The sequence below is a fragment of the Brucella anthropi genome (assembly GCF_046630315.1).
In the GTDB taxonomy this organism is placed as follows: Bacteria; Pseudomonadota; Alphaproteobacteria; order Rhizobiales; family Rhizobiaceae; genus Brucella; species Brucella anthropi_A.
This window is the reverse complement of sequence record NZ_LQBD01000009.1, coordinates 1-56,533: the sequence shown is the minus strand read 5'-3', so window position 1 is coordinate 56,533 and position 56,533 is coordinate 1. Positions and strand designations below refer to the sequence as shown.

Here is a 56,533-nt window from a genome sequence, read left to right as displayed (position 1 = left end):
CGCGCCGCCGTCACGGGTGCGCTGGATGATCTTGTCGAGCTTGTCCTGGCTGGTCCAGCCCATCTTGACGAGGTCAGGCAGCGGAATGCCTGCAACGGTCGAGTAGCGCGCCAGCGGAACCATGCTGTCGCCGTGGCCGCCCAGCACGAATGCCGTGACGTCCTCTACCGAGACGTTGAATTCTTCCGAGAGGAAATAACGGAAGCGGGCGCTGTCGAGAACGCCGGCCATGCCGACAACCTTGTGAGCGGGAAGGCCGGAGAACTTCTGCAACGCCCAGACCATGGCGTCGAGCGGGTTGGTGATGCAGATGACGAAGGCTTCCGGAGCGTATTTCTTGATGCCCGCGCCCACCTGTTCCATCACCTTGAGGTTGATGCCCAGGAGATCGTCGCGGCTCATGCCCGGCTTGCGCGGCACGCCTGCGGTCACGATGACAACGTCTGCGCCTTCGATTGCGGCGTAGTCGTTGGCGCCGGTGTATTTCGCATCAAAACCGTCAACCGGAGAAGATTCGGCAATATCCAGTCCCTTGCCCTGCGGGGTGCCTTCCGCAATGTCGAAAAGGACAACGTCGCCGAGTTCCTTCAGACCAGCCAGATGGGCGAGCGTGCCGCCGATCATGCCGGAGCCGATGAGGGCAATCTTGTTGCGTGCCATGATTGTTTCTTTCCTCACTTTTGATCCAGAAACGCATCAAGCCGATCCGGAATCCTCCCCGGAAACGCTCAAGCGTTGGAACTGCGAGATAGGACTCTTTGACGATAAACTCAACTCATTATTTTGCGACTAATGTTTTCAATCGGTTAGAATTATCTGTTCTTACGTAAACGTAAGATAATTTGTCAATATCAAGGCAAAAACGCCCTCTCCTGCCGCCGCCACCCGCCCCCGACGAAACGGTGAGGATAGCGATTGGCAAGTCGTCAATTCCATCAACCTCGCGCGCCATTCCAAACCGGCCCGATGGAAAACCGATACGGTACGGGAAGTCCGGCACGAACGCGCCACGCCTTGCGCATGAATTGCGTGAGCAACATAGCCCACCGGGCTTATAAGTCCAGTCTGTGGCGGTCCGATGAAGGTGCTGGCGGTGACGGCTGCTTATCCGGCCTTGCCGGGCGGCTCGGCCAGATAGTCCGCGCTCTGCATCTCGAAGAGACGGGAAGCGGTGCGGTCGAACTCGAAGGCTTCCGTGCCCTTGCTGGCGAGATAGAGCTTTTCCGGCTGGGCTTCGGCGGAAACAAACAGCCGCGCATGGTGATCATAGAGCACGTCGACCAGCAGAATGAAGCGCTTTGCCTCGTTGCGGCGCGCATAGTCCAGCACCGGCACATCGTCGATGAACAGCGTCGGATAGCGGTTCACGATGGCAATGAAGTCCGAAGCGCCAAGCGGCTTGGAACAGAGCGCATCGAAAGTGAAGCGCGCAGCGCCCGGAATGGCGCGCGGCACGTCGATATCACGGCCCTTGATGCGGATCACGTCCGGCTTTTCATGCGCGCCGTCCTTATGCGCCGCCCAGGCCGCATCCATGCGCCTGGTGGTCTCAGGCCCGAGCGGAGACAGATAGACCGGCTGGCGATCGAGCTTTTCCAGACGGTAATCCGTGCGCGAATCGAGATTGACGACATCGACATGGCTTTTGAGAATATCGATGAAAGGCAGGAAAAGCTGCCGGTTCAGGCCATCGCGATAGAGATTGTCCGGCGCGACATTGGAGGTCGCCACCAGCACCACCCCGCGCGAAAACAGCGCGCTGAACAGGCGCGACAGGATCATCGCATCGGCAATGTCGGTGACGGTGAACTCGTCGAAACACAGAACCCATGCCTGCTGGCTCAAGGCATCGGCGACGGGCGGGATCGGATCGTCCTGCTTGGTTTCGCCGCGTTTCAGCGCCTGACGATGCGCATAGATGCGCTCATGCACATCGGCCATGAAATCGTTGAAATGCGCGCGGCGCTTGCGCTCCACCGGGAGCAGCGAAAAGAACATGTCCATCAGCATGGTCTTGCCGCGCCCGACCTCGCCATGCACATAAAGCCCCTTGATGACATTCGCCGCTTCCTTGCGCTTGCCGAACAGCCAGCCGAGCGCGCTCGACTTGCGGGACAGGCGCCTGGTGCAGATTTCCTCGATCAGCCGGTCGTAACGAACGGTGAGCGTGCGTTGAGCAGGGTCGGCTTCCACATCGCCTGCCGCGACCATGGCTTCATAATGTTCGCGAACCGAGGGGAAGGCTTTCAGATTGCCGTCGAAAGACATGATAGGTTCCGGTGAAACCTTTTATCCAATATCGAGGGGAACCGCCCAAAGACGCTCCGCCTCATAGAATGCTGCCGCTAAATGTCTGGATCAAAAAGCAGCAGGCCGCGGCGAAAATGGTGATTTCGAGAACCGGAGCCCAGCGTACTTGAGGGTACGTGAGCACCGGAAGCGCAGAAATTGCCATTTGCAGCCCGGCATGGCGACTTTTGGATCAGACATTAATGGATCAGCGCGAAAGCGACACGGCCTGTCCGCCCGAAGTCTGTCCGTCGAAGCGGCTCTGTCCGGAAGAATAGAGCGAGGCGACCGTGCCGCCATTCGCATCGTAAAGGACGAGCTGCTTGCCGTTGACGGCCCAGGAGGCGAGATTTGCCAGTTCGCCCGGACAGCGCAGCGGGCCCGCGCGGTAGCCCTGGCCGTACTTGGTCTGCGGCGTTGCGATCTTGCAGCTCTGGCCGCCAAGCGACGCATTCCACACACCGGCGACGGAGCCCGGCGTCAGATCGGGCGCGGATGCCGGCGGCAGGCTTGCAACCTGTGTGCCGGGCTGTGCGTTCGGGTCCGTGCCCGGCGCAGTCGGGAACTGCGAAGGATTGGGAGAAGACAGATTGCCCTTCTGCACCGTGCCTGCCGGAGCGGCATTGACCGGCGGCGGTGGCGGCGGCGGCGAAACCGTGTCGAGATTGCCGAACCGGGAGCTCTGGCACCCGGCCAGGACAATGCCAGCCGCCGCGAGGCTGAGCAGACTTGCTTTTGAAATTCCCATCTGGTTCTCCATTTCCGCATTTCTCATCAGGGGTGGGGGCGCCCCGGGCTACCTGCCGAAGCCGTGCATTATGACAATATTGGACCGATAAAATGGCTATATGGTTAAAAAAGCAACACCGGCACTTGTCATTTTTGCCCCCAAGGCACTTCAAGATTGCTTGAAACCACCTGATAATCTTGAAACTGGGACTGGAAGGCCACAGTTTGCCCGATATCGGCGTTTGTTCTGGAACAGGTTGCGCTGCAACTTTTCGCAATCGCGCGCGGGTACTGGCAATTTGCGGGCTTTTCCGCCATATAGACCCTAATTGTCAGGCTTGATAACCAGAGCCGCAGGAAAACGGAACCACGATAGTTATGGCCACCAGGGCAGCCTTCGCCAAGATGAACGGGCTCGGCAATCAGATCATCGTTGCCGACATGCGCGGCCGCGCCGACCGGATTGCGCCAGAAGCCGCGATCCGGCTTGCAGGCGACAGCGAAACCGCCTTCGATCAGATCATGGCGATCCACGATCCGCGAACGGCGGGAACCGACAATTATATCGCCATCATCAATTGCGACGGCACGGAGGCGCAGGCTTGCGGCAACGGCACGCGCTGCGTCGTGCAGGCGCTGGCCGCCGAGACGGGCCGTCGCGCCTTCACCTTCGAAACCCGCGCCGGAATCCTGACCGCGACCGAACACGAGGACGGGCTGATTTCGGTCGATATGGGCAAGCCGCGCTTCGACTGGCAGGACATTCCGCTTGCCGAGGAGTTTCGCGATACCCGCATGATCGAATTGCAGGTCGGCCCCATCGATGCGCCGGTGCTGCATTCGCCATCGGTTGCATCCATGGGCAACCCGCATGCGATCTTCTGGGTCGACCGCGATGTCTGGTCCTACGAGCTGGAAAAATTCGGGCCGCTTCTGGAAAACCATCCGATCTTTCCCGAACGCGCCAATATCTCGATTGCCCATGTCACCGCGCCGGAGACGATGGACCTGCGCACATGGGAGCGCGGCGCGGGCCTCACCCGTGCCTGCGGTTCCGCCGCCTGCGCCGCCGCCGTCTCGGCAGCGCGCACGCGCCGCACCGGGCGCACCGTCACCGTCAATGTTCCGGGCGGCCCGCTCCGGATCGAATGGCGCAACGACGATCACGTCATCATGACCGGCCCCGCCGAATGGGAGTTTTCCGGCACGTTCGATCCTGCGACCGGCGAATGGAGCCGCGACGCCCGGACGGACAAGCCAACTGACAAGCCAACCGACAGGGGTGCGGCCTGATGTCGGTGGAAGTCGTAACATTCGGATGCCGCCTCAACACCTATGAATCCGAGGTGATGAAGCGCGAGGCCGACGCCGCCGGCCTCAGCGAATTGAAGGATGGCGCGATCATCTTCAACACCTGCGCCGTAACGGCGGAAGCCGTGCGCCAGGCGCGTCAGGCCATCCGCAAGGCCCGGCGCGAAAACCCGGAAGCGCGCATCATCGTCACCGGCTGCGCCGCGCAGACGGAAGCCGGCAATTTTGCCGCCATGGACGAAGTGGACCTCATTCTCGGCAATGAGGAAAAGCTCAAATCCAATTCCTACCGGATGCTGCCGGATTTCGGCGTCAACCAGTTCGAGAAGGTGCGCGTCAACGACATTATGGAAGTGCGCGAAACCGCAAGCCATATGGTCGATGCCATCGAAGGCCGCGCGCGCGCTTTCGTGCAGGTGCAAAATGGCTGCGATCATCGCTGCACCTTCTGCATCATTCCCTATGGCCGCGGCAATTCGCGTTCCGTGCCGATGGGCGCGGTGGTGGATCAGGTCAAGCGCCTTGTCGGCAACGGTTACGCCGAAGTGGTGCTGACCGGCGTGGACATGACCTCCTACGGTCCCGATCTGCCCGGCAATCTCCGCCTCGGCAAGCTGGTGAAGACCGTGCTGGCGCAAGTGCCGGATTTGCAGCGCCTGCGTCTGTCCTCCATCGATTCCATCGAGGCCGATGACGATCTGATGGATGCGATTGCCAATGAAAAGCGCCTGATGCCGCATCTGCACCTGTCGCTGCAGGCGGGCGACGACATGATCCTCAAGCGCATGAAGCGCCGCCATCTGCGCGATGATTCGATCCGCTTCTGCGAAACGGTGCGCGGGCTTCGTCCCGATATCGTCTTCGGCGCGGATATCATTGCCGGTTTCCCGACCGAAACCGAGGAAATGTTCCAGAACTCGCTGAAGATCGTCGAGGAATGCGGCCTGTCGCACCTGCACGTCTTCCCCTACAGCGCGCGCGAAGGCACGCCCGCCGCCCGTATGCCGCAGGTGCGACGCGAGATCGTCAAGGAACGCGCGGCCCGCCTGCGCGCCGAAGGCGACCGCGCCTACGAAAAGCACCTCGCGTCTCTCAATGGCACAGCCCAGCATCTGCTGGTCGAAAAAGACGGCATTGCGCGCACGGAAGGTTTTACGCTTGCCTCGGTGGAGGGCGGCGCACCGGGCGAAATCATCGAACGTATCGTGACGGGGCATGACGGTGAAAAACTGCTGACCCGCCCCACCGCGCCACAATAAGAGAATCAGAAGCGACACAATGGCAATCGGTTTCATCAAGAAAATGTTCTCCTTCGGCAAGAAGGAGGTCGAGGAAAAGCCGGTCGAACAGGCGGCGCCCGATGCGATTGAAACGCCGGTCGCGGAAGAACCGGCTGTTGTCAGCGAGCCTGAACCCGCCCGGGAACCGGTCGTGGAAGTGGAAAAGGCCGCGCCGGAACATCCGGTTGCCGAGGTCGAAATCCCGATTGAACAGCCGCCGGTGATGGAACCGATCGCGGTTGAAGCGCCTGCGCCAAAGCCTGTTATTGGGCCTGTTGTTGAGCCGGAGCCGGAACCCGTTGCCGAACCCGAACAGCCCGAAACACCGGCTGTAGAGGAAGCGGTCGAACCCGCGCCCGAGCCGGTGAAGCCGAAAAAGGTGAAGGTCGCCAAGGCGGTCGAGGAAGCGGCAGAGGAAGCGCCCGCCGAGGCCGCACCGGAGCCAAAATTGTCCTGGTTCGAGCGCCTGCGTCGCGGGCTTGCCCGCTCATCCACTTCGCTCAGCGAATCGATCGGCGGCATTTTCACCAAGCGCAAGCTCGATGACGACACGTTGCAGGATCTGGAAGACGTGCTGATCCAGGCCGATCTCGGGCTTGAAACCGCGATGCGCGTCACCGATGCGCTCGCCTCTGGCCGCTACGGCAAGGATGTAACCGGCGAAGAAGTCCGCGCCATCATGAGCGCGGAAATCGAAAAAGTGCTTTCCCCGGTCGCAAAGCCGCTGGAACTCGACCTGTCGCACAAGCCGCATGTGATCCTCGTCGTCGGCGTCAATGGCACCGGCAAGACAACGACCATCGGCAAGCTTGCCGCGAAACTCACCGCGGGCGGCCTCAAGGTCATGCTGGCGGCAGGCGACACATTCCGTGCCGCAGCCATCGAGCAGTTGCATATCTGGGGCGAGCGCACCGGCTCGCCGGTCGTCTCGTCCAAGCTCGGCGCCGATGCGGCGGGCCTTGCCTATGACGCATGGGAAAAAGCCAAGGAAGCAGGCAGCGACGTTCTCATCATCGACACGGCAGGCCGGTTGCAGAACAAGACCGAACTGATGGACGAGCTGGCGAAGATCGTGCGCGTGCTGGGCAAGCACGACCCGGACGCCCCGCACACGGTGCTCCAGACGCTCGACGCCACCACCGGCCAGAACGCGCTCAATCAGGTCGAGATTTTCAAGAATGTCGCGGGCGTCAACGGTCTCGTCATGACCAAGCTTGACGGAACCGCGCGCGGCGGCATTCTGGTGGCTATTTCTGCCAAGCATAAACTGCCGATCTATTTCATCGGCGTCGGCGAAGGCGTCGACGATCTGGAACCCTTTGCGGCCAAGGATTTTGCCCGCGCCATCGCAGGAGTTGCCTGATGGAGCATCCCGTTTTCGAACGCGACCCGTCGCAGAAAAGCGAAGCCGAACGCCGGGAAGTGCCGCCGCTGCTCAAGCTGGCGCTGGAACTGGGACCGCTTCTGGTCTTCTTCTTTGCCAATGCGCGCGGGGAAAGCCTGATCGAGCACTTTCCGGTGCTGGCCTCCATCGGCGCCCCGATCTTTCTGGCGACCGCGCTGTTCATGGCGGCAACGGTGATTGCGCTTGCCATTTCCTGGTCGATGACGCGCACGCTACCCATCATGCCGCTCGTCTCCGGCATTGTCGTTCTGGTGTTCGGCGCGCTGACGCTCTGGCTGCACAACGACACTTTCATCAAGATGAAGCCCACCATCGTCAACACGCTTTTCGGCGTGATCCTGCTCGGCGGACTTTTCTTCGGCAAATCCCTGCTCGGCTATGTGTTCGATTCGGCCTTCCGTCTCGATGCCGAGGGCTGGCGGAAACTGACGCTGCGCTGGGGCCTGTTCTTCATCTTCCTCGCCGTGGTCAATGAAGTGGTCTGGCGGAATTTCTCGACCGATGCCTGGGTATCGTTCAAGGTGTGGGGCATTATGCCCATCACCATTGTCTTCACGCTTTTACAAATGCCGCTTATCCAGAAGCATTCACTGACGGAAGATAACCAATCCGCATCATAACGGAAGGATAGACGCCATGAACGGGATCGCGCCACGGCTTGAAATCGAACAGTTCATCTGCCGCAGCGACAATTATGGCGTCCTGATCCACGACCCGCAAAGCGCACTGACCGCCTCCATCGACGCGCCCGATGCGGCGGCGATCGAAGCGGCGCTGAAACGGCGCGGCTGGACGCTCGATTTCATCTTCACCACGCATCACCATCTCGACCATGTCGAGGGCAATGAAGCGCTGAAGGCGAAGTTCGGGGTCAGCATCATCGGCCCGGAAGCCGAAAAGGCAAAAATTCCCGGCATCGACCGCACGGTGAAGGACGGCGATGAATTCACCTTCGGCCTTTTCCGGGTCAAGACCATCGCAACGCCGGGCCATACGGCGGGCGAAGTGTCCTATTATCTCCCCGATGCGAAAGCCGTCTTCACCGGCGATACACTGTTCGCGCTCGGCTGCGGACGGCTTTTCGAGGGAACGCCGCTCACCATGTTCCAGTCATTGCAGAAGCTGGTTGCGCTTCCCGGCGACACGGCGGTCTATTGCGGCCATGAATATACCGAAAGCAATGCCCGCTTTGCGCTGACCATCGATCCGGCCAATTCCGCGCTCAAGGAACGCGCGACCGGGATTGCGCGGCTTCGCGCCGCCGACCGCATGACATTGCCGTCAAGCATCGCGCTTGAAATGGCGACAAATCCATTCCTGCGCTGGCATGATGCCGGCATTCGCAACCGCCTCGGCTTGCAGGACGCGCCCGATGAAGCCGTGTTTGCCGAAATCCGCAAGCGCAAGGATATGTTCTGACATACGATTTGCAAAAAACGAATCGTTCCACAGTTCGAGGATGGAAGAATGACGGTGTTTTCCCGTTTCAAGATTGCAGGCTGCGCCGTTTTCCTCGGCCTTTCGCTTGTCGCCTTGCCCGTTTCAACCGGCGTCGCGTTTGCCGACGACCTGCTTGATGTTGCGCCGAAGCAGACGCCAGCCGAAATCAACAATTTCAAGCTGAGCGAAGATTTCCTGTCGCGCATGGAAAAGGTGCAGGAAGAGCTGGGCGCGATGGAACTTTCAGCGACCGAAGAGGAAGGGCAGGATGCCACCCCATCCATCGACAAGATGGTGAAAAGCATCGAGTCGCGCCCGCAGGTCGTGGAAGTGCTGAAAGCCCAGAACATCACGCCGCATGATTACATTCTCGGCTATTTTGCGCTGATGAGCAGCCTTGCCGCCGCTGACGCCGAGGGCGAGCCGCAACTGGTGGACGAATTGAAGGACATCAATCCCGAGCACCTTGCCTTCGGCAAGCAATATAGCGAGCGCATTCGCGTCCTGATCGGCGAGTAACACCTTGCGAAGGAAAAGGGGGAAGAACCGGCGATTTCGCCGGTTCTTTTGTTTTAGCGCGCCGGTTGCCGCAAAAGCCGCAGGGCGTTGAGCGTCACGAGAACGGTTGCGCCCGTATCGGCCAGAATGGCGGGCCAGAGGCCGGTAATGCCCAGAACAGTGGTCACCAGAAAGACAGCCTTCAATCCGAGCGCTATGGCAATGTTCTGATGGATATTGCGCATGGTTCGCTTGGAAAGATCGACCATTGCCGCCACATCGCCAACACGTCCGTGCAGGACGGCGGCATCCGCCGTTTCCAGCGCCACATCCGTACCGCCGCCCATGGCGATGCCGACATCGGCGCTAGCCAGCGCCGGCGCGTCGTTGATACCGTCACCGACCTTGGCAACAACCAGCCCCTGTTCACGCAATTCACCGACGATGCGCTGCTTGTCCTCCGGCAGAAGCTCTGCCCGCACGTCGATCCCCAGATCGCGCCCGATGGCTTCCGCCGTGCGGCGATTGTCGCCGGTCAGCATGACGGTGCGAATATTGGCGGCTTTCAGTTCCTGCAAACCGGCAATCGCATCGGCGCGCGGCTCATCGCGCATGGCGATGGCTCCGGCAATCCTGCCATTGGCAACGAGCACGGAAACCGTCTTGCCTTCATCGTTGCAGGCGGCAATACGGCTCGCCAGCGCATCGGGGATGGCCGCAATATCATTGGCGGCGCGGCGCGAGCCCAGAAACAGGTCCATTTCGCCCGCCCTGCCAGACACCCCCTTGCCGCCATGGGCCTTGCCCTCCCCGATTGCCGACAGTTTCAGGCCGCGTTCCTCGGCGGCGCCGACAATCGCCAATGCCAGCGGGTGGCTGGAACCGGCATCAAGGGAGGCGGCAAGACGCAAGACCTCATCTTCCGGCAGGTCGCCTGCCAGCACATCCGTCACCTTCGGCTTGCCTTCGGTGAGCGTGCCCGTCTTGTCGAAACAGGCGGCGGTGATCTTGCCGATGGTTTCCAGCACCGCGCCGCCCTTCATGAGAAGGCCGCGCCGCGCACCCGACGAAAGCGCTGCCGCAATGGCGGCGGGCGTGGAGATGACCAGCGCACAGGGACAACCGATCAAAAGGATCGCAAGACCCTTGTAGATCCATTCATTCCAGTCGGCACCCGCGACAAGCGGCGGCAGGATGGCGACGAGTGCGGCCACGACCACGACGCCCGGCGTGTAATAGGTGGAAAAACGGTTGATGAAACGCTCGGTCGGGGCCTTGGCTTCCTGCGCTTCTTCCACCAGCCGCACGACGCGGGCAATGGTGTTGTCCTGCGCGGCGGCGGTGACGCGGACGCGCAAGACACCATCGCCATTGATCGTGCCGGCAAAGACCGTGTCGCCTTCGGCCTTGCCGACCGGCGTGCTTTCGCCGGTCACAGGCGCTTCATCGATGGCGCTTTCGCCGGTCAGAATTTCACCATCGGCAGGCATACGGTCGCCGGGACGGACCGAAATCACATCGCCGACCGAAAGGCTGTCGGCGGCAACTTCCGTGGTTGCCCCGTTTTTCTCAAGAAATGCCGTCTTCGGCACCAGCGTGGTGAGCGACTGAATGCTGGCGCGCGCTTTTCCGGCGGCCACACCTTCCAGAAGCTCACCGACCAGAAACAGGAACACGACCGCTGCCGCTTCCTCCGTCGCGCCGATGAACATCGCGCCCACGGCGGCAATCGTCATCAGCATCTCGATGGAAAACGGCGTGCCGTTGATTGCCGCCATCCAGGCCCGCCGGGCAATCGGCACGAGGCCGATCAGCATCGCCGCCGTGAAGGCCCAGAGCGCAACGGGCGGATAAAGATGGCCGACAATATAGGCCGCAGCCAGCCCGCCGCCACAGGCCAGCATCATCCGGCCCTTGGTCGAACGCCACCAGGGCAGCGGCTTTGTCGGCGCGCTCGCCTTTGGTGCAGGGCCGACACCGGGACGGGCCGCAGCGGCAAGCGTGGTCCTGTAGCCCAGCGCCGTCACCTTGCCGGCAATTTCATCGCTCTTGGCCGAGCCATCATGATTGACGGTCATCGCGCCATTGGTCACGGAAACGGAAACGTCCGTCACGCCGGGCAAGCGCCGCACGGCCGTGTCGATCTTGGCGGCACAGGACGCGCAATCCATGCCATCGACCTGAAAGCGGAAACTGTTGTCCGTTATGGCAATCACCTTGTCATGAACTTCATGGCCGTGGTGATCGTGATGCCCGCCGCACGCGCTATGATCATGGTCGTGGTCGTGGTCGTGGTCGTGGTCGTGGTCGTGGTCGTGGTCGTGGTCGTGGTCGTGGTGAGAATGATCGTGCGAATGCGCGTGCTTCGCCAGTATTTTTTCCGGGGCCGTTTTTTCCGAACCAAGCGGCTCGACGCCATAACCGAGGCTGCGCACCTTGCCTGCGATCTTGTCGAGATCGCTCGTCCCATCATGGCTCACCGTCATCGTGCCCGCCGTAACCGACACGGACACATCCTCAATGCCGCGCACACGCCGCACGGCCGTATCGATCTTGGCCGCACAGGATGCGCAATCCATACCGTCGATGCGAAAGCGAATCTGGTTCAATGTTTCACGCATGATCTGCTCTTTTCAGGACCGCTCTTGAATTGTTTCAAGCAAGGTCTACATCCTCTAGTGACTAGAGGAGCAAGCGAAAAAATGAACGCAGATATATCGATCGGCGAAGCGTCGAAGGCGAGCGGCGTCAAGGTGCCGACGATCCGCTATTACGAGCAGATCGGCCTCTTGCCCTGCCCGCCGCGCAGCGACGGCAATCGCCGTCTCTATGACCGGAACGATGTCCAGAGACTGCTTTTCATTCGTCATGCGCGCGATCTGGGGTTTGAGGTGGATGCGATCCGCACCCTTCTCGATCTCCAGGACAATCCCGATCAGTCCTGTGCGGCAGCCGATGCCATTGCCCGCGCCCGGTTGAGCGACGTGGAACACCGCATCGCAAGATTGCTGTCGCTCAAGACGGAATTGCAGCGCATGCTGGAATGCACCGCCCATGGCCGCATCGACCAGTGCCGCGTGATCGAAATCCTCGGCAATCATGAGGAATGCGTGCATCCGAAACATTAATCCGGATGGACCGATCGGTTCACCTTGTCAGTTCACCTTGGAAAAACGGGTGGCTTGGATCTTGAGCGTCCCGATCTGCGTGCCGATCCGCGCCACGACGGGCGCATAGATGCCGGAATTGCCCAGCGATGCGAAGGAAATCGTCATCCGGCTGCGATTGCTCAGATAGTCGATAGCCTTCTTGCCCTTCTGATATCCCGAAATCGGAATGAACTTTGCCGAGCAGATGACCGATTCGCCGGTAAAGCCATCGGTCGTGAACGATTCGGTGCCATTGAAGGAAAGCTTGATCTCCGCCCGCGTCTGCCCGTCGAATACGCTCAATGTCCGGTCGCAGACGGCGCGGCCGTTCTTTGCCGGTATCATCAGCGCGCTCAGCGGATCGCTGACATTGAGGAGGTCCTGGGCTGCCGTCTCCACCCAGGGATCGCGCTTCTTCACCGGAGGCTGGTTTTCCGCCGAGACCACATTGCCATTGGCAAAACGGATCGCCGTGCTCTTGTTCTTGCGCCCGTGCTTATAGGCCAGATCGAAACTCTTCGGCACGACCTTGCCGCTGGCCGCACTGCCGGTGACATGCACGGTGCCATCCGTATCGTCGAACACCCGCGCCAGGCCGGAGGTCAGAAAACGGCCGTTGAGATTGTAATCGGTGCCGTTGACCGTGGTTTCGATGGCGGACTTCGCAATCGAAAGCCCGAAAATGGAAATGTCATATTCGGTCCGGTAAAGATCGCCGGCCTCGGCCCTCCCGCTCGCAATCACCAGCCCGACAAAAGCCAGTCCGGACAGGGCCAGTCCGGCAACGGTCGACATAGCGCAATGCCCCAGCCGCGGCCAGACGGGCTTCAACATATGCGACGGTTCGATCATGCTCGGCATTCCTTCCGCTAAAACATGCCTCGGAAAAGGGAGAAACGGTTTTTCCGATCACGACATGCGTGAAGACAAAAATTCAAGGCGATCCGCTTCATCCCATCTGCAACCCGTTTGCGCCCGGACGCCTTCGCGATGTTTTCAACCACATTGCAGCGCCGGAAAGTTGCGCGGGATTCTTCGATACAGTATCTGTGCAACAGGCAAAACCGGCGAAGTTATGATCGCAAGCTTTCGTGAAGACCATGCGAGAGCCGGAAAACCGCGTCTTTGGGCGACAGATACGGAATCTCACTTGACTGCAACGGCTGCTGTCACTATAGAAACGCGACTTTCCCAATAGGCCGCCTGTCCGAGATTGCGCGCCAGCAGCATAAAACTGCGTTGATTGCTTGAATTCGGACATTCGGGTCGGGGCCTGAAAAGAACGTAATTGAAGGTGAGACCAAAATGTCCCGCGCTTGTGAATTGACCGGCAAGTCGGTCCAGTACGGCAACAATGTCAGCCACGCGAACAACAAGACGCGTCGCCGCTTCCTGCCGAACCTCTGCAATGTTACGCTGATGTCCGAAACGCTCGGCCAGAGCTATCGCCTGCGCGTTTCCGCCAACGCCCTGCGTTCGGTTGAACATCGCGGCGGTCTCGATGCTTTCCTCGTCAAGTCCGACGACAAGGAACTGTCGCAGCGCGCGCGCCTGCTGAAGCGCCAGATCGCCAAGAAGCAGGCTGAAGCTGTCGCTGCCTAAGCTTCCGGCCAAAAATTTCGACAAGAAAGGCCGGCATTCGTCGGCCTTTTTTGCTGGTTCCATCACCCAGGATAAAAAAATGTCAATCGAGACACCGTCCTATTCCAGGCTCATGCCTGCAATACTGGCCATGTGCGTGGCCGTTGCCGCATCGAACATACTCGTCCAGTATCCGTTCCAGCATTTCGGCCTTGGCGAAGTGCTGACCTATGGCGCCTTTACCTATCCCGTTGCCTTTCTCGTCAATGACCTGACGAATCGGCGCTTCGGTCCTGCCGCGGCGCGTAAAGTGGTCTATGCCGGTTTTGTGCTCGGGGTCGCCATGTCGATCTGGCTTGCCACACCGCGCATCGCCATCGCCTCCGGCTCCGCCTTTCTTTTCGCACAGCTGATGGACATCACCGTCTTCGACCGCCTGCGCCGCCAGACCTGGTGGAAGGCCCCCTTTGCCGCCGCCATGTTCGGCTCGGTGCTCGATACGATCCTGTTCTTCTCGATTGCTTTCGCCGCCGGTTTTGGCTGGATCGACAGGCTGACCGGAATGCCCGACTCGTCACTTGCCGAACCGGCCTCCTTCCTCGGCCTCGGCGTACCGCTCTGGGCCTCGCTTGCCTTCGGCGACTTCTTCGTGAAGGTCGTCATGGGAACGCTGATGCTGATCCCTTATGGCGCGATCCTCGCCGTCTTCGCGCCGGCGCTCTACGCGCCGAACCGGGCAGCAGCGGAAAAATCCAGCTGCTGAAGCCACGGCATTCCCGTCTCCCGCATTCGGGAGACGGGTTTTGTGTCACTCGGCAGGAGCGGCGCTGGCCCAGCAAAAGCCAAACGCGCAGCCCGAAATCGAAACCTTCTGGGAGATGGCAAACGGGTTCTTCCCGTCAATGGCTATCCTCAGAAGACGCGGACGGTCGCGAGGGCGGAACGTATTCTGGAATTCCACCGGCAGGCTGGTCGCAACCGTCAAAATGGCATCGATATGCCCCTTGACCGACTGTCCGCCGCCCGAAATATTGACTGGCATGCCTTCCGAAAGATCGAAGAGATATTCATCCGGCAAATAGGCGAGGACATGCCATTTTCCGCCGTTGATCTCGGCCAGTTCGTCACCGGCTTTCACCACCTGTCCGGGAACCGGAACCTTGGCGCCCACGACGCCGCCCATGGAAGCGCGCAGATATCCGTCGTCATAGATGCCTTCAAGCTTGTCCATTCCATCCTGCGTCACCTTTCGCGACTGGTTGACGAGGTCTAGCTCCTTGGCCAGCGCCACCTTGTCGCTTTTCAGCTGTGCAAGCCGTTCTGCTGCGGCGAGGCTGTTTCTCAAGGCGTCGTCCTTGGCCAGGGATGAAACGATGCCGCGATCGGAAACAGCCGTATAGTCCTTTGCCGTTTTGGCGGTTTCGCGCGCCGTTTGCTCGGCCAGCCCATAGACCGCCTCGATGGAATCGAGCTTTCCTTCCAGCTGCCCGGCGCGAATAGCCAGTTCGCTGTCGCGATAGGCGATATCCGAGAGTTCACGCACGATGTCGAAGGACTCGATGCGGACCAGCGGCGCCCCCGCCTCCACCTTGTCGCCCTCCTTCACATAGACTTCGGTGATTTTGCCCGGATAGCTGACGCTGACAGAATAACGGTCCATCAGCACTATTCCGTCGGCCGACAGGAAAAAGCGGCTGCCAAACAGCACATACATCAGCGAGAAGACGAAGACGCCAAGCAGGCACAGATATATGATCCGCCCGATATAGCCTCGCTTCTGGACGGTTCTGACATCGACCGGCGTATCGTTTTGTTTTTTGCGTAGGGATTTCATTTTGTGCCTTGCTTACCACGGACGCTGCAAGCGAACTTTTTCAGGTACGTAATTGTCGCGATGGGAACCTGAGAACACCCACTCATCGATATAGGCCACCAGGCGAATGGGGCGCATGACGAAGGTCATGAAAAAAGCATAGCCCGGCAGATAGAGCAGATTTTTCCAGAACACGGATCGTTTGGTGCTGAAACTGGAGATTGCGAGGATGACAACATCCATGGCAAGCAGACCGATCTGCATGCTGACAAGTATCACAAGACTGAACGCGCCATATTGCAGGTAGAGAAGAGTGAGATAGATCGGGAAAACGATGGTCCCGAATATATTGAAGAAGAAGTAATCCCATTGATGCAGGGTTTCGGTAGCATGGAAGTCCCGAGAAAACGGATTCATCAGGCGTCCATGCTTGCGATATCTGATCCAGATGGCATCACGCTCCCAGCGCAGGCGTTGACGGATGAACTGCGAAACCGTGCTCGGCACATCCGTATAGCACAGCGCTTCCGCCGCGAAGGCGACGCGCCAGCCCTTGAGGCGAAGGCGTATCGTTATGTCGAGATCTTCGCCGCCCCCGACATCGAAGCCGCCAATCTCTTCCAGTGCCGTTCGCCGGAACGCGGAAAAAGCCCCGGAGGCACAGACCACCTGATTGAAGACATTCGCAACGCGCTTTCCGATCGCGATCGATTGCAGATATTCTATCTCCTGAAACTGGGCGACCAGACCGACGCCGGCGTTTCGCGGGGCGATGTCGCCGCAAACAGCGCCCACAGCCGGGTCTGAAAACGGCTCCAGAAGATATTCGAGTGCATAGCGATCGAACGAGCAGTCGCAATCGACGTTCACCACGATATCCCCGCGAACGAAATTGAGCGCGAGATTGATCCCGCTCGATTTGCCGCCGCGCAGATCGGTGGACAGCGCCCTTTCGGCCAGCCCCTGGCTGACGAGCCGCTTTGCGACCGAGAGCATCCGGTCGCTGGAGCCATCGCTTACAATGATGATCTCGAACCGGTCGAACGACTGCTCGCGCAGCGATTTCACACAGGCTTCGAGCGCTGTCTCTTCATTATGGCCGATCAGGACGATGCTGACCGTGAAATGGGACGGCAGAAGATCGTTTCGTGATTCCGGCGGCTTCTGCTGCGCGCGCAGAGCCAGGCCGAAAGCCATGAAAGGCAGGATATAGCGCGGAACGTCAAACAGGATGGTGAACCAGAAGACCGATAGCAGGCTATACCATGTGTGACTGACGAGAAACGGCAGGCTGACTGTCAAAATGTCCATAATGCAACCTTCTCCGCCTGCAACATGCGATATTCATTCATTCCCGTTTCCCACGATTGCGGCCACGGGCACCGACATGAAACCGCAACAGGAACCTCTCTAACTATTTGTTTTGTCTCATTATCCTACGCATCGAAGCGGGATCGGAAATCAGTCCGGTGGACTGATTTCCCCGCATAGGCGTTTCACACTTTTGGCTCGAAAATGCTCTAGCCAACATTGCCCGGAACCGCCTTGCCGGTCAGCGCAAGCTGCGCCATGTCGGTGAGCGAATAGTGATGGATATCCACCCGTTCGGCGGCCTCGCCATTCATCCTGCCGTTGCAGTCAAGGCAGATAAAGCCGACTTCCAGCTCGGATGAGACGCTGTCGCAGGCATTGCAGATAAAGGCCTGACCGGCGCGGTCATAATCCTTGCCGTAATTGCGCAGGAGTTGCTTGCACTTGGGGCAAACCAGATCCATGCCCTGCCGGAACCGTTCCTCAGGCAAGACGCTCGCGCAGCTGAAATGATGGATCAGCGATGTCTCGCGAATATCCGCGGAACGGCAATCCGGGCATTCTTCCCGGACACTCAGGCGGCGGGACTGGCAGTTCTTGCACTCGTAAAGCCGGTCGAAAAAGGTCTTCTTCAGAAAGCCTTTCGAAACAAGCCGCTCGGCGATGGGAATGACACGGTTCGCCGAAAAGAATCCGGGATAGCAGACAGCCTCCGGCGCAAGCGGATAGCGCATGCCGCGCAGCTGGCGTCCCGACACGAAAATATGGGCGAGCAACTCATTCTCCGGGTCGATCGACTGGCGATAGAGCGGAGCGAGCGCCTCGCGCCCCCGGCTGTATTTCACGATACAGCGTGCCGTCTCACGCCATGTCTGCGGTTCCATGAGATCGAAGTGACAATCCGCAAAATCACCGGCCCGACCGCGCAGATCCACCATCGGGATTTTCATCCCGCCCACAAAATCGCGAATATTGTGCAGCGGAGACGAGCGCCGCTCATCGGAGAACAGCACCGCGTCCGTATCCACGTCATCACCGGCGCCCGGTTCAAACAGGATGCTGAAAACAGCATTCAACGGTTCCGGTTGACGCGGAAACCACCGGATTTTCGGCTTCCATGTCAATCCCACTTCGTTCCAGACGAAGCGAACCTGTTGCGCAAGCGTCTCGGGAGAGGCGATGGAAGCCTCTCCGGAAGACAGGGGTACAGGCGATAAAGCCATACGTCACCTCAAAAGTATTTTATTGATAGCTAATAATCCTGAAAGCGCGCGCCGTCCTTGATTTGACGCAATGGACAAAAAATGCGGATCGTTGCCGATCGGGCGGGAATCGACAATCAGTCCGGTGAACTGATTTCCATGGGCGGGCGTTTCACACTTTCGGCTCGAAAACACTTCAAGGGGTGTCGGCGCCATAAATCGTGTCGCGGGCCTGAATCCCTGTCTGGATAATCAGCCGATCCAGGTTTTCTTTCGTCACAACCTCACCATTAACCAGATAGGCATCCAGCCCTGTGCCGTTGCTTCCCTTTATCCAGGAATTCGCCGCAGGCTTCTTGCCCTGCATAATGGCATGGGCGGTATCCGCGGTTGCGATTGCCATCGCCTTGAGATCGAGCAGCATCGTCGCCGCCTGTTCTCCCCGGACCAGCCTTCTCAAAGCGGCAATCTCGGAGTCCATGCCGACAATCACCACCGGATGATCGACACCGAGCGCGCGAACTGCCGCCGCGGCACCGCCCGCCAGAAGATCGTTGAACGCCAGCACGCCATCCACCCTGCCGCCATTGTTCTTCATCACTTCCATTGTCAGCTTTTTCGCCGTTTCGGACGACCAGTCAGGAACATATTCATCAGCGACGATCTCAATGCTTCCGTCATCGATATAGGGTTTGAGCACGCGCATCACACCCCGGTGAAGGGCTGGCGAATTGATGTCGCCCGGATCGCCCTTCAATATGGCAATGCGGCCATGCGGCACGCGGGCGATGAATTCCTGCGCCAGGCTCTGGCCAATCTTGTAGGTGTCGTATCCAACATAGAAATCAGCGCCGGCATCGTGGACCGGACGCGCATAAAGGATGACCTTCACCCCTTTTTTGTGGGCTTTGCGGGCAATTCTCCGGTAACTTTCCGGATCGCGCGGCACGACGATCAGCACTGTAGCGCCCGCGTCGATCAGCTCATCGCAATCGTTTTCCTGGCTCTTTCCGGTATTGCCCTTGTTCAGCCTGGTATCGACAGCCATACCAAGGGAGCGGGCATGTTCTACCATGACCGACATTTCGAAAGGCCAGCGCGCCGCCTCCCCGACGCCAAACGAAATGCCCAGCCTGTCTTTTTGGCCCTCCTCCATGCATCCCGCCAGCATCGCCGCCACTGCAATGAAGACAATAGTCCTGATGATCCTGATTGCGGAAAAACGCTTTTCCCAAGCGTTGTTCAAATGTTTCATGTCAGTTTAACAGCCCGGTAGCTTGCGTTTTTTCAATGATGAAATGGCCGTTTCTGCTCAGTTGCAGAAAATCGGACTCGGTGAGCGGTTTCGAGAAATAGAAGCCCTGCGCAATCCGGCAGCCATGGTCCTTCATCAGATCCACATCCGTCTGTATTTCCGCGCCTTCGACGATGACCGTCAGCCCCAGTTTTTGCGCGATTTCCACCACCCCCGCAAAGATGGCGTTGCGCTTTTCGATCCCGGACGACTGGTCGAGAAACCCCCTGTCGATTTTCAGGGTATTGATCGGAATCCGCTTCAGCATGTTCAACGAGGAATAGCCGGAGCCGAAATCATCCATCGCTATCGCAAAACCATAGCTCTGCAATTGCGTGAACACCCCCTCGACCGCTTCGAGATCTTCAAAGAAGACGCCTTCCGTCACTTCGATTTCCAGCATTGAAGGGGGAACACCGTAGGATTTGACCTTTTCCAGAAGCTGCTTTGGAAAATTCTCGTCATGGAAATGCATCCGGGAAAAATTCACCGATATGGGGACACAGGGCTGTCCGTGCTGCATCCGGTACTGGATGAATTCCAGCGATTTTTCGAGGATGACCAGATCGAGTTGAATGATCAGGCCCGTCTGTTCGCAAACGGGAATGAAGTCGGCGGGTGAAATGAACTTGTCGTCGGCGACCTTCCAGCGCGCCAGCGCCTCGCAGCCCACCACAATATTCGTGTTTATATCAACCTGCGGCTGGAAGAACGGAACGAACTGCCCTTCCTCAAGTGCCCTGCCGATCTGCTGCTTGATCTGTTCGGTATGCGTCATGACCAGACCGAGATTCGGCGTGTAATAGGCAAAGGACTTGTAGGCCAGCCCCTTGATGCCTTCCGAGGCTATACGCGCCTTGTCGATCATGATCCGCGGGTCTTCCTGCCGGTCTTCCACCATATAGACGCCGGCCGAGAACTGCACCGCCACCTCGCCGCAAAGCAAAGGCCTGAACAGCGTGTCCAGCCGCTCATTCGACACCGATTTCAGGAAAAGCACATAATGGTCGTCGGCTATTCGGGCGACATATTCTCCCGGATGGGTAATCGTCTTGAAGTGCTCGTATATGGAGCGCAACGTGGCATCGCCGACATTGAACCCGAAGGTCGTGTTGATATATTTGAACCTGTCGACGTCGACCTTTATGATGGCGGGCTTGCTGTCGCCGGGGTTTACCGCCAGGGCCTTTCGCACATCGAGCAGGAATTTCGCATAGGTCGCCCCACCCGTCGCGGGATCGACGAAGGCGATTTCCTCCATATGTTTTTCCTGGATGCTCTTGTAGCGAAAGAAATAGGCAACGCAGGCCAGCGAGACCAATACCACGAATGTCAGGATCAGATAGAAGAGCTTGATAACGACAGTACTGTTCTGGAATACTTTCGATGCGGGGACGGACACGATGAGAAACCAGTCATTTGTCCTGTCCAGCGGCATATAGGCGGTAAACATCTCTTCCCCGCCGATAACCACTTCCAGGACACCGCGGCGTTGTTCCTTGGCATCGCGCTCGATTTTCTGCGCCGCATCGCGATTGCCAGCCGCAAAAACGCCCCTGAAAAAATTCCCCCTCGGCGTAAACATGTCCTGTGCCTGTCCGTTGCTGACGATCACATATCCGTCGCTATCCGTGACGTGGACGGCGCCAGCATCGGTAAAGAGGCTTGGCAGCAATATCTTCTGTATCTCTTCGTAGGAAAGCGTTTCCTGAAAGGTCGCCACCGGCTTTCCATTCACCAAAACCGGCACCGAGATGATGAAGATTTTCTCCCCATTGGTAACGGAGACCAGCGGTTCGGAAATATTCGAGACGCCGGTGCGGGCCACGCGAAAATAATTGCGCCCCGAGATGTCGACCGTGCGCCCATCCGCAAAGGCGACGATACCCTGGTCATCCGCGACGAACTCATCGACCCGATTAACCATCGTCCCATAATTGCGAATGAGATCCCGCATGGATTTTCCATCATCGTTTGCAATTTGAACCTGAAGGTTCTCGCTTATTTTCTTTCCGCTTTCCTCGATGGACCTTATGCGTGATCCGAGCCGGCTTGAGATGGCGTCGCGGTTCTGGCTGACGATCTCGATCAGGCTCACCCGGAGATCGCTCTCCAGCAGATGCTTCACCCGATCCATCAGGAGAATGACGGCGAGAATGGAAGCCGCCGCAACGATCATGAGCGTCATGATATGGATACGCCGTCTCTCGACATGCGCATATGCCTCACCGCACCCGGTCACGGATTTTCCCTTTTCAAGCTGGTTTCCAGTCATCACGCTCGAACCCTCCGCCTGCCCTTGATAGCCTGCTCTTGTGCAGCTTCGTCGGTGATATCCTTCCAGAACACCCAGCGGTTCTTCCCGCTCGCCTTGGCGGCATACATGGCCTCGTCGGCCCGATGCAGCAGCTCGTTCGAGGTGCCCGCGTCAGTCGGGAAAATGGAGATGCCGATGCTGCAATTGACCGTTACCGTTGCCCCGTCGCCAACCGTGATCGGCTTCGAAACGGCATAGGTCAGACGTTTGCAAAGGCGGCATAGATCGCTTTCCCACGTGTCGGATCGGATATCATTGAGAACAATCGCGAATTCATCGCCGCCGGTGCGCGAAACCACGTCAAGCGGCCGGAACATCCGCAACAGCCGTTCGGCAACCTCCTTCAGCACGATGTCACCCGCCGCATGACCATAGGTGTCGTTGACGGGCTTGAAATCATCGAGATCGAGAACCAGGACCGCACGCATGTTTTCGGTCGCCTCGGGGAAGGCGTCCACATTGCGCGCCAGCCAGTCGAACAAATACCGGCGATTGGGCAAGGTCGTCAGTTCGTCATTCAAAGCCTGTCGCGCCAGGAGTTCCTGCGTTTCGGCGAGATCGATCGCAAGCAGCGCAAGCTCGACGCCCATTTCCGCGATCCTGATTTCCTCCTGCGTGGGGTCGCCCGGCGCCAACTTATAGATGGCGAAGGCCGCCAGAACGCGCCCGTCCTTGCGAATGACCGGCAGTGACCAGCAGGCACGCAATCCGCAAGGCAGGGCAAGCCCCCGGAAAGGCGCCCAATTGGGATGGGTTTCAATATCGTTGACGAAAACCGGGCTTGCCGTGGCCATCGCCGCGCCGCAGGAGCCGACCGTTGGTCCGATTTGCAGGCCGATCAGCGCTTCACTGTAAAAATCCGGAAGATTGGGGGCGATCGACTTGCAGACGGCGCGGCCCCGACGATCGAGGATCAGTACCGAACAACGGCTGTTTGTGGTCTGGTGCTCGATGAAGCGGCACAGCGAAGCAAGTGTCTCATCCAGCGAAGCCCGCTTGGCAACCTTGCGCAGAATATCCACCTGCCCGACAAGCCTGTCCTCGTCGCGGCAGATCTGCTGCTGGTAGTCCAGCAAGGAGGTGCGCAAATGCATCAACTTGCGTTCCAACCCCTGTATCTCGTCCACGTCCTTATGATCGCCAGCCCTATCCTCATCGTCCCCCAACGGAAAAATCCCATCGACGATGCCCACGATCTTCTCCACGCGGCCGAGCACATAGCGGGTTATGAGCATCCCCAGCCCCACGGCCAGCAAGGCACCAAACAACAGGCAGGCTATTGCGACATAGGCCAGGAACCGGATTCTGGAATCGGCAATCGATCCGAATTCCGGGAAATAGGCCCGCAACACCATCGCGTCCGTGGATGACGAGTTTTTCGCATCTTCAGAAATCCTCGGGCCATCCTCGGTCGAGTGGATCGTGAAGCCGGTCCAGCCGGACGGAATTTTTCCCGTTTTCGCTGCCTTTTCGCCGCTCTGGCCGAGAAAACCCAGCACGCGATTGCTGCCGTCGAGCAGAACCCAGCTATCCACGCTGGCATTGAGATGCGCGATCGTCGTTTTTCGCGCACGCACCGCGTCCATGATGACAAAGGCGGTCCATTCATCGCCGGCATCGCTGCTCTTTGCAGACTTCATGGCAGCGATGGCCTGTCCGCCGGCGGCCGTGGACACATCCAGAACCTGCATCTCGTCGCCTTGCGGAACGGTTGTTATCGCATCAACGATAGGCTGCGCGACCGGGGCCCCCGCTATAAGGCACAGCTTTTTCCCTTTGACATATCCGACAGACAGATAGCGCGGATTGGATACCGGCACCTTCCGATCCACATTGCCGCAAATTTCGTCCAGGACAGATGAGGCGTGAACAGCATTCAGGACAGAGATGACGCCGCCCAGCAATTCAGTCTCGTCTTCGGCGATCCGTGCCTGCAACTGTGTAAACCGATGCGCATATATGGCGTCCCTTATCTCGTCCTGCTGGGACCAGATAAGGAAGGACAGGACCGCGCTTGGCACGATCAACGCCACGAAAATGATGATCAGAAGCTTGTATTTGAGCGTCAGGCGCGCATAGTTCTTGGACAAAGGCAGATACCGAATAAAGGAGGAATAGGCTCTCGGCTTCACGCTGAACGTGAAGGGTCTTGCGATCAGGACACCAACGGGCGTTGAGGGACGGAAAGCTCCATCAAGCGCTCATTATTCCACGAATGGTGCGCCACTCCGTGGAATCATTGGCCCACTTTCTTTCAGGGTAAGGCGCGACGGACGGAAGCCCTGCAAATGCGTTGAGGCCGGCTTTCCCGCGCATTGCATAGCGTGGGGAAAAGACCCGTCAGAAGGGCATGGTGCTTGCCATAAAGAAAATTTTCGAGATCGGCAGCCCTTTTCTGGGCCAAAACAGTCTCTCGAATACGAATAGTCCGGTCGAGCATCGCTTCACCATTACGGAAAGAAAGATGCGGGGCCAGACATATCATCGAATGTCTGAATATATATTGAGGAGCATGAATCTCTGCTTGTGATATATTTATACATCACGGATAATGAAAGCGGTAAGCATTCACTATACAGTCAATCTATGGCACCTCAATGCCCCTTACTTTCTCATAAAGTTGTAAGAAGCCCTACTCGCGGCGACCCTACAAAAATGAGTGACCCATTGTCAATGCAAGGAAGCCTGTAAAAATGAACATTAAAATAAGGTAACATCCGCTAATACGGGTCTATTATTCTTTATAAGTAAATATATATTGTAAATACACTTCCGTTGAATCTGTCATATAATTTACTATTTAAGTCTTCTTGAAGATATATTTAAACTCTTCTTTGTTATTCATGAGTACATCATTTTGATCCTACTGTCAGAACGACGCAGGGTTTCCCCCATTCTTGTTCATTGTGCTGCAAGTCCAATCCCCCGTCATTGACGACGGAGGGACATTTACTTTCAGTTATTTCAGAAAAACCTGAAATATATAAATCCTTCCATGCAATTCAGGATTTATCTACGCCTCGCAAGGCAGCAAAAATTACAAAAATATAATGTAATCGAACAATTATTCGCCCGATATAGTTCAGGGCAATATAAGCAATCCGGCGGTCTGGATCCAACATTGCCATTCCCCGGCCATGAGCCGCGGAACCAATGCCGCAATCCATAAGATCACTCATAATACTTTGAAACTATTGTGATTTTAAAAGCTGGTCACTTTCACGATCCAGAGCATTTTCGAGCCAAAATGCGAAGCAGCTATGCGGGGAAATCAATCCACAGGACCGATTTCCTCCGCTACGGCAGGATAACGACACGTTGCAAGAACAGATGGATCTGGCACTTGCAACGACCGTACTGACCGGCACCGCTTCAACTCTGCAAGCGGCGGCAAATCTCATCGAGCTGCTCAAGAGAACTATATCTTATCTTAACCTCGCCGCCGCGATCGCGATGATTGATCTCCACTTTCATGCCGGTGACATCAGAAAGCAGCTTTTCCAACGCTTTGGTGTCGGCATCTTTCTCGACCGGGCCGGCCTTTCCGGGTTTGGCTTCCGAGCCGCCGCGGGCTTCCGCCTGCGCAAGCGCCTCGACCTGACGAACCGACAGACCATCCTTGACGATCCGTTCCGCCATTGCGGTCGGATTTTCCATTGTGATGAGGCTGCGCGCATGGCCGGCCGAAAGCGCACCATCAACGATGAAATCCTGCACGGGCTGCGGCAGTTTCAACAGGCGCAACGTATTGGCGACATGACTGCGGCTTTTGCCGATGACCTGCGCCAGATCATTCTGCGTATAGTCATGATTATCGATAAGCTGTTGATATCCCAGCGCTTCTTCGACCGCATTGAGGTCGGCGCGCTGCACGTTCTCGATGATAGCGATTTCAAGCGCGACGCGATCATCCACATCACGAACGATAACCGGGATCGTATCGACGCCAGCCCGCTGCGAGGCGCGCCAGCGTCGTTCACCGGCAATCAGCTCAAACCGATCCGGCTGACCGGGCGCCGGGCGCACAACGATCGGCTGCACAACGCCATGTTCCTTGATCGACTGCGCCAGATCCTCCAGTTCCGCTTCGGAAAACATGCGACGCGGATTGCGCGGATTGCGCGTTACGAACTCAATCGGAACATTCCGCTCAATGGGAACAGGCGCCTTGCGCTCTTCAACAGGGCGGTCGATTTCACCGATCAGTGCGGCCAACCCACGGCCGAGGCGCTTTTTTGAAGGATCGTCATTCATCGTTCGGCTTATTCCTGAATTGTTTCGTCGTCGAATCGATTGGCTTATGCGGCCTGCAACTGCCGCTCGCGCTGGATAACTTCCGATGCCAACTGCAAATAGGCCTGGCTACCGGCGCATTTCAGATCGTAAAGGATGGCCGGCTTGCCATGGGACGGCGCTTCCGACACCCGCACATTGCGCGGAATGACAGTACGATAGACCTTTTCACCCATAAAAGCGCGCACATCATCCACCACTTGCGCAGCGAGATTGTTGCGGCTGTCGAACATGGTCAACACGATGCCCTGGATCGAAAGCTCGGGATTGATCGACGAGCGCACCTGATCGACAGTCTGTAGAAGCTGGCTCAAGCCTTCCAGCGCGAAGAACTCGCATTGCAGCGGAACCAGAACGGAATCGGCCGCGGCCATTGCGTTCAAGGTCAGCAGGTTCAGCGATGGCGGGCAATCGACAAGCACATAGGAAAAACGCTCGGAGACGCCGGAATCAAAACGCAGCGCATCGCGCAGGCGTCGTGTACGATCGGCGGATTGCGCGATTTCCATTTCAATACCGAGAAGATCCAGCGTCGACGGCACGATATGGAGATTGGGAACATCCGTCGGCATGGCAGCATCGGGAACCGACGATTCCTGCGTCAGCACATCGTAGGACGATAGGGGCCGATTGCGGCGATCAATGCCCAATCCTGTGCTGGCATTGCCCTGCGGATCAAGATCGACAATCAATACAGTCTCACCGATTGCGGCCAAGGCTGTTGCCAGATTGATGGCGGTGGTTGTCTTACCCACGCCGCCCTTCTGGTTCGCAATGGTTATGATCCTGGACATTTTGTTCATCACCGTCGCCTTGCTGCTGTCCGCCCCTTCGAAATTTCCAGCCATCAGGCGGATTTACGCCGAAGATTGCTGATTTCGAGTATGACCGAAGCCTGATCGATAGCACTTTGATGTTGTATCAGATCGAAACTCCAACCGACACGGCTTTCATCAATCTCGCGCTGATAATCCCGACCTTTTTGGAAAAGCGCCTTGGCGCCACTGATCAGCCACGGTTCCGCCAACGCAAAAAGGTCATTGAGCGATGCCAGGGCGCGCGCTGTTACCACTTGAGGCGTCTCGATTTTTTGCCACATCGTTTCAATGCGGGCCGAATGAACGCGTGCCGGCACATGCAAATGCCCGGCTGCGGTGCGCAAAAATGCTGCTTTTTTGCCAGCACTTTCAATAAGATCGATCACACCATCCGGCTGTTCCGCGAGGAAACAGGCCGTCACGATACCCGGAAAACCGCCGCCGGAGCCGATATCCAGCCAGTGCCTGGCCTTGCTGGCCAAAGGGAAAAGCTGTGCACTATCCAGGATATGTCGCGTCCATAACGTGTCCAACGTCGAAGGAGATGCGAGATTGATCGCCTTCGACCATTTGCGGAACAGTTCCTCGAACGCTATCAAACGCTCTCCTGTTTCACGTGAAACAGAAGGAACAATGGCTTTCAGGCTTTCAAGACGGTTATCGGCGCTCATGCCGCGCCCTGCCCTTCAACCAGTTCGGCCACCGCCTTATGGCGATAACCGAACTTCTTGATCTGCGCGATCAAAAGCGCAAGGGCTGCCGGGGTCATGCCATCCACACGCTGCGCTTCGGCGATTGTTTCCGGCTTGCGCTGCTTGAGCTTATGCTTCAACTCATTGGAAAGACCGGATATTCCGTCAATATCCAAACCTGCCGGAATGAGCAGTTGCTCCTCCCGCTCCATCACCGCAATATCGCTTTTCTGCCGATCCATATAAACGGCATATTGCGCTTCAATTTCCAGAGCCTCCCGCGTCTTTGGGTTGATAGCGTCAAGTTCCGGCCAGATCACCTTCAAACGGTCCAGATCTATCTCCGGATAAGAAAGCAGATCATAAGCCGACCGGCGTACACCATCCTGATTGAGGCGCAGATCGTAACGATTGGCGAGATTGGGCGTGATCGTCAGCGATTGCGCCAGCGACCGCGCCGCATTCAAATCCGCCTCGCGGGCTTCAAAGCGATCCTTGCGGGCCTGACCCAATATGCCGAGCCTGTCGGCCAGCGGCGTCAAGCGCTGATCGGCATTATCGGCCCGGAGCGACAGGCGAAACTCCGCACGCGAGGTAAACATCCGATAGGGTTCACTAACGCCACGAGATGTCAGATCATCGACCATCACACCAATATAGGCTTCTGTGCGCTGGATAATCACAGGTTCGCCGCCCGATGCCCGACGCGCGGCATTGATGCCCGCCAGCAGACCCTGCGCACCCGCCTCTTCATAGCCTGTCGTGCCGTTTATTTGTCCGGCAAGAAACAAGCCGCTGACTTTGCGGGTTTCCAGACTGCGTTTCAGCTCCCTAGGATCGATAAAATCATACTCAATGGCATATCCTGGCTGCAACATGACGGCTTTTTCCAGACCTGGAATAGTCTTCAATATATCAAGCTGCACATCTTCAGGGAGCGACGTCGAAATGCCGTTTGGATAGACGGTATCGTCATCCAGTCCTTCCGGTTCAAGAAAAATCTGGTGGCCGTCACGATCGCCAAACTTGACGATCTTGTCTTCCACCGATGGGCAATAACGCGGTCCAATCCCCTCAATCGAACCGGAATACATGGCCGAACGATGCAGATTGGCCCGAATGATCGCATGGGTTTCCGGCGTCGTGCGCGTGATGCCACAGTCGATTTGCGGTGTGGTGATCCGGTCCGTCATAAGTGAAAACGGCAACGGCTCCTCATCGGCGGACTGCATGTCGAGGCTCTGCCAATCAATGGTCCGCCCATCCAGGCGCGGCGGTGTGCCCGTCTTGAGACGTCCCAGCGCAAAGCCGAATGACATGAGGCGTTCGGAAAGTCCCAGCGCCGGTTTTTCACCCATGCGACCGGCCGGAATCTTTTGCTCACCAATATGGATCAACCCATTCAGGAACGTGCCGGTCGTGAGGACGACAGCGCCGCATGACAAGCTCCGCCCGTCGGACAGAACAACGCCGGTAACACGCCCATCCTGTTCCAGAAGATCGTGGGCCCCACCTTCCACGACAAACAGATTGTCCTGAGCTGCGATCATCTTCTGCATGGCAAGCCGATAAAGCTTGCGATCCGCCTGCGTGCGCGGACCGCGAACGGCAGGCCCTTTACGGCGGTTCAAAAGACGAAACTGAATGCCAGCTTCGTCGGCGACACGCCCCATCAAACCGTCAAGCGCATCGATCTCGCGCACCAGATGCCCCTTGCCCAATCCACCGATGGCGGGATTGCAGGACATAACGCCAATAGTATCAAAGCGATGCGTGACGAGCGCAGTTCTTGCGCCTGCGCGCGCGGCAGCGGAAGCAGCCTCGCATCCTGCATGGCCACCGCCGATCACAATGACATCAAAGATTGTGGCTTCGGTAGAACGTATTTGGTTCATCCTGACGCAACTCGAATCCGTTTCTGAAAGATGTCTCTTTGCCACGAATGGGCGCGAAACGGAAGGTCTAATCAATCAGCGTCGCGATCAATTATCCGCAACAGGTCGACTCACGAATAGAAAGCAGAGTCAATTCTCCCGGCGAGATTCCACAGATGTTTCACGTGAAACAATCTTCAAGGCAGAGATCATTCCGTGTTTCACGTGAATCATTTCCCAATGCAGAACTGGGAGAAAATGACGTCCAGAATCTCCTCCACATCAACGTCTCCGGTGATCCGACCCAGATATTGCGATGCCAGGCGCATGTTCTCGGCGCGAAGCTCAAGCGGAAGATGCGTACCGCCCAATGCCCTATCGATCTCCGCGACCGTGGACCGCAGAAGGCCGATATGCCTTTGCCGTGTGGGCACCGCATCATCGATCTGGCCAATCTGCGCCTCGGCAAAGTTCTGGAGGTCTGCAAGCAGCTTATCCAGCCCCTCCCCGTTCTTTGTTGAAATACGATAAGACCAGTTATCGGATGAACCATCTTTAAGGTCGGCTTTTGTTCCGATCTTCCATAGTCGTTTCGGCGTCTCGTCCCATGCAACGGCTATCGGATCACTCATGTCTTCCAACAACAGGACCAGATCGGCATCCGCCATACGCGCACGAGCGCGCTCGATCCCGATCTTCTCGACCGAACTATCAGTCTCCCGCAGGCCTGCCGTATCCGTGACATAGACCGGAATGCCGCCAAGATCGAGCTTGACCTCCAGAAGATCGCGGGTCGTTCCCGCCTCTTCCGATATGATCGCCACTTCACGACCGGCCAGAAAGTTCAACAGGCTCGATTTACCGGCATTTGGCGCGCCAACAATAACGACGTGCAGCCCATCCCGCAGCATGGACGCGCGTTTGCCGCTTGCAATATGTGCCTCTATATCCTTCCTGAGCTGTTCCAACGATTGCCAAACCTGTTCCGATACGGAACCTGGAACGTCGCTTTCATCAGCAAAATCAAGTTCGGCTTCGATAAAGGCGCGGGCGCGCAATAATTGCTGGCGCCAATCCGTGTAAAGCGCGCGTTGCGCGCCAGAAGCGACTTGTAGCGCAAGCCGCCTTTGTCCCTCGGTTTCAGCGGCAATCAGGTCTGCGAGGCCTTCGGCAATGGTCAGGTCCATCTTGCCGTTGGAAAAAGCGCGTCTCGTAAACTCTCCGGCTTCGGCAATCCGACAGCCGGAAAATTCACCCAGTTCCGACAACAGCTTTTCAACCACTGCCTTGCCGCCATGCAGATGAAATTCGACGCAGTCCTCTCCGGTAAAGCTGTTCGGTCCGGGGAAAAAGAGGACCAAACCCTGATCGATCGAATCGCCGTTTCGGGTACGGAACATCTTATAGGCGGCATATCGCGGCTTCGGGATTGCACCGATTATCGTTTCGAGTACGAATCGAACTTTCGGGCCTGAAATACGCACCACCGCGACGCCGGATGGCAGACGCCCGCTCGACAAAGCAAAAATCGTATCTTGAAGGGAAGCGATCTCGCTCATTCCGTTTCCTGACCTATAATGAATAAGAATGAAAGCAGCCAAACCGGGTGCTGAAGGAATGGCATATGCGTTCGTGCCGTGAAAGAAAAGCCTTATGACAGAGCCAGACAGCAATCAGCTTGCCAGCACCAACCGCCTTGCCGATGAACCGAGTGCTTATCTGCGCCAGCATGCCGATAATCCGGTGCACTGGCAGCCCTGGAGCAAGGCGGCGCTGGATGCCGCCCGTGAACTCGACCGGCCGATCCTGCTTTCGGTCGGCTATGCGGCCTGCCACTGGTGTCACGTGATGGCGCATGAATCCTTTGAAGATGCGGACGTGGCCGAAGTGATGAATGCATGGTTCATCAATGTGAAGGTGGATCGCGAGGAGCGGCCCGATATCGACCAGATCTATATGGCGGCACTCGGGGCGATGGGGCAGCAGGGCGGATGGCCGCTGACCATGTTTCTGAAACCGGACGGCAAGCCCTTCTGGGGCGGCACCTATTTTCCCCGGCACAAGCGTCACAACATGCCCGGTTTTGTCGATGTGCTGCATGCGGTCAATAATCTCTGGCACAAGGATAAGGAAAAAATTAACCATAATGCGCAAGCCGTCTTCGATCATCTGGAAGGAAGGCTGGCGGCGCAAAATGTTCCAGTCCAGAACGAAATGGAGCGATTTGACGAGGTTGCGACGCGCATCAGCAGCCTGATCGATCCGGTCCGCGGCGGTATGGAGGGGGCACCGAAATTCCCCAACGCGCCTTTCATGGACAATCTGTGGCTCTCCTGGCTCTACAGCCGCAATGAGACACATCGCGACAATTTCCTCCTGTCATTGAAGACAATGCTGCAAGGCGGGATTTACGATCATCTGGGAGGCGGGCTTTGCCGCTATTCCACCGATGCCGACTGGCTGGTGCCGCATTTCGAAAAGATGCTCTACGACAATGCGCAATTCATTCGTCATGCGACTTATGCCTTCGCGGAAACCGGGAATGAACTGTTTCGCCTGCGAATCGAAGAGACAATCAACTGGCTGAGCCGGGAAATGCGCCTGTCCGATGGAAGCTTTGCATCCAGTCTGGATGCAGATAGCGAAGGCGAAGAAGGACGGTTTTACGTCTGGAGCGAGCAGGAGATCGATCAGGCGCTTGGCAATGACAGCAAGGTTTTCAAGGACTATTATGGTGTCACCGCGAATGGAAACTGGGAAGGCCAGAACATTTTGAACCGCCTTCATGCGGTCGATGACAGCGCGATCGCGCCCCCGATGATCGAAACATCGCAGCAAAAACTGCTTGCGCGTCGCGAATTGCGGATACGGCCCGGACGCGATGAGAAAGCGTTGACCGACTGGAACGGACTTGCTATCCGCGCATTGGCCGAAGCAGGCCGGAGCTTTGAGCGGCAGGACTGGATTGACCTGGCTATCGGTGCTTATCGGTCGGTAGCCAGCAGTTTTCAGGATGGCCGCATCGCGCATTGCCGCATGGAGAATGCGCTTCTCTACCCTGCCCTTTCCACCGACTATGCATCGATGATCAATGCGGCGATTGCTCTTTATGAGGCAACGGGCGAACGGGCTTTCATCGATGACGCATTGAAATTCAAACAGGCGCTCGATGATGCGCATCGCGATGGCGCGGGTAACTATCGGCTATCGGCTCTTGGCGCGGAGGATGTGATCCTGCACGCCTATGGGGATTATGACGAAGCAATCCCGAGCGCGACCAGCCAGATCATGGAATCCCTGACGAGGCTTTTTCTGGCGACAGGCAATATCGAACTCTATCAAAGCAATGAAAAGCTGGTCGAACAAGCCTTGGGCCGGGCCCTCGCGCAGCAATATGGCCAGATTGGAATATTGAACGCAGCGCGTCTTGCCGCCGAGCCTCTTTCTCTCGTCATCGCCACGGAAAACAGGAGCGGCGAACTCGTTTCGATAGCGAATCAAAACCCCGATCCGCGGCGCGTGGACACGTTCGTTCGGTTCCAGGCTGGCGAGGTTGTGGTGTTGCCGACAGGTGGCACCGCTTTACCGGAACACCCCTCGGCATGGTTCTGCAAGGGGCATGTCTGCCTGCCGCCTATCGAAAACGCCGACGCATTGCGACTGCTTCTCGGCGGCAAGACATCCTGAAAAAGAAACGCCGCAACGGTTTCCCGCGCGGCGTTTCAAATCGTGATCTGGAACCGATTACGTATTCATCGAATCGAAGAATTCCGAATTACTCTTGGTCTGCTTGAGCTTGTCGATGAGGAATTCGATTGCATCGGTCGTACCCATCGGCGCGAGGATACGGCGCAGAACGAAAATCTTCTGCAAGTCGGCGCGTGGAACCAGCAGGTCTTCCTTGCGGGTGCCGGACTTGAGAATGTCCATGGCCGGGAAGATGCGCTTGTCGGCGACCTTGCGGTCGAGCACGATTTCCGAGTTGCCGGTGCCCTTGAATTCTTCGAAGATCACTTCGTCCATGCGGCTGCCGGTATCGATCAGCGCGGTCGCGATGATGGTGAGCGATCCGCCTTCCTCGATGTTACGGGCGGCACCGAAGAAGCGCTTCGGGCGCTGAAGCGCATTGGCGTCGACACCGCCGGTCAGAACCTTGCCGGATGACGGCACGACCGTATTGTAGGCGCGGCCGAGGCGGGTGATCGAGTCGAGCAGGATCACGACATCGCGGCCATGTTCGACAAGGCGCTTGGCCTTTTCGATGACCATTTCAGCCACCTGAACGTGACGGGCTGCCGGCTCATCGAAGGTGGACGAAATCACCTCGCCCTTCACGGAGCGCTGCATATCGGTCACTTCTTCCGGGCGTTCATCGATCAGGAGAACGATGAGATAGCATTCCGGATGGTTTGCCGTGATCGAATGGGCGATGTTCTGGAGAAGAACAGTCTTACCGGTGCGCGGCGGTGCGACGATCAGGCCGCGCTGGCCCTTGCCGAGCGGCGCCACGAGATCGATGACACGCGGGGAAAGATCCTTGGAGGTTGGAACTTCCAGCTCCATCTTGAAACGCTCGTTTGGATAGAGCGGCGTCAGATTGTCGAAATGGACCTTGTGCCTGATCTTTTCCGGGTCTTCGAAATTGATCGTATTGACCTTCAGCAGCGCGAAATAGCGCTCGCCTTCCTTGGGACCACGGATCGGGCCTTCAACCGTGTCGCCGGTCTTGAGCGAAAAACGGCGCAATTGCGAGGGAGAAATATAAATATCGTCGGGACCGGGCAGATAATTGGCATCGGCGGAGCGCAGAAAGCCAAATCCGTCCTGCAACACTTCGACGACGCCCTCGCCGATAATTTCGACATCCTGGGCCGCAAGCTTCTTGAGGATCGCGAACATCAGTTCCTGCTTGCGCATGGCGCTCGCGTTTTCGACCTCAAGCGTTTCGGCAAAAGCCAGCAGCTCCACCGGTGTCTTGTTCTTCAGTTCTTGTAGTTTCATTTCCTGCATGGATGAGGAACTCTTTTTAAAATGTAAGGAGAAAATGCAGTTGTTCGGAAAGGTGGCCACCTGAACGTCGTGACCGGCATCGAAGGCCTGCTGTCTTGAAGGGAAGAGGCTTTCTACATACTGATTTGCAGCACGCAGAGCAAGTCTCATCTAGGGATAGCGTGCAATTTCTGCAACAGAAAAATGGCAAAAACCCGGTCGTATAGTGGATTTGAACTCATTATACCCGGAAATGGGGGGGTAATCGATAAGTTCAAATCCTCAACCCACACAAGTCCGGGATATTGCTGGCCTCGCTTTAGTTTGCAACGGCGGGTTTCTTTTTGAAGTCGTTGGCAGGTCAGAATGGCTTAACGATCACCAGTATGACGATCAGGATCATCAGAATGGTCGGCACTTCATTCATGATTCGCCAATGTTTGGCCGGACGCATATTGCGGTCTTCCGCAAAAAGCCGCGTGGATTTTGCCAGATAGCCATGAACGCCCGACATCAGCACGACGAGAAGAAGCTTTGCGTGCAGCCAGCCGCCCTGAAAGCCGAAAATCTCCCACGCCATCCACAGGCCGGTGATCCAGGTCACGATCATGGCCGGGTTGATGATAAAACGCAAAAGCCGCTTTTCCATCACCTTGAAGGTTTCGGATGTCACCGAGCCCGCTTCTGCCGCACAATGATAGACGAACAGCCGCGGCAGATAGAGCATGCCGGCCATCCATGAAATGACAGCGATGACATGCAGCGATTTGATCCAGAGATAGGCTGCGTCAGGATTCACGTGAAACAATGCCCAAACGCCAAGCGCCACCACAATGAGCGCGACGACGGTGCGAACGGCAACCGCCGTTCCTCGATTTTCAGGAGCTGTCTGGCTCATGATTTTCCTCCGCGAATACGGTCGATCATGCGATGCACATTCTCAATCGGTGCCTGCGGGGTGATCCCATGGCCGAGATTGAAGATCAGTGGGCCCTGGCCGAGACGGTCGAGAATGGCATCCACTCCTTCATCCAGCGCATTCCCGCCTGCCACCACGCGCAGCGGATCGAGATTGCCCTGTATCGCGCCTTCTTCCTGAAGGGCGGCCGCAAAGGACAACGGAACGGACCAGTCGAGACCGAGAGCATCCACACCGGTCTTTTCGCGATAGCCCGCATAGAGCATCCCGGCCCCTTTCGGAAAGCCGATGATGCGGGCTTCCGGATAAACCGCCCGCACCTTCTGGACGATCCGGGCAACGGGCTGGATGCAGAAGCGCTCGAAGCAGTCCTCATCCAGAACACCCGACCAGGAATCGAAAATCTGCACCGCATCGGCACCGGCATCGAGCTGTTCGATGAGATATTCGGCGGAAACATCGGCCAGATCGTTCAAGAGCTTTTCAAAGGCTTCCGGGAAGCGATAGGCAAAAAGACGGGCAGGCGCCTGATCGGGTGTGCCATGACCCGCAATCATATAGGTCGCAACGGTCCAGGGAGCGCCGCAGAAGCCGAGCAGCGTCGTTTCATCGGGGAGTTGCTCACGCAGCAGCCGAACCGTCTCATAGACCGGCTCCAGCCTTTTGGCGACACCTTCCGTTTCGAGCCAGAAAATTTCATCGGCATCAATCGGCGTCATCAAGGGGCCCCTGCCTTCTTCAAAGCGAAGGTCGCGTCCAAGGGCGTGGGGAATGACGAGAATATCCGAAAAGAGAATGGCTGCATCAAAGCCAAACCGGCGGATCGGCTGCAATGTCACTTCGACGGCAAGATCGGGCGAATAGCACAGGTCGAGAAAGCTCCCGGCCTTTTTTCGTGTCTCGCGATATTCGGGGAGATAGCGTCCGGCCTGGCGCATCATCCAGATGGGCGGTGGGAAGATCGCTTCACCGTCGATCACTCTCAAGACTTTGCGTTTCATGTCTTTTCCATTCCACCCTGTTTGTTGCTTGAACCGGTTTTGGCCTGAAACTTATCCAGTGCGGCTCTCATAAAGAAAGCATGATTCAGGAATCTTTTGATTCTTAGAGTCTGTTGGAATCGGGGATTAAGGTCTGTCCTGCTTTTCCCCACAGTTTCCATCCAGTCATGTCATCCTGTGCAATCATTCACCGATAGTCTGACCAAATACAATGAAAACTCAATTCCCTCTTTTAATATAAGAGGTTACGAATTGACGCAGTTTGGGTGGATTTGTGGATAAGCTGGGAATTGCCGCGTATTTTCCAGTTTCCATGAGTCTTGTTCACACATGTTGATGACGCCTTCGCACATGTTCGCCCGCTGTGGATGACTTGCCAATTTTCCCACGGCCTGCCATGGCTTGTGGAAGACGTTCGGCTTTTACGCACAGCCGTCAACAGGAGGGCAACAAAACTGTGGTGAGATCGCTTTCCTACTTTCATCTTCATCTGATTTCTGATGCGACGGGAGAGACTCTCCTGGCCGCGGGCCGGGCGGCGGCGGCGCAATATGCCAATGCGCGCGCCATCGAACACATCTATCCGCTGATCCGCACCGAAAAGCAGTTGCGCAAGGTTCTCGAAGGCATCGATGCCGAACCCGGCATTGTCCTCTATACGATCGTCGACCAGAAACTGGCGGCGATCATCGATCGAACCTGCGCGGAAATGGGTGTGCCGAGCGTTTCCGTGCTGGAGCCGGTGCTGAACACGTTTCAATCCTATCTCGGCGCGCCCGCCCATCGCCGTGCCAGCGCACAGCATGTCCTCAATGCCGATTATTTCCGGCGGATCGATGCGCTCAATTTCACGATGGAGCACGATGACGGGCAATTGCCCTATGATATAGAAGAAGCCGACGTCATTCTCGTCGGCATTTCGCGCACATCCAAGACACCGACGAGCATCTATCTCGCCAATCGCGGCATCAAGGCCACCAATGTTCCGATTGTGCTGGGCATCCCCCTCCCCGAAGTCCTGTTCACGACGAAGCGTCCGCTGATCGTGGGGTTGGTCGCGACCGCCGAACGGATTTCGCAAATCCGCCAGAACCGGCCGCTCGGCAATGTGCCGTCGCTGGATACGGGGCTTTATACGGATCGCGTATCCATCTCGGAAGAACTGGCTTATGCGCGTAATATATGCAATCGGCACGGCTGGCCGATCATCGATGTGTCGCGCCGGTCGATCGAGGAAACCGCGGCAGCTATCCTCGCTTTGCTGCGCGAAAAGACGAACAGAAGGGATTTAGACCATGACTGAACTTATCCTTGCCTCCAAAAGCCCTTTCCGTTCGGCTTTGCTGAAAAATGCCGGGATAGAATTCTCCACAGCCAGCGCGGATATTGATGAGCGCGCTGTGGAAGCCCCGCTTTATAAAACGGGCGCTACGCCGGAAGAGGTTGCAGAGGTTCTGGCCGAGGCGAAGGCGCTCGATGTGAGCGAGAAAAATCCGGGCGCGGTGGTGATCGGCTGCGATCAGACCTTGTCGCTGGGCGACGAGATTTTCCACAAGCCCGCCGATATGGAAGCCGCGCGCCGTCAGCTTTTGGCGTTTTCGGGCAAGACCCACCAGCTGAACAGCGCTGTCGTGCTGGCGAAGGACGGCAAGACCCTGTGGCGGCACGTTTCGGTTGCCCGCATGACCATGCGCGATCTCGATCCGGGCTTTGTCGGGCGTTATCTCGGGCGCGCGGGGAATAGTGCACTTTCAAGCGTGGGCGCTTATCAGGTCGAGGGGCCGGGTATACAGCTTTTCGACAGGATCGAAGGCGACTATTTCACGATTGTCGGTCTGCCGCTCTTGCCGCTGCTGGCTGAACTGCGCAAGGAAAAACTGATCGATGGCTAAGAAGGCGTTTGTCATCGGCTTTCCGATAAAACATTCACGCTCGCCGCTGATCCATGGTTTCTGGCTTCAGGAACTGGGGATCGACGGTTCCTATGAAGCCATAGAAGTAAAGCCGGAAGATTTTTCCTCCTTCGCTGCATCGCTTGCCGAAAACGGTTTTGCCGGTGGCAATGTCACCATTCCGCACAAGGAAGCAGCCTATGCTGCCGTGGAAAGTCTGGATGAGGCGGCCAAAGCCATCGGCGCGGTCAATACGCTCTGGCTTGAAGGCGGCAGGCTTCACGGCGGCAATACGGATGCCTATGGCTTTGCGGCCAATCTCGACGCATCGGCGCCCGGCTGGGACAATGCCGACAGCGCGCTTGTGCTGGGGGCTGGCGGTGCAAGCCGGGCAATCGTTCATGCGCTTTTGTCGCGCGGCTTTAAGAAGGTTGCCATCGTTAATCGCACGCTGGCGCGCGCGGAAGATCTCGCGGCGCATTTCGGCCCGCATGTCTCGGCGCATGGCTGGGATGCGGCGCAAAATCTGGTCTGCGGTGCCGGACTGATCGTCAACACCACATCGCTTGGCATGAGCGGGCATGATGAGGGACAAGATTTTCCGCTTGATCTCACACATGCGCCCAAAGATGCGGTGGCGACAGATATCGTCTATGTGCCGCTCAAGACACCATTTCTCAAAAAGGCCGAGGAAGCCGGTCTGGCGACGGTGGATGGGCTCGGCATGCTGCTGCATCAGGCGGTTCCGGGTTTCGAGCGCTGGTTCGGCAAAAGGCCGCAAGTGACGAAAGCCCTGCGCGAGCATATTCTGGCGGATATGGCAAAGGCTGGTGTCTTATGATTGTGCTCGGACTAACCGGCTCCATCGGGATGGGAAAAACAACGGCGGCAAACATGTTCGCCGAAGCCGGCGTGCCGATCTATAGCGCCGACGATGCCGTGCATCGGCTTTATGCCGGTCGCGCCGCCCCGCTGATCGAGGCCGCATTTCCGGGGACGGTGGAAAACGGCACCGTCAACCGTGAGAAATTGTCCAGAGCGGTGATTGGCCAGCCGGAAGAACTCAAAAAGCTGGAAGCCATCGTTCATCCGCTTGTGCGCGAGGAAGAAGAAGCCTTTCGCCGCAGCGCGGAACAAGCTGGCGCGCCGCTGGCGCTGATCGATATTCCCCTCCTCTTCGAAACCGGCGGCGACAGCCGTGTGGACAAGATCGTGGTCGTCTCCGCGTCCGCCGAGGTGCAGCGTGTTCGCGTGCTGGCGCGACCGGGCATGACGCAAGAAAAGCTGGACGCCATCCTCGCCCGGCAGACACCGGATGCCGAAAAGCGTGCGCGCGCTGATTTCATACTCGATACGAGCGGAAGTTTTGATGATCTGCGCCGTCAGATTACCGAAATCATCGCGGAATTGAGTGGAAAGCCGACGGTCGCGACCGAATAGCGGTCGACAGCGTGCTATAATGATTCAGACCATTTTCCGAGAGGTTCTTCATGCGTGAAATCGTTTTCGATACGGAAACCACCGGCCTGGAACGGCTGGAGGACCGTGTGATCGAAATCGGCGGTGTGGAACTCGTCAACAGGTTTCCCACGGGTCGCACTTTCCATAAATTCATCAACCCGCAGGGGCGTCAGGTTCATCCCGAGGCGCTTGCGGTCCACGGCATCAGCAATGAGCAATTGCTGGACAAGCCGACATTCGCGGAAATTCTGGACGAGTTTCAGGCGTTTTTCGACGGCGCCAAGCTGGTGGCGCACAATGCCATGTTCGACCTTGGTTTCATCAATGCGGAACTGGCAAGGCTCGGACAGGCCGAAATCCAGGTGGAGCGTATCGTCGATACGCTGGCGCTTGCCCGCCGCAAGCATCCGATGGGGCCGAACTCGCTCGATGCGCTCTGCAAGCGCTATGGCATCGACAATTCGCACCGCACGCTGCATGGCGCCTTGCTCGACTCGCAGATTCTGGCCGAAGTCTATATCGAACTGATCGGCGGCAAGCAGACCGCGCTTGGCCTCACCATGGAAAATGGTTCCGCAGCCAGCGACAGAAGCAGCGACGGCGGCGCACCCATTGTTCTGACGGCCCGTCCCCGCCCCCTGCCCCCCCGCATTTCGGATGCGGAGCGCGCTGCGCACGCCGCGCTTGTGGACAAGCTGGGCGACAAGGCGATTTGGAAAAAGTACTGAAATTTTTGTTTTGTCGCATTTGCCTTACGCAAAACCGCTTCGCACTTTTGGCTCGAAAATGCTCTAATCCTGATACGAAAAAAGCCCGGAGCGATCCGGGCTTTCCTGCAAATATCATTTGAAATGATCAGCTTTTCACAGCAGCCTTGGCCTGTTCCTCGGCCATGCGTTGCTGGAACATCTGCGCGAAATCGATCGGGTCGATCATCAGCGGCGGATAGCCACCGTTGCGCGTTGCGTCGGCAATGATCTGGCGCGCGAACGGGAACAGAAGACGCGGGCATTCGATGAACAGGAGCGGCAGCATGTGCTCCTGCGGGATACCCTGAATGCGGAACACGCCGCCATAGATGAGTTCGGTGTTGAAAAGGACGTCCTTGCCGTCAACGGCCTTGGCTTCCAGCGTCAGCACAACGTCGAAATCCGTTTCGGACAGCGGATTGGCGTTGACGTTGACATTGATGTTGATGGACGGCGCCTTCTCGCGCGGACGCAGCGACAGCGGCGCGCCCGGGCTTTCGAAGGATAGGTCCTTCACATATTGCGCCAGAATGTTGAGGGACGGCTCAGCCGTCGCGCCATTGCCGTTCTTTACTTCGCCCGCGGCCTTATCGCTCATTATCGGTATGCCTTCTTTTTTGGTGATTAAACTCGTCGCCTGTAAAAAGCTTGATGCGCTTGGCTAGCATGTGCGCGGGCATCAGGCAAGAAAGGCTTTTTAGGTTAGTATTTGCGCACTCAGCGATCCTTGCGATCCCCGTTCCAGGGGGAATCCTCGTTCGGCTTGGCCGTATAATCGTCGGGCTCCAGGTCGATCACGCGGTCCTGCCGCGGCCCGGAAGGGCGGTAGGATTGCGAATAATGCGTGGTGGTGGTCACGACCATGCGGCCGCGCACGAACTTTTCCCAGACGATATCGCGCACGAAGGGGATGAACAGCAGAATGCCGATGGCGCTGGTGACAAAGCCCGGCACGATCAGCAGGATCGCCGCCAGCACCAGCATGGCGCCATGCACCATTTCGCGATCCGGCACGCGCCCGGCGGCCGTTTCGGTGCGGATGCGCTGCAAGAGCCCGATGCCCTGTACGCGCAGGAGGAAAAAGCCCAGCATCGAGCTCAGAATAACAAGGCCCAAAGTCGCGAAAACGCCGATCTTGCTGCCGACGATGACGAAACCGGCAATTTCGATGAAGGGCATCGCCAGCATGACGAGAGGGGCGAGAGAGGAGGACACGTAAGTTACAACCTTTGTTGTTTGGTTTCAGCTTCCCAATTTATCCTGAATTGTAACTTTTTCAGGTTCGGAACGAAATTGAAACTGTCTGTCATGCTATATCAAATAGGTACGCGTGATCGGGATTTGAATGATGGCCTAAGCCGATCTATATGTATGGATATTAATCAGGGATAGGGAAAGGCGAAATGCCTGATCCTTCAATCAGCGGCAGGCGGCATGGAATTTTTTGATTTTGGCACGATATTCTTCTTCATCGCAGCGGTGATTATCTTTCTCCAGCTGAGGAATGTTCTTGGCCGTCGTACCGGAAATGAAAAACCGCCCATCGATCCTTACACATCCGCACGCAGTGCCGATGCAGCGCCCGCTGGCGGTGAGCCCGACAATGTCGTCTCCCTGCCGCGCCGGGCGGGTGAAAAGGATTTCACCGCCATCGACAAGGCCGCCCCGGCCGGAACCCCGGTCAATGACGGCCTGCGCGCAATCTACGCTGCCGATCCTGCGTTCGATCCGGCCAGTTTCGTGGATGGCGTGAAGATCGCCTACGAAATGATCGTGATGTCCTTTGCCGATGGCGACCGCAAGGTTTTAAAAAACCTGCTTTCCAAGGATGTTTTCGAAGGCTTCGTGTCGGCCATCGATGAACGTGAAGCCCGTGGCGAAAGCGTGCGTTCGTCCTTTGTCGGTATCGACAAGGCGGAAATTACCGGGGCCGAGATGAAGGGCTCGGAAGCGCATGTGACGGTCAATATCGTCAGCCAGATGATTTCCGCCACCTATGACAAGGACGGACAGCCGATCGACGGCGATCCGGAAAACGTGCTTGAGATCAAGGATCTGTGGACCTTTGCCCGCGATACGCGATCGCGTGATCCGAACTGGAAGCTTGTCGCGACCGAAGCGGAAGATTAAGAGAAAGCCTGTGAATCGGGCCGCTGACCCAGCTCGGCGGCCTTTTTGTTTGTGCATCGGGCATTTTTGAGCCAAAGGTGCGAAGCATCTACGCAGGGAAATCAGTTCATTGAACTGATTTCTTATCCTGCTTCGATGCGTCGGATAATGCGTAAAATAAAGAGGTAGAGCTGGTTCAATGGCTCTGTGCAATTGGAACAGCTCCAGCCAGACGGATGCGGCGATGAACGGCTTGGCGAAGATTTTGCGCCCGGTGGCTTTTTTCGATTGTCCGGGCTGGAACCGCGACGATCAGGCCGCGGCATTTGTGGCGTTTCGCCGTTCTGCCGACTATGCCGCCCATAAGGCTTATAAAAGCGGCAGCCTCGGCATCCGGTTTGAAGCGCTGGAGCCGATCTTTGCCGGGGCGCGCCGTCTCGACAATCCGGGTGTGGAAGAAGCGCGCCGTTTCTTCGAACAGAATTTTATTCCCTGCCGGATCGTTCCCGATCAGGGAAACGGCTTTGTGACCGCATTCTATGAACCGGAGATCGAGGCCTCCCTCCAGGCGGACGACCGGTTCAAGGTGCCCTTCCTGCGCCAGCCGGACGACCTCGTGAAAGTCACGGATGAAAACCGCCCGATGGGCCTCGATCCGTCCTTTGCCTTTGCCCGCTGGACGGAGAGCGGTCTTGTGGAATATGACGACCGCCGGATGATAGAACAGGGCAGCCTTTCGGGCCGAGGGCTGGAAATCGCTTTCGTTGCCGACCGGGTCGATGCGTTTTTCGCGCATGTGCAGGGGGCGGCGCGCCTGAAACTGCCCGATGGCGGCTTGCTGCGCATTACTTATGCCGCCAAATCCGGCCACCCGTTCACAGGCATTGGCCGTATTCTGGTGGACAGAGGTGAAATACCGGCCTTGGAAATTTCCATGCAGTCGATCCGCCGCTGGCTGGCCGGGCATCCGGACAAGGCCGACGAACTTATCTGGCGGAACCGATCCTATATTTTCTTCCGCGAAGCGCCGGTGGACGACCCGGATGCCGGTCCGATTGCAGCGGCAAAAGTCCCGCTGACCGCCGGGCGTTCGCTGGCTGTCGATAAATTGCTTCACACATTCGGAACACCGATCCATGTCAGCGCCCCGGCCGTGACGGCGTTTGACGGCAAGCCTTTTGCGCGCCTGATGATAGCGCAGGATACGGGAACGGCCGTTGTCGGCCCTGCCCGCGGCGATCTCTTCGCTGGCTCCGGCGATATGGCGGGCGAAATTGCCGGTGGCGTGAAGGACGATGCCGATTTTTATGCGCTGGTGCCGCGCAGGCTTCTGGAGGCTTGAACGGGATGGCGCGCGAGACTGACAAGCCGGAAAAAGATTACCTGCGGCCCGAAGACCGAATCTTGTGGGAAACGGTCGCGAAAACCGCAAAGCCGCTGATAAAGCCAAAGGCGCGGCAGGACGTGCTTCCCGACTTCAAAGCGTTGATGGCGGAAGAGGAAAAGCGCCCTGCCAAGGCGAAGGTTCAGCCAGTAGTGGAGGCAAGCAAACCGAAGAAAGGCTTGTCGGCGCTCGGTGAAATGCAGGTTCAGTCGCTCGACAGGCCGACGCATCGAAAGCTTGCCAAAGGCCGTGTCGATATTGAAGCCCGCATCGACCTGCACGGTCTGACGCAGGGAGAGGCGCACGGCCTGCTCTATGGATTTTTGGTCAGCGCGCATGCACGCGGCCTGCGTCATGTCATGGTCATCACCGGCAAGGGCCGTTCATTCGGCAGCGAGGGCATTTTGCGGCAGGCGGTGCCGCACTGGTTCTCCACGCCGCTGTTCCGGCTTCTGGTGAGTGCCTATGAGGATGCGGCGCGTCATCATGGCGGGCATGGCGCCCTCTATGTAAAACTTCGTCGCCAGACCCAAAACACGGCGCAGCAGATATTGTCCGGAGGAAACAGGCCGCGATGACGCCATTTGGAATACGCTTGCGCGAGTTGCGGGAAGAACGCGGTGTGACGCAGAAGGACATGGCCGCGGCGCTCCGTGTTTCGCCCGCCTATCTGTCGGCGCTGGAACATGGCCGGCGCGGCCAACCGACATGGGACCTGCTTCAGCGCATCATCACCTATTTCAACATCATCTGGGATGAGGCGGAAGAGTTGCAGAACCTTGCCGCCGTGTCGCATCCGCGCGTGGTGATCGACACGTCGGGCCTCTCGCCGCAGGCAACGGAACTCGCCAATCTTCTGGCACGCAATATCCGCATCATCGACCGTGAGACGATCAGGCATCTGAGCGAGGAAATCGAGGCGGCACGCAAGCGCCGCCGCGGTATCAAGCCCGTTCGGCTTGATTAGAACAGCGCTTTCAGCTCATCGAGCTTCGAATTGACCAGCCAGCCATAGTAGTTTTCCTGTGGCAGGACAGGGTCCTGACCATCCGCCTTTCGCCTGGCATTTTCGTTGGCAAGCGCCCGTGCGCGCGCTTCCGCGCCGCCGGTATTGTAGAGCGTTGCCGTCAGGCCGGGATTCTTCGAAATATCGAAATCAGCGATCTGCCGGTAGGAATTGATCGACTGTTTCAGCGTTGCCGCGATATAGGGCAGCGTGAGATCCGGGTCCATGATCGTCTTGTAGACGGCATTGCCGTCTTCGGCGTCGAGCTTGGGCAGGCCGGAAACGCGGTTCACCATGTCGGACATCTGCAAGGCCGTCAGCGGATTGATCTGGCCAAGGCCGAATGTCTGGCCCGCATAAAAGGGCTGGAAGAACACCGCGCTGAAACGGTTGTTGGGATAGGCATTGCCGCCAACCGATTTGCTACGGAAGTTCTTGTTCCAGACATTCTCGCGGCAGGACCACAGCGCATAGCTGTCCTTGTATTTCAGGCAGTCGGCAAATTCCGGCCGTTTGATGAACTCGCCGATGCTTTCACCATTATAGCCGAAGCTGACGCCCTGGTTCACATAGGACATGGCTTTGACGTAATAGGTTTGCAGCCGGTCATAGACATCGACATTGTAGGTGTGCTCGCCCACGATTGCGCCGACGATGTGAATGGGATCGATACCATAGGCTGCCGCCGTCGATCGGATCTTGGAGCGCAGCGAAGCATCCTTCTTCAGGAGATTATAGATCTTCTGATATTTCTTCTCATAGGTCGTGCTCAGTTCACGCGTGCGCTTGGCGGAGGCGCCGGGAACCGGCGGCTGTTCCGCATTGCGATTGCCGGGAGGCACGACCGTTGCCGCATAGGCGCTCTGGCAGGCAAGGCTGATGGCCAGGACAAATCCGGCAAAGGTGCGTCGCGGCTTTGCGCCCATTATTCTGATCATTGTGAGAAAACGGCCCTGATATGACGACTATTCGGTAAGGTTACGGGGAAAATAAAAAACCCCCCGATGCAAGTCGAGGGGTTTTTGCAGCATTTGCGAAAGCGAATCCGCGCCGTGGCTTTATGGCCACTTTTACAGGATGAAGCGCGACAGATCGGTGTTCTTGGCAAGGCCGCCGATCTTGTCCTTTACATAGGCCGCATCGATAACGAACGTTGCCCCGGTCTTGTCGGGGGCGGTGAATGAAATTTCATCGAGAACGCGTTCCATCACCGTCTGCAAGCGCCGGGCACCGATATTTTCAACCGTCGCATTCAGATCGACGGCGATATCGGCCAGAGCGTCGATGGCGTCGTCGGTGATCTCGAGCTTCACCTCTTCCGTCTCCATCAGCGCGATATACTGCTTGATGAGGCTTGCCTCCGTCTCCGTCAGGATGCGGCGGAAGTCTTCGCGCGTCAGCGCATTGAGCTCCACGCGGATCGGCAGGCGGCCCTGCAATTCCGGCAGCAGATCGGACGGCTTGGATACGTGGAACGCGCCGGATGCGATGAACAGCACGTGGTCGGTTTTCACCGGCCCGTATTTTGTCGCGACCGTCGTGCCTTCCACCAGCGGCAGCAGATCGCGCTGCACGCCTTCCCGCGACACACCGGCACCCATGCCGCCTTCCCGCGATGCGATCTTGTCGATCTCGTCAATGAACACGATGCCTTCGTCCTCGGTGACGCGAAGCGCTTCCTGCACGATCTGGTCCTGATCCAGAAGCTTGTCGGATTCATCGTTGATCAGGATCGGATAGGAATCCTTCACCGTGGTCTTGCGCGTCTTGGTGCGCCCGCCCATCGCCTTGCCCAGCATGTCGGACAGGTTCATGACGCCGATATTAGCGCCCGGCATGCCCGGAATCTCGAAGCTCGGGCCGGAACCGGTATCGGCGACCTCGATTTCGATTTCCTTGTCGTCCATTTCGCCATTGCGCAGCTTCTTGCGGAAACTGTCGCGCGTGGCTGGGCTCGCCGTCTTGCCGACCAGCGCATCCAGCACGCGTTCTTCCGCATTGAGATGCGCCTTGGCCTTCACGTCCTCGCGGCGCTTTTCACGGACGAGCGTGATGGCAACCTCGACAAGATCGCGGACGATCTGCTCGACGTCTCGGCCGACATAGCCGACTTCGGTGAACTTGGTCGCTTCCACCTTGACGAAAGGCGCGCCGGCGAGCTTTGCCAGGCGGCGGGAAATTTCCGTCTTTCCGACGCCGGTTGGCCCGATCATCAGGATGTTCTTCGGCATGACCTCTTCGCGCATCTGGCCTTCGAGCTGCTGGCGGCGCCAGCGGTTGCGCAGCGCAATGGCCACCGCGCGCTTGGCATCGTTCTGCCCGATGATGAAGCGGTCGAGTTCGGAGACGATTTCACGGGGAGAGAAATTACTCATGATTATAACCCACTTTGCCACTGCTTGATGAACTCGAACGGATGCAGCAGCATGATCACGTTGAGCGTAAGATTGTCGCGAATGACGATCAGCGCCAGAACTTCCATAAACAGCGCGATGGCGACGGTTATTTTCACTGGCAGCCTGGCTGCAATCAGGAAGCCGATCATGGCGGCAACCGTATCGGAAACCGAATTCACGATGCTGTCGCCGAAATAGTCCACCGAGGACGTATTGGCGCGATAGCGTTCGATGATGAAATTCGAATTCTCGACCAGTTCCCATGCGGCTTCGATGCCGACCGAAGCCGCAAGCCTCAATCCGAGCGGAGCCCGGGGCGCGATGACCGTGAAAAGCCAGTAGAACAGAAAGCCATGGATGATGTGCGACAGCGTATACCAGTCCGATATATGCTGCGAGTTCTCCGATTTCAGCGAACCCGACCATAATTTTATGGTCCCGCATTCGCACATGGCGATCCGCCCGTCGAGGTAAAGCCAGACGGCCTGTACCGCGAGGATGGCGAGAACGATCAGGGCACCGAGGCCCCAGCGTTGCGCATTCGGTTTTGAGGCCTGCGCCAGCGAACTCATTCTGCGTCCAGGCTTTCCACGATGATATTGTGGTTGGTGTAGATGCAGATATCGGCGGCGATATCCATCGCCCTGCGGGCGATTTCCTCGGCCGACTTGTCGGTGTCGACCAGTGCGCGGGCGGCGGCCAGCGCATAATTGCCGCCCGAACCGATGGCCATCACGCCATGTTCAGGTTCGAGCACGTCGCCAGTGCCGGTCAGCGCCAGCGTCACCTTGCTGTCGGCAACCAGCATCATGGCTTCCAGCTTGCGCAGGTAGCGGTCGGTACGCCAGTCCTTGGCGAGTTCGACCGAAGCGCGCATCAGTTGGTCCGGATATTGTTCGAGCTTCGCTTCAAGGCGTTCCAGAAGGGTGAAGGCGTCGGCGGTGGCGCCGGCGAAACCGGCAATCACATTGCCCTTGCCGATGCGGCGAACTTTTCGCGCATTGCCCTTCATGACGGTTTGGCCCAGCGAAACCTGTCCGTCACCGGCGATGACGACCTTGCCGTCCTTGCGCACGGTAACGATGGTCGTGCCGTAGATTGTCGTGGGATGATGTTCGATCATGGATGCTCCTTTGGCGGCATATGCAATCCCGGAAGGCAATTGCAGATGCCCCTTCATCTAGAGCATTTCCTGTTTTGCTTGGAAATGCTCCGACTGTTTTTAACGCGCATCTTGTTCCGAAAACCGCGTCGCACTTTTCGGGATGCGCTCTGTTGGAGAAACAGGTTCGGCCAGCCACCGGCGGATGAATCGTGCTTCGCTGAGAATATTTAAGAACGTGCGGACGAATTGCAAATGCCGATTTGCAGCCTGCCAAACCGGCAAAAGGAATTGGCAAAGGGAGCAAGCTGTTCTAGAACGCCTCCAAGCTATTGAATGAGGAAAGCTTATGACTGCTGAAAGCACCCGCAAGGCAAGCATCGAACGCTCGACCAAGGAAACGAGCATTGCCGTTTCCGTCGATCTGGACGGCGTCGGCAAGTTCGACATCACCACCGGCGTCGGCTTCTTCGATCATATGCTGGAGCAGCTTTCCCGACATTCGCTCATCGATATGCGCGTCATGGCCAAGGGCGACCTGCATATCGACGATCACCACACGGTCGAGGATACCGGCATTGCGCTCGGACAGGCGATTGCCAAGGCGCTTGGCGAGCGCCGCGGCATCGTGCGCTATGCCTCGATGGACCTTGCCATGGACGATACGCTGACCGGTGCGGCCGTCGATGTATCGGGACGCGCCTTTCTGGTCTGGAACGTCAATTTCACCGCAGCCAAGATCGGCACGTTCGATACTGAACTGGTGCGTGAGTTCTTCCAGGCTTTCGCGATGAATGCAGGCATCACGCTCCATATCAACAATCATTATGGCGCCAACAACCACCATATTGCGGAATCGATCTTCAAGGCGGTGGCAAGGGTTCTGCGCACGGCGCTTGAAACCGATCCGCGCCAGAAGGACGCAATTCCCTCCACCAAGGGTTCACTGAAGGGGTAAGCCATGGCGCAATTCGTCGTTCTTGAACCGGAGGATACTCAAAACCTTGAGCAAGCCGTGTTCGTGCGCGACGGATTCCATGTGCTGGCGCTGGTCCTGCCTTTCGTCTGGCTTCTGACGCAGCGTCTTTGGTTCGAAGCTTTTGCCGTTCTGGGCATCACGATCCTGCTCGGACTTGCCGGAGCCTATTTCGGCATAACCGATGCGGTTCCGCTTCTGACCCTGCTGGTGTCGCTGTTTGTGGCGCTGGAAGGCGTCGACTGGAAGATCGCCAGACTCAGGCGTCAGGGTTTTGTCGAAACGGCGGTCATCGATGCCTCCAATCTGGAGGAAGCAGAGATCCGCTATTTCCACGGCCTCGAAGATGCGGCCCGGCCAGCAGCCTCTCCTGCGGACAAGCCTGCACCGGAATGGGCGCAGCAGACCCCTCGTCCCACCTATTCCTCATTTGGCTCGACGATCGGGTTTGTCGGCCATCGCGGAGAAAACTGAAAATGCGTGTTGCAATCATCGATTACGGCTCCGGCAATCTGCGCTCGGCCACCAAGGCTTTTGAGCGCGCGGCGCATGAGAGCGGTATCGCGGCGGAAATCGACCTGACGGCGGATGCGGCCCGCGTGGCGACGGCTGACCGCATCGTGCTTCCGGGCGTTGGCGCCTATGCCGATTGTCGTCGCGGCCTTCATGCCGTTCCGGGCATGGTGGAAGCGCTGGAAGATGTGGTTTTGAAAAAGGCGCATCCCTTCCTTGGCATCTGCGTGGGCATGCAGCTCATGTCCGAACGCGGGCTTGAAAAGGAAGTCACGCAAGGTCTTGGCTGGATCGCGGGCGATGTGCGTGAAATGACGCCGTCCGATCCTTCGCTCAAGATTCCGCAGATCGGCTGGAACAGGATTCACGTGAAACATTCCCACCCGATCTTCGACGGGATCGACACCGGCGAGAATGGCTTGCATGCCTATTTCGTGCATTCCTATATGTTCGACGCGAAGAACAGCTCGCAAGTGCTGGCCGTGACCGATTATGGCGGCGATGTCACCGCAACGGTCGGCCGCGACAATATGGTGGGCACGCAGTTCCACCCGGAAAAGAGCCAGCTGCTCGGCCTTTCGCTCATTGCCAATTTCCTGAAATGGAAGCCCTGACATTATGATCCTATTTCCCGCCATCGATTTGAAAGACGGTCAATGCGTGCGCCTGAAGCTGGGCGACATGGATCAGGCCACCGTTTACAACGAAGACCCGGCAGCGCAGGCCAAGGCTTTCGAGGATCAGGGTTTTGAGTGGCTGCATGTGGTCGATCTCAACGGGGCCTTTGCTGGCGAAAGCGTCAACGGCAAGGCTGTGGAAGCAATCCTGAAGGCCACGAAAAACCCGGTGCAGCTTGGCGGTGGTATCCGCACGCTCCAGCATATCGAGACCTGGCTTTCCAAGGGGCTGCGCCGCGTCATTCTCGGCACGGTTGCCGTGCGCGATCCGGCGCTGGTGATCGAAGCCTGCAAGGCGTTTCCGGGTCAGGTTGCCGTCGGCATCGACGCCAAGGGCGGTTATGTCGCCGTTGAGGGCTGGGCGGAAGCATCCGAACTCGGCGTGATCGAACTTGCGAAAAAATTCGAAGGTGCTGGCGTTGCCGCCATCATCTATACCGACATTGACCGCGACGGCGTTCTGGCCGGCATCAACTGGGATTCGACGCTGGCTCTGGCAGAAGCCGTTTCCATCCCGGTGATTGCATCGGGTGGCCTGGCTTCCATGGATGACATCAGGCGCCTGGCCGCTCCCGATGCAGCGAAGCTCGAAGGCGCGATTTCCGGTCGCGCGCTTTATGATGGCCGCATCGATCCGGCTGAGGCGCTTTCTGTTCTGAGGGCTTCAGCATGACACTCAAAGCACGCGTAATTCCCTGCCTCGATGTGAAAGACGGACGCGTCGTCAAGGGTGTGAACTTTGTCGATCTGATCGATGCCGGTGATCCGGTGGAAGCTGCCCGCGCCTATGATGCGGCGGGCGCGGACGAACTGTGCTTTCTCGACATCACGGCGTCTTCGGACAATCGCGAGACAATTTTCGATGTCGTCGCCCGCACGGCCGAACAATGCTTCATGCCGCTGACCGTTGGTGGCGGCGTGCGTCAGGTTGCCGATATACGAAAACTGCTTCTGGCCGGTGCCGACAAGGTGTCGATCAACACGGCTGCGGTGAAGAATCCGGAATTTGTTGCCGAAGCCGCCGACAAGTTCGGCGACCAGTGCATCGTGGTTGCCATCGATGCCAAGAAGGTCTCCAGCGCAGGCGAAGCTGACCGTTGGGAAATTTTTACCCATGGTGGACGCCAGACGACGGGCATCAATGCGGTGGAATTTGCGCAGAAGGTGGTAAGCCTCGGTGCCGGTGAAATCCTTTTGACCTCGATGGACCGCGACGGCACCAAGGCCGGTTACGACGTGGCTCTGACGCGGGCCGTGGCCGACAGCGTGCGCGTTCCGGTGATAGCATCGGGCGGCGTCGGTACTCTTGATCATATGGTTGCGGGCATTCGTGACGGCCACGCGACGGCGGTTCTTGCCGCTTCGATTTTCCACTTCGGCACCTATACGATCGGCGAGGCCAAGCGCTATATGGCCGAAGCTGGCATTCCGATGCGGCTCGATCCGGTCCGCTAGAGCATTTCCAGCAAAAGTGCGAAGCGGTTTTGCGTCGGATAATGCGTAAAAACAGACAGATAGAGCGGTTCCAACGTTTCCATTTAAACGGGAACCGCTCTAGAACAAGATTTAAGGAAATCCGATGACTGAGTTCACACTTACCGATCTTGAACGCATCGTCGCGGAGCGTGCCAGTGTGACGGACGGCTCGTCCTATACGGCAAGTCTGGTGGCAAAAGGCCAGTCACGGGCTGCGAAAAAGCTCGGCGAGGAAGCCGTGGAAACGGTCATTGCCGCCGTTGAAGGCAACCGTGCGGAAGTTGTCACCGAAAGCGCTGACCTGCTTTATCACCTGCTGGTGGTTCTCAAGATTGCGGATGTGCCGCTTGATGAGGTTATGCAGGAATTGCAGCGTCGCACGGCGCAGACCGGCCTGGCAGAAAAGGCCAGCCGTCCGAAAGCATGATCCCGTAAGCGAAAACCGGTTTTGGATAAGATCATGCTCAGACAATGGCCTGAGGGACAGACATTCATGTGGGAAAAAGTCGATCAGCTCACCCCGTCACGCTATTCGCCTTACCGTTTCTTCTCCGCCCAGGAATGGGCAGGTTTTCGCGCCGACACGCCGCTCACTTTGACATATGATGAGGTCAAGCGGCTGCGTTCGCTGGGCGATCCCATCGATCTTGACGAAGTGCGGCGCATCTATCTGTCGCTGTCGCGATTGCTGTCGGCGCATGTGGAGGCGAGCCAGCTTCTGTTTGAGCAGCGCAAGCAGTTCCTCAACATGGAGGAGTCGTTCAAGACGCCGTTCATCATCGGCATTGCCGGTTCGGTTGCGGTGGGCAAATCCACGACTGCCCGCATCCTGAAAGAGCTGCTTGCCCGCTGGCCATCGAGCCCGAAGGTCGATCTGGTGACAACCGACGGTTTTCTCTATCCCAATGCGGTCCTGCGCGAGCAGAACATGATGGAGCGCAAGGGCTTTCCCGAAAGCTATGATGTCGGCGCGGTCCTGCGCTTCCTGTCGGCGATCAAGGCGGGCATGAGCCAGGTGCGCGCGCCGCTCTATTCGCATCTGAGCTATGATGTACTGCCCGGCGAATATCAGATCATCGACAAGCCGGATATTCTGATCTTCGAAGGCATCAATGTGTTGCAGGTGCGCGATCTGCCGGAAGACGGCAAGATGGTGCCGTTCGTGTCCGATTTTTTCGATTTCTCCATCTATATCGATGCGGAGCCGCAACTGATCCACAAATGGTATATCGACCGCTTTATGCGGCTGCGGGAGACGGCTTTCGTCAATCCGGAATCCTTCTTCCATCGCTATTCGCAGCTTTCGGAAGATGCGGCGCGCTCGATCGGCGAAGGGCTGTGGAACAATATCAACCTGAAGAATCTCAAGGATAATATCCTGCCGACGCGCCCGCGCGCCGATCTGATCCTGCGCAAGGGCAGCCATCATCTGATCGAGGAAGTGGCGCTGAGAAAGATATAAACGCGCAAGATATGAAAAGGGCCGGTTTATATTTTTTCATTTTCCGGCCCTGTTCATTCAGTGTGTCAACGGTGGAATACGCAGCACCTGCCCCGGATAAATCTTGTCGGGATGCGTCAGCATCGGCTTGTTGGCGTCGAAGATGAGATCGTTTTTGGCGCCGTTTCCCTTGCCATATTGGGCCTCGGCGATCTTCCAGAGATTGTCACCCTTCTTGACCGTGTAGAAAACCGGGTTCGCACCGGTTCCCGCACCGCCCACCTTCAACTCGGAGGCTTCCACCTTGGAAACACCGAGCGAGTTGCCGACGGCGATGACCGCCTTCTCGAATGCCGACTGGTCCTGCACATTGCCTTTCAGCACGGCCTTGTCGCCCTCGACGCTGACCTGCACGTCCTGTGTTCCAAGGTTATGCGAGTCGAGTTCCTTCTTCAGTTCGTCCGCCTTCGGTTCACCATCACCCAGGCCGAGCCTGGTGCCAACCGATTTCACGAAATCGAAAATTCCCATCGGCAATCTCCTTTGTTGCAAAGCAATTATTGTGGAAAAATATTGTAGCCAAACCATCAGCAGGCTAGGCGATTTTCGAGCAATTGCAATGGGGCAGGCCGCGCAGTCGCGCAGGAAACGCCGCATATCCTTATCGAAAATGGTTGATATCTCGCCGAAAGGCGTGATCGCCCGCCAATTCTCGCCGATTTTGCCTTCAAGCCGGGGGACGAGAAGCGTGTCCGTACCGGAATGGCCGTGGAGCATTGGGAGGATGTCCCCTCGCCTGCATTCCCTGAATGGAGATTTTTCGTTCAGTCGAAGGAAACCTTGCCGCGACCCTTCTTGATGTCGGATCGACCGGACTTGGCCTTGAGGCGGCGTTCGACGGAGCCTTTTGTCGGCTTGGTCTTCTTGCGTGGTGGCGGCGGCGGTTCGGCAGCCTTGGCAACAAGTGCGATCAGGCGCTCGCGCGCATCCTCGCGGTTGCGCTCCTGGGTGCGGAAACGATTGGCTTCGATCAGTATATCGCCGTCCTTGGTGCCCTTCTGCCCCGCTAGCTTGAATAGCCGTGACAGAATATCTTCCGGGAGGCCGGATCGCGCTGCATGAAATCGCAGTTGTACGGCGGTCGAAACCTTGTTGACATTCTGGCCGCCGGGGCCGGACGCACGGATAAAGCTTTCCTCCAGATCGTCTTCACGGATCGACAGGCGATTGGTGATGCGGATGATGTTCCGGTTCTCTTCCATGGCGGAAGACATACACTGATTTGGCAGGAGACGAAAATCCCATGCCGAAGCTGGTTCAGGCATAAGAAAGCCCGGCCCGATAAGAAAGCCCGGCCCAATAAGAAAGCCCGGCACTGGGCCGGGCTCTCTCCTCCTCAATATTGCGTGGACGCAAATTATTCGGCAGCGATACGGATCGCGGGAGCCGCGTCCTTGACCTCGTGATCGACATGGCTTTCGAATTTTTCGAAATTCGTGACAAACATGTCGACCAGCTTCCTGGCCTGCGCGTCATAGGCAGCCTTGTCGGACCAGGTCGAGCGCGGATCGAGGATCGACGTGTCCACACCCGGCACTTCGACCGGCACCGCAAAGCCGAAATTCGGATCAATGCGGAATTCTGCATTGTTCAGCGAGCCGTCGAGCGCGGCTGCAAGCAGAGCGCGGGTTGCCTTGATCGGCATGCGCTTGCCAACGCCGTAAGCACCGCCCGTCCAGCCGGTATTGACCAGCCAGCAATCGACCTTGTGCTCGGCGATCAGCTTGCGCAGAAGATTGCCATATTCCGACGGATGGCGCGGCATGAACGGTGCGCCGAAGCAGGTCGAGAAGGTGGCTTCCGGTTCGGTCACGCCCTTTTCGGTGCCGGCAACCTTGGCCGTGTAGCCGGACAGGAAGTGGTACATGGCCTGTGCTGGCGTCAGCTTGGCGATCGGAGGCATCACGCCGAAGGCGTCGGCGGTCAGCATGATGATGTTCTTCGGCTGGCCGCCCTTCCCCGTCTTCGAAGCATTCGGGATGAAGTCGAGCGGATAGGCGCAACGGGTGTTTTCCGTCAGCGAGCCATCATCGAAGTCCGGCTGGCGGTTTTCGTCGAGAACGACATTTTCCAGCACCGTGCCGAAACGCTGCGTGGTTGCGTAGATTTCCGGCTCCGCTTCGGCGGACAGGCGGATGGTCTTGGCGTAGCAGCCGCCTTCGAAATTGAAGATGCCATGTTCGCCCCAGCCATGCTCGTCATCGCCGATCAGCGTGCGGGTCGGATCGGCCGAAAGCGTGGTCTTGCCGGTGCCGGACAGGCCGAAGAAGACGGCGGTGTCGCCGTTCGGGCCTTCATTGGCCGAGCAGTGCATCGGCATCACGCCCTTGGCGGGCAGAATGTAGTTGAGCGCCGTGAAGACCGACTTCTTCATTTCGCCGGCATAGGAGGTGCCGCCGATCAGCACGATCTTGCGGGTCAGGTCAACGGCGATCACCGTTTCGGTGCGCACGCCATAGCGTTCCGGATCGGCCTTGAAGGATGGCAGATCGATGATGGTCATTTCCGGTATATAGGAAGCCAGCGCTTCCTGTTCCGGACGGATCAGCAGGTTGCGGATGAACAGCGAATGCCAGGCATATTCGGTGATGACCCGGGCATTGATCTTGTTGTCGGCATCGGCGCCGCCGATCAGATCCTGCACGAAAAGTTCCTTGCCCTTCGCGTGGTCGATGAAATCGGCATAGAGCAGCTCGAAGGCCTCGCGGCTCATCGGCTTGTTGTTGTCCCACCAGACGTGATCTTCCGTGTCGGCATCGCGCACCACGAACTTGTCCTTCGGCGAACGGCCCGTATGCTGGCCGGTGCGTGCGACAAGCGCACCCTGCGCCGATAGTTCGGCTTCGCCCCGGCGGACGGTTTCTTCATAGAGCCGGGCGGCTCCGAGATTGTAAAAGACTGCGGAGAGTCCCTTCAGTCCTGAAGTGGCAATGGAAGCGGCCGTGTTGTGAATGCCGGTCTCTCTCATGATGTCTCCGCCATATGGTTTGACAATTGATCGGTCTCTTTTCGCGCTTACCGTTTGATCGCGAAACAGAGGATGGCAGTGAGAAACAGATTAATCGTGACAATTCAAATATTTAATC

At 57.6% G+C, this 56,533-nt stretch carries 54 protein-coding genes and 1 pseudogene (1 of these 55 cut by a window edge); 26 read left to right on the top strand and 29 right to left on the bottom strand.

Going from position 1 to position 56,533, the window contains the following annotated elements; genetic code table 11:
* The 4 genes and pseudogenes from mdh to AVM02_RS06610 all read right to left on the bottom strand — a co-directional run.
* On the bottom strand, positions 1–660 hold the 5' portion of the coding sequence (gene mdh / locus AVM02_RS06625; RefSeq protein WP_411506179.1) for a malate dehydrogenase. It extends 303 nt beyond the left edge of the window; only the first 660 of its 963 coding nucleotides appear in the window; it begins with the start codon at positions 658–660; its stop codon lies beyond the left edge, outside the window.
* A 444-nt stretch (positions 661–1,104) separates the two neighbouring features.
* Positions 1,105–2,268 (bottom strand): cell division protein ZapE, encoded by a 1,164-nt coding sequence (gene zapE, locus AVM02_RS06620; protein WP_411506178.1) that lies wholly within the window; start codon positions 2,266–2,268, stop codon positions 1,105–1,107.
* 229 nt (positions 2,269–2,497) lie between these two features.
* Positions 2,498–3,037: a protease inhibitor Inh/omp19 family protein gene (locus tag AVM02_RS06615; RefSeq protein ID WP_411506177.1), complete on the bottom strand. Its 540-nt coding sequence runs from the start codon at positions 3,035–3,037 to the stop codon at positions 2,498–2,500.
* Positions 3,038–3,165: 128 nt separating this feature from the next.
* Positions 3,166–3,367 (bottom strand): annotated as a pseudogene (locus tag AVM02_RS06610) (hypothetical protein).
* Positions 3,368–3,396: 29 nt separating this feature from the next.
* On the opposite strand from AVM02_RS06610, the gene dapF reads away from it, so the two are divergent.
* The 6 genes from dapF to AVM02_RS06580 are packed head-to-tail and all read left to right on the top strand — an operon-like array spanning position 3,397 to position 8,973.
* Entirely contained in the window at positions 3,397–4,311 is a 915-nt protein-coding gene (gene dapF, locus AVM02_RS06605) for a diaminopimelate epimerase (RefSeq protein WP_411506176.1), read from the top strand.
* The gene (gene mtaB / locus AVM02_RS06600; RefSeq protein ID WP_411506175.1) at positions 4,311–5,588 is read left to right on the top strand and encodes a tRNA (N(6)-L-threonylcarbamoyladenosine(37)-C(2))-methylthiotransferase MtaB; all 1,278 of its coding nucleotides are present in this window, start codon (positions 4,311–4,313) and stop codon (positions 5,586–5,588) included. The genes dapF and mtaB overlap by 1 nt, the downstream gene beginning before the upstream one ends.
* Positions 5,589–5,607: 19 nt before the next feature.
* The gene (gene ftsY / locus AVM02_RS06595) at positions 5,608–6,972 is read left to right on the top strand and encodes a signal recognition particle-docking protein FtsY (protein WP_411506174.1); all 1,365 of its coding nucleotides are present in this window, start codon (positions 5,608–5,610) and stop codon (positions 6,970–6,972) included.
* On the top strand, positions 6,972–7,634 hold the full coding sequence (locus AVM02_RS06590; RefSeq protein WP_411506173.1) for a septation protein A: 663 nt from the start codon (positions 6,972–6,974) through the stop codon (positions 7,632–7,634). Before ftsY ends, AVM02_RS06590 begins: the two co-directional genes overlap by 1 nt.
* 16 nt (positions 7,635–7,650) lie before the next feature.
* Positions 7,651–8,433 carry a hydroxyacylglutathione hydrolase gene (gloB, locus tag AVM02_RS06585; RefSeq protein ID WP_411506172.1) on the top strand — a complete coding sequence of 261 codons (783 nt, stop codon included), beginning with the start codon at positions 7,651–7,653 and terminating at the stop codon, positions 8,431–8,433.
* Positions 8,434–8,481: 48 nt separating this feature from the next.
* On the top strand, positions 8,482–8,973 hold the full coding sequence (locus tag AVM02_RS06580) for a hypothetical protein (RefSeq protein ID WP_411506171.1): 492 nt from the start codon (positions 8,482–8,484) through the stop codon (positions 8,971–8,973).
* A gap of 53 nt (positions 8,974–9,026) precedes the next feature.
* Here AVM02_RS06580 and AVM02_RS06575 read toward each other — a convergent pair whose 3' ends face one another.
* Entirely contained in the window at positions 9,027–11,573 is a 2,547-nt protein-coding gene (locus AVM02_RS06575) for a heavy metal translocating P-type ATPase (protein ID WP_411506170.1), read from the bottom strand.
* 81 nt (positions 11,574–11,654) lie between these two features.
* Between AVM02_RS06575 and AVM02_RS06570 the strand changes: the two genes are divergently transcribed.
* Positions 11,655–12,080, top strand: a complete 426-nt coding sequence (locus tag AVM02_RS06570; RefSeq protein ID WP_411506169.1) for a MerR family transcriptional regulator — start codon at positions 11,655–11,657, stop codon at positions 12,078–12,080.
* Positions 12,081–12,107: 27 nt separating this feature from the next.
* Here the strand turns inward: AVM02_RS06570 and AVM02_RS06565 are convergent, their stop codons facing one another.
* Positions 12,108–12,935 carry a DUF3108 domain-containing protein gene (locus tag AVM02_RS06565; protein WP_411506240.1) on the bottom strand — a complete coding sequence of 276 codons (828 nt, stop codon included), beginning with the start codon at positions 12,933–12,935 and terminating at the stop codon, positions 12,108–12,110.
* 471 nt (positions 12,936–13,406) lie between these two features.
* Between AVM02_RS06565 and rpmB the strand changes: the two genes are divergently transcribed.
* Positions 13,407–13,703: a 50S ribosomal protein L28 gene (rpmB, locus tag AVM02_RS06560; RefSeq protein WP_006470974.1), complete on the top strand. Its 297-nt coding sequence runs from the start codon at positions 13,407–13,409 to the stop codon at positions 13,701–13,703.
* Positions 13,704–13,782: 79 nt separating this feature from the next.
* Positions 13,783–14,445 carry a queuosine precursor transporter gene (locus AVM02_RS06555; protein WP_411506168.1) on the top strand — a complete coding sequence of 221 codons (663 nt, stop codon included), beginning with the start codon at positions 13,783–13,785 and terminating at the stop codon, positions 14,443–14,445.
* A 45-nt stretch (positions 14,446–14,490) separates the two neighbouring features.
* On the opposite strand, the gene AVM02_RS06550 is transcribed toward AVM02_RS06555, so the two are convergent.
* The 11 genes from AVM02_RS06550 to mnmE all read right to left on the bottom strand — a co-directional run bounded on the left by AVM02_RS06550 (position 14,491) and on the right by mnmE (position 30,855).
* Positions 14,491–15,516, bottom strand: coding sequence for an HlyD family secretion protein (locus AVM02_RS06550; RefSeq protein WP_411506167.1), 1,026 nt, complete (start codon positions 15,514–15,516; stop codon positions 14,491–14,493).
* Positions 15,517–15,528: 12 nt separating this feature from the next.
* Positions 15,529–16,806: a glycosyltransferase gene (locus AVM02_RS06545; RefSeq protein WP_411506166.1), complete on the bottom strand. Its 1,278-nt coding sequence runs from the start codon at positions 16,804–16,806 to the stop codon at positions 15,529–15,531.
* A gap of 209 nt (positions 16,807–17,015) precedes the next feature.
* A complete protein-coding gene (locus AVM02_RS06540) occupies positions 17,016–18,029 on the bottom strand; it encodes a hypothetical protein (protein WP_411506165.1) in 1,014 nt (337 codons plus the stop codon).
* 175 nt (positions 18,030–18,204) lie between these two features.
* Positions 18,205–19,263 carry a substrate-binding domain-containing protein gene (locus AVM02_RS06535; RefSeq protein WP_411506164.1) on the bottom strand — a complete coding sequence of 353 codons (1,059 nt, stop codon included), beginning with the start codon at positions 19,261–19,263 and terminating at the stop codon, positions 18,205–18,207.
* A 1-nt stretch (position 19,264) separates the two neighbouring features.
* The gene (locus tag AVM02_RS06530) at positions 19,265–21,577 is read right to left on the bottom strand and encodes an EAL domain-containing protein (protein WP_411506239.1); all 2,313 of its coding nucleotides are present in this window, start codon (positions 21,575–21,577) and stop codon (positions 19,265–19,267) included.
* Positions 21,577–23,709, bottom strand: coding sequence for a diguanylate cyclase domain-containing protein (locus AVM02_RS06525; protein WP_411506163.1), 2,133 nt, complete (start codon positions 23,707–23,709; stop codon positions 21,577–21,579). Before AVM02_RS06525 ends, AVM02_RS06530 begins: the two co-directional genes overlap by 1 nt.
* A gap of 1,282 nt (positions 23,710–24,991) precedes the next feature.
* A complete protein-coding gene (locus AVM02_RS06520; RefSeq protein WP_411506162.1) occupies positions 24,992–25,873 on the bottom strand; it encodes a ParB/RepB/Spo0J family partition protein in 882 nt (293 codons plus the stop codon).
* Between the two features lie 44 nt (positions 25,874–25,917).
* Positions 25,918–26,715, bottom strand: a complete 798-nt coding sequence (locus tag AVM02_RS06515) for a ParA family protein (protein WP_151645573.1) — start codon at positions 26,713–26,715, stop codon at positions 25,918–25,920.
* A 44-nt stretch (positions 26,716–26,759) separates the two neighbouring features.
* Positions 26,760–27,401, bottom strand: coding sequence for a 16S rRNA (guanine(527)-N(7))-methyltransferase RsmG (rsmG, locus tag AVM02_RS06510; protein ID WP_411506161.1), 642 nt, complete (start codon positions 27,399–27,401; stop codon positions 26,760–26,762).
* Positions 27,398–29,308, bottom strand: a complete 1,911-nt coding sequence (gene mnmG, locus AVM02_RS06505; RefSeq protein WP_411506238.1) for a tRNA uridine-5-carboxymethylaminomethyl(34) synthesis enzyme MnmG — start codon at positions 29,306–29,308, stop codon at positions 27,398–27,400. Before mnmG ends, rsmG begins: the two co-directional genes overlap by 4 nt.
* 218 nt (positions 29,309–29,526) lie before the next feature.
* Entirely contained in the window at positions 29,527–30,855 is a 1,329-nt protein-coding gene (mnmE, locus tag AVM02_RS06500) for a tRNA uridine-5-carboxymethylaminomethyl(34) synthesis GTPase MnmE (RefSeq protein WP_411506160.1), read from the bottom strand.
* Positions 30,856–30,949: 94 nt separating this feature from the next.
* Between mnmE and AVM02_RS06495 the strand changes: the two genes are divergently transcribed.
* Positions 30,950–32,983: a thioredoxin domain-containing protein gene (locus tag AVM02_RS06495; protein WP_411506159.1), complete on the top strand. Its 2,034-nt coding sequence runs from the start codon at positions 30,950–30,952 to the stop codon at positions 32,981–32,983.
* A 57-nt stretch (positions 32,984–33,040) separates the two neighbouring features.
* Here the strand turns inward: AVM02_RS06495 and rho are convergent, their stop codons facing one another.
* The 3 genes from rho to hemE form a co-directional block, all read right to left on the bottom strand.
* Positions 33,041–34,306, bottom strand: coding sequence for a transcription termination factor Rho (gene rho / locus AVM02_RS06490; RefSeq protein WP_109987171.1), 1,266 nt, complete (start codon positions 34,304–34,306; stop codon positions 33,041–33,043).
* Between the two features lie 340 nt (positions 34,307–34,646).
* The gene (hemJ, locus tag AVM02_RS06485) at positions 34,647–35,183 is read right to left on the bottom strand and encodes a protoporphyrinogen oxidase HemJ (protein WP_411506158.1); all 537 of its coding nucleotides are present in this window, start codon (positions 35,181–35,183) and stop codon (positions 34,647–34,649) included.
* Positions 35,180–36,205 carry a uroporphyrinogen decarboxylase gene (gene hemE / locus AVM02_RS06480; RefSeq protein WP_411506157.1) on the bottom strand — a complete coding sequence of 342 codons (1,026 nt, stop codon included), beginning with the start codon at positions 36,203–36,205 and terminating at the stop codon, positions 35,180–35,182. The genes hemJ and hemE overlap by 4 nt, the downstream gene beginning before the upstream one ends.
* A 397-nt stretch (positions 36,206–36,602) precedes the next feature.
* On the opposite strand from hemE, the gene AVM02_RS06475 reads away from it, so the two are divergent.
* From AVM02_RS06475 to dnaQ, 5 genes are read left to right on the top strand one after another with little or no spacing between them, the layout of a single operon-like run.
* Positions 36,603–37,508 (top strand): pyruvate, water dikinase regulatory protein, encoded by a 906-nt coding sequence (locus tag AVM02_RS06475; protein WP_411506156.1) that lies wholly within the window; start codon positions 36,603–36,605, stop codon positions 37,506–37,508.
* Positions 37,501–38,097, top strand: coding sequence for a Maf-like protein (locus AVM02_RS06470; protein ID WP_411506155.1), 597 nt, complete (start codon positions 37,501–37,503; stop codon positions 38,095–38,097). Before AVM02_RS06475 ends, AVM02_RS06470 begins: the two co-directional genes overlap by 8 nt.
* A complete protein-coding gene (locus AVM02_RS06465; RefSeq protein ID WP_411506154.1) occupies positions 38,090–38,938 on the top strand; it encodes a shikimate dehydrogenase in 849 nt (282 codons plus the stop codon). Before AVM02_RS06470 ends, AVM02_RS06465 begins: the two co-directional genes overlap by 8 nt.
* Entirely contained in the window at positions 38,935–39,537 is a 603-nt protein-coding gene (gene coaE / locus AVM02_RS06460; RefSeq protein WP_411506153.1) for a dephospho-CoA kinase, read from the top strand. The genes AVM02_RS06465 and coaE overlap by 4 nt, the downstream gene beginning before the upstream one ends.
* Before the next feature lie 50 nt (positions 39,538–39,587).
* Positions 39,588–40,286: a DNA polymerase III subunit epsilon gene (dnaQ, locus tag AVM02_RS06455; protein WP_411506152.1), complete on the top strand. Its 699-nt coding sequence runs from the start codon at positions 39,588–39,590 to the stop codon at positions 40,284–40,286.
* Positions 40,287–40,413: 127 nt separating this feature from the next.
* On the opposite strand, the gene secB is transcribed toward dnaQ, so the two are convergent.
* Both secB and AVM02_RS06445 read right to left on the bottom strand, forming a co-directional pair.
* Positions 40,414–40,905: a protein-export chaperone SecB gene (secB, locus tag AVM02_RS06450; RefSeq protein ID WP_411506151.1), complete on the bottom strand. Its 492-nt coding sequence runs from the start codon at positions 40,903–40,905 to the stop codon at positions 40,414–40,416.
* A 119-nt stretch (positions 40,906–41,024) separates the two neighbouring features.
* The gene (locus AVM02_RS06445; protein WP_411506150.1) at positions 41,025–41,522 is read right to left on the bottom strand and encodes an FxsA family protein; all 498 of its coding nucleotides are present in this window, start codon (positions 41,520–41,522) and stop codon (positions 41,025–41,027) included.
* A 219-nt stretch (positions 41,523–41,741) separates the two neighbouring features.
* On the opposite strand from AVM02_RS06445, the gene AVM02_RS06440 reads away from it, so the two are divergent.
* From AVM02_RS06440 to AVM02_RS06425, 4 genes are all read left to right on the top strand, one after another.
* Positions 41,742–42,437: a Tim44/TimA family putative adaptor protein gene (locus AVM02_RS06440; RefSeq protein WP_411506149.1), complete on the top strand. Its 696-nt coding sequence runs from the start codon at positions 41,742–41,744 to the stop codon at positions 42,435–42,437.
* 223 nt (positions 42,438–42,660) lie between these two features.
* Entirely contained in the window at positions 42,661–43,758 is a 1,098-nt protein-coding gene (locus tag AVM02_RS06435; RefSeq protein ID WP_411506237.1) for a murein transglycosylase A, read from the top strand.
* A 5-nt stretch (positions 43,759–43,763) separates the two neighbouring features.
* Positions 43,764–44,378 (top strand): Smr/MutS family protein, encoded by a 615-nt coding sequence (locus AVM02_RS06430; protein ID WP_411506148.1) that lies wholly within the window; start codon positions 43,764–43,766, stop codon positions 44,376–44,378.
* Entirely contained in the window at positions 44,375–44,767 is a 393-nt protein-coding gene (locus AVM02_RS06425; RefSeq protein ID WP_411506147.1) for a helix-turn-helix domain-containing protein, read from the top strand. Before AVM02_RS06430 ends, AVM02_RS06425 begins: the two co-directional genes overlap by 4 nt.
* On the opposite strand, the gene AVM02_RS06420 is transcribed toward AVM02_RS06425, so the two are convergent.
* The 4 genes from AVM02_RS06420 to hslV form a co-directional block, all read right to left on the bottom strand.
* Complete coding sequence (locus tag AVM02_RS06420) at positions 44,764–45,744, bottom strand: DUF1402 family protein (protein WP_411506146.1); 981 nt, start codon at positions 45,742–45,744, stop codon at positions 44,764–44,766. The two genes, AVM02_RS06425 and AVM02_RS06420, sit on opposite strands and share 4 nt — an antisense overlap.
* A 132-nt stretch (positions 45,745–45,876) precedes the next feature.
* Entirely contained in the window at positions 45,877–47,181 is a 1,305-nt protein-coding gene (gene hslU / locus AVM02_RS06415) for an ATP-dependent protease ATPase subunit HslU (protein WP_411506145.1), read from the bottom strand.
* 2 nt (positions 47,182–47,183) lie between these two features.
* Positions 47,184–47,774: a DUF2585 domain-containing protein gene (locus tag AVM02_RS06410; RefSeq protein WP_411506144.1), complete on the bottom strand. Its 591-nt coding sequence runs from the start codon at positions 47,772–47,774 to the stop codon at positions 47,184–47,186.
* The gene (gene hslV / locus AVM02_RS06405; RefSeq protein ID WP_411506143.1) at positions 47,771–48,325 is read right to left on the bottom strand and encodes an ATP-dependent protease subunit HslV; all 555 of its coding nucleotides are present in this window, start codon (positions 48,323–48,325) and stop codon (positions 47,771–47,773) included. The genes AVM02_RS06410 and hslV overlap by 4 nt, the downstream gene beginning before the upstream one ends.
* 328 nt (positions 48,326–48,653) lie before the next feature.
* On the opposite strand from hslV, the gene hisB reads away from it, so the two are divergent.
* From hisB to coaA, 7 genes are all read left to right on the top strand, one after another.
* Complete coding sequence (gene hisB, locus AVM02_RS06400) at positions 48,654–49,262, top strand: imidazoleglycerol-phosphate dehydratase HisB (RefSeq protein WP_411506142.1); 609 nt, start codon at positions 48,654–48,656, stop codon at positions 49,260–49,262.
* Positions 49,263–49,265: 3 nt separating this feature from the next.
* Positions 49,266–49,754, top strand: a complete 489-nt coding sequence (locus tag AVM02_RS06395; RefSeq protein WP_411506141.1) for a DUF2628 domain-containing protein — start codon at positions 49,266–49,268, stop codon at positions 49,752–49,754.
* Between the two features lie 2 nt (positions 49,755–49,756).
* Positions 49,757–50,407 carry an imidazole glycerol phosphate synthase subunit HisH gene (gene hisH, locus AVM02_RS06390; RefSeq protein WP_411506140.1) on the top strand — a complete coding sequence of 217 codons (651 nt, stop codon included), beginning with the start codon at positions 49,757–49,759 and terminating at the stop codon, positions 50,405–50,407.
* Positions 50,408–50,411: 4 nt separating this feature from the next.
* Positions 50,412–51,143 carry a 1-(5-phosphoribosyl)-5-[(5-phosphoribosylamino)methylideneamino]imidazole-4-carboxamide isomerase gene (gene hisA / locus AVM02_RS06385; protein WP_411506139.1) on the top strand — a complete coding sequence of 244 codons (732 nt, stop codon included), beginning with the start codon at positions 50,412–50,414 and terminating at the stop codon, positions 51,141–51,143.
* Positions 51,140–51,925 carry an imidazole glycerol phosphate synthase subunit HisF gene (gene hisF / locus AVM02_RS06380; RefSeq protein ID WP_411506138.1) on the top strand — a complete coding sequence of 262 codons (786 nt, stop codon included), beginning with the start codon at positions 51,140–51,142 and terminating at the stop codon, positions 51,923–51,925. The genes hisA and hisF overlap by 4 nt, the downstream gene beginning before the upstream one ends.
* 124 nt (positions 51,926–52,049) lie before the next feature.
* Positions 52,050–52,373 (top strand): phosphoribosyl-ATP diphosphatase, encoded by a 324-nt coding sequence (locus AVM02_RS06375; protein WP_411506137.1) that lies wholly within the window; start codon positions 52,050–52,052, stop codon positions 52,371–52,373.
* A 66-nt stretch (positions 52,374–52,439) separates the two neighbouring features.
* Positions 52,440–53,408, top strand: coding sequence for a type I pantothenate kinase (coaA, locus tag AVM02_RS06370; protein WP_411506236.1), 969 nt, complete (start codon positions 52,440–52,442; stop codon positions 53,406–53,408).
* 57 nt (positions 53,409–53,465) lie between these two features.
* Here coaA and lysM read toward each other — a convergent pair whose 3' ends face one another.
* The 3 genes from lysM to AVM02_RS06355 form a co-directional block, all read right to left on the bottom strand.
* The gene (lysM, locus tag AVM02_RS06365) at positions 53,466–53,918 is read right to left on the bottom strand and encodes a peptidoglycan-binding protein LysM (RefSeq protein WP_411506136.1); all 453 of its coding nucleotides are present in this window, start codon (positions 53,916–53,918) and stop codon (positions 53,466–53,468) included.
* A 293-nt stretch (positions 53,919–54,211) separates the two neighbouring features.
* Positions 54,212–54,661: an alternative ribosome rescue aminoacyl-tRNA hydrolase ArfB gene (arfB, locus tag AVM02_RS06360; protein WP_411506235.1), complete on the bottom strand. Its 450-nt coding sequence runs from the start codon at positions 54,659–54,661 to the stop codon at positions 54,212–54,214.
* Positions 54,662–54,804: 143 nt separating this feature from the next.
* Positions 54,805–56,415: a phosphoenolpyruvate carboxykinase gene (locus tag AVM02_RS06355; RefSeq protein ID WP_411506135.1), complete on the bottom strand. Its 1,611-nt coding sequence runs from the start codon at positions 56,413–56,415 to the stop codon at positions 54,805–54,807.
* Between the last annotated feature and the right edge of the window lie 118 nt (positions 56,416–56,533).

Excerpts from the sequence above, each read along its gene's own strand:
- zapE (WP_411506178.1), bottom strand. The coding sequence starts at position 2,268 with ATGTCTTTCGACGGCAATCTGAAAGCCTTCCCCTCGGTTCGCGAACAT.
- AVM02_RS06615 (WP_411506177.1), bottom strand. The coding sequence starts at position 3,037 with ATGGGAATTTCAAAAGCAAGTCTGCTCAGCCTCGCGGCGGCTGGCATT.
- dapF (WP_411506176.1), top strand. The coding sequence starts at position 3,397 with ATGGCCACCAGGGCAGCCTTCGCCAAGATGAACGGGCTCGGCAATCAG.
- mtaB (WP_411506175.1), top strand. The coding sequence starts at position 4,311 with ATGTCGGTGGAAGTCGTAACATTCGGATGCCGCCTCAACACCTATGAA.
- ftsY (WP_411506174.1), top strand. The coding sequence starts at position 5,608 with ATGGCAATCGGTTTCATCAAGAAAATGTTCTCCTTCGGCAAGAAGGAG.
- AVM02_RS06590 (WP_411506173.1), top strand. The coding sequence starts at position 6,972 with ATGGAGCATCCCGTTTTCGAACGCGACCCGTCGCAGAAAAGCGAAGCC.
- gloB (WP_411506172.1), top strand. The coding sequence starts at position 7,651 with ATGAACGGGATCGCGCCACGGCTTGAAATCGAACAGTTCATCTGCCGC.
- AVM02_RS06580 (WP_411506171.1), top strand. The coding sequence starts at position 8,482 with ATGACGGTGTTTTCCCGTTTCAAGATTGCAGGCTGCGCCGTTTTCCTC.
- AVM02_RS06575 (WP_411506170.1), bottom strand. The coding sequence starts at position 11,573 with ATGCGTGAAACATTGAACCAGATTCGCTTTCGCATCGACGGTATGGAT.
- AVM02_RS06570 (WP_411506169.1), top strand. The coding sequence starts at position 11,655 with ATGAACGCAGATATATCGATCGGCGAAGCGTCGAAGGCGAGCGGCGTC.
- AVM02_RS06565 (WP_411506240.1), bottom strand. The coding sequence starts at position 12,935 with ATGTTGAAGCCCGTCTGGCCGCGGCTGGGGCATTGCGCTATGTCGACC.
- rpmB (WP_006470974.1), top strand. The coding sequence starts at position 13,407 with ATGTCCCGCGCTTGTGAATTGACCGGCAAGTCGGTCCAGTACGGCAAC.
- AVM02_RS06555 (WP_411506168.1), top strand. The coding sequence starts at position 13,783 with ATGTCAATCGAGACACCGTCCTATTCCAGGCTCATGCCTGCAATACTG.
- AVM02_RS06550 (WP_411506167.1), bottom strand. The coding sequence starts at position 15,516 with ATGAAATCCCTACGCAAAAAACAAAACGATACGCCGGTCGATGTCAGA.
- AVM02_RS06545 (WP_411506166.1), bottom strand. The coding sequence starts at position 16,806 with ATGGACATTTTGACAGTCAGCCTGCCGTTTCTCGTCAGTCACACATGG.
- AVM02_RS06540 (WP_411506165.1), bottom strand. The coding sequence starts at position 18,029 with ATGGCTTTATCGCCTGTACCCCTGTCTTCCGGAGAGGCTTCCATCGCC.
- AVM02_RS06535 (WP_411506164.1), bottom strand. The coding sequence starts at position 19,263 with ATGAAACATTTGAACAACGCTTGGGAAAAGCGTTTTTCCGCAATCAGG.
- AVM02_RS06530 (WP_411506239.1), bottom strand. The coding sequence starts at position 21,577 with ATGACTGGAAACCAGCTTGAAAAGGGAAAATCCGTGACCGGGTGCGGT.
- AVM02_RS06520 (WP_411506162.1), bottom strand. The coding sequence starts at position 25,873 with ATGAATGACGATCCTTCAAAAAAGCGCCTCGGCCGTGGGTTGGCCGCA.
- AVM02_RS06515 (WP_151645573.1), bottom strand. The coding sequence starts at position 26,715 with ATGAACAAAATGTCCAGGATCATAACCATTGCGAACCAGAAGGGCGGC.
- rsmG (WP_411506161.1), bottom strand. The coding sequence starts at position 27,401 with ATGAGCGCCGATAACCGTCTTGAAAGCCTGAAAGCCATTGTTCCTTCT.
- mnmE (WP_411506160.1), bottom strand. The coding sequence starts at position 30,855 with ATGAGCGAGATCGCTTCCCTTCAAGATACGATTTTTGCTTTGTCGAGC.
- AVM02_RS06495 (WP_411506159.1), top strand. The coding sequence starts at position 30,950 with ATGACAGAGCCAGACAGCAATCAGCTTGCCAGCACCAACCGCCTTGCC.
- rho (WP_109987171.1), bottom strand. The coding sequence starts at position 34,306 with ATGCAGGAAATGAAACTACAAGAACTGAAGAACAAGACACCGGTGGAG.
- hemJ (WP_411506158.1), bottom strand. The coding sequence starts at position 35,183 with ATGAGCCAGACAGCTCCTGAAAATCGAGGAACGGCGGTTGCCGTTCGC.
- hemE (WP_411506157.1), bottom strand. The coding sequence starts at position 36,205 with ATGAAACGCAAAGTCTTGAGAGTGATCGACGGTGAAGCGATCTTCCCA.
- AVM02_RS06475 (WP_411506156.1), top strand. The coding sequence starts at position 36,603 with ATGGCTTGTGGAAGACGTTCGGCTTTTACGCACAGCCGTCAACAGGAG.
- AVM02_RS06470 (WP_411506155.1), top strand. The coding sequence starts at position 37,501 with ATGACTGAACTTATCCTTGCCTCCAAAAGCCCTTTCCGTTCGGCTTTG.
- AVM02_RS06465 (WP_411506154.1), top strand. The coding sequence starts at position 38,090 with ATGGCTAAGAAGGCGTTTGTCATCGGCTTTCCGATAAAACATTCACGC.
- coaE (WP_411506153.1), top strand. The coding sequence starts at position 38,935 with ATGATTGTGCTCGGACTAACCGGCTCCATCGGGATGGGAAAAACAACG.
- dnaQ (WP_411506152.1), top strand. The coding sequence starts at position 39,588 with ATGCGTGAAATCGTTTTCGATACGGAAACCACCGGCCTGGAACGGCTG.
- secB (WP_411506151.1), bottom strand. The coding sequence starts at position 40,905 with ATGAGCGATAAGGCCGCGGGCGAAGTAAAGAACGGCAATGGCGCGACG.
- AVM02_RS06440 (WP_411506149.1), top strand. The coding sequence starts at position 41,742 with ATGGAATTTTTTGATTTTGGCACGATATTCTTCTTCATCGCAGCGGTG.
- AVM02_RS06435 (WP_411506237.1), top strand. The coding sequence starts at position 42,661 with ATGAACGGCTTGGCGAAGATTTTGCGCCCGGTGGCTTTTTTCGATTGT.
- AVM02_RS06430 (WP_411506148.1), top strand. The coding sequence starts at position 43,764 with ATGGCGCGCGAGACTGACAAGCCGGAAAAAGATTACCTGCGGCCCGAA.
- AVM02_RS06425 (WP_411506147.1), top strand. The coding sequence starts at position 44,375 with ATGACGCCATTTGGAATACGCTTGCGCGAGTTGCGGGAAGAACGCGGT.
- AVM02_RS06420 (WP_411506146.1), bottom strand. The coding sequence starts at position 45,744 with ATGATCAGAATAATGGGCGCAAAGCCGCGACGCACCTTTGCCGGATTT.
- hslU (WP_411506145.1), bottom strand. The coding sequence starts at position 47,181 with ATGAGTAATTTCTCTCCCCGTGAAATCGTCTCCGAACTCGACCGCTTC.
- AVM02_RS06410 (WP_411506144.1), bottom strand. The coding sequence starts at position 47,774 with ATGAGTTCGCTGGCGCAGGCCTCAAAACCGAATGCGCAACGCTGGGGC.
- hslV (WP_411506143.1), bottom strand. The coding sequence starts at position 48,325 with ATGATCGAACATCATCCCACGACAATCTACGGCACGACCATCGTTACC.
- hisB (WP_411506142.1), top strand. The coding sequence starts at position 48,654 with ATGACTGCTGAAAGCACCCGCAAGGCAAGCATCGAACGCTCGACCAAG.
- AVM02_RS06395 (WP_411506141.1), top strand. The coding sequence starts at position 49,266 with ATGGCGCAATTCGTCGTTCTTGAACCGGAGGATACTCAAAACCTTGAG.
- hisH (WP_411506140.1), top strand. The coding sequence starts at position 49,757 with ATGCGTGTTGCAATCATCGATTACGGCTCCGGCAATCTGCGCTCGGCC.
- hisA (WP_411506139.1), top strand. The coding sequence starts at position 50,412 with ATGATCCTATTTCCCGCCATCGATTTGAAAGACGGTCAATGCGTGCGC.
- hisF (WP_411506138.1), top strand. The coding sequence starts at position 51,140 with ATGACACTCAAAGCACGCGTAATTCCCTGCCTCGATGTGAAAGACGGA.
- AVM02_RS06375 (WP_411506137.1), top strand. The coding sequence starts at position 52,050 with ATGACTGAGTTCACACTTACCGATCTTGAACGCATCGTCGCGGAGCGT.
- coaA (WP_411506236.1), top strand. The coding sequence starts at position 52,440 with ATGTGGGAAAAAGTCGATCAGCTCACCCCGTCACGCTATTCGCCTTAC.
- lysM (WP_411506136.1), bottom strand. The coding sequence starts at position 53,918 with ATGGGAATTTTCGATTTCGTGAAATCGGTTGGCACCAGGCTCGGCCTG.
- arfB (WP_411506235.1), bottom strand. The coding sequence starts at position 54,661 with ATGTCTTCCGCCATGGAAGAGAACCGGAACATCATCCGCATCACCAAT.
- AVM02_RS06355 (WP_411506135.1), bottom strand. The coding sequence starts at position 56,415 with ATGAGAGAGACCGGCATTCACAACACGGCCGCTTCCATTGCCACTTCA.